This is a genomic window from Halomonas sp. PBN3 (assembly GCF_000475415.1).
Classification (GTDB): domain Bacteria; phylum Pseudomonadota; class Gammaproteobacteria; order Pseudomonadales; family Halomonadaceae; genus Halomonas; species Halomonas shengliensis.
In genome coordinates, this window is record NZ_AXCA01000166.1 from 1 (window position 1) to 51,098 (window position 51,098).

Below are 51,098 nucleotides of genomic sequence, written 5' to 3' on the forward strand. Positions count from 1 at the left end.
GGTGGCACAGCCGGCCAGCAGCACGGCGGCGGCCAGCGGAGCCATGAAGCGAAGGGGCTTGGTCATCGTGGCATTCTCCTTGGTTGGGTCGTTGGCCCGGTCGATCGTCCCTGGGGCCGTCAATGGCAGCGGTTGCGATGAGCGTAGCACAGGCGCCATCAGCTCTCGTCGATGGACGCCAGCAGTTCGTTCAAGAATAGTAGACCGCGGGGGGAGGCTTGAAGCCTGTCGGCATCTTCCACCAGAAGTCCTTTTTTGCGGGCACCGGCGAGCCGTGCCGTGAGCCTCTCCCGCGGCTGGCCGGTGGCGGCCTCCCACACCGCCATCGGCACCCCCTCGGGGAGGCGCAGGGCATTCATGGCGAACTCCAGCGCCAGCTCCTCGCGGTCGACGGGGTGGGCATCGGCGACGAAGCCGCGCGGGTCCTGGCGGCGGCGCAGGTAGGCCTCGGGCTGGCGGCTCTTCCAGCGGCGCTCGATGGCCAGGCCGCCGGCGCCATCGGCCCGGCTCAGCTTGCCGTGGGCCCCGGCGCCGATCCCCAGGTAGTCGCCGAAGCGCCAGTAGTTGAGGTTGTGGCGCGAACGCCTCCCCGGGCGGGCATAGGCCGAGATCTCGTAGCGCTGCAGGCCCGCCGCCTCCAGGCGCTCGTGGCCGCGATCCTGGATCTCCCACAACGCCTCCTCCTCGGGCAGCGCCGGCGGGTAGCGGTAGAACTCGGTATTGGGCTCCAGGGTGAGCTGGTACCAGGAGAGGTGCTCCGGCGCCAGCGCCAGGGCCCGCTCCAGGTCCGCCAGGGCCATCTCCGGCGTCTGCCCGGGCAGGCCATGCATCAGGTCGACGTTGAGGTTGTCGAAGCCCGCCGCGCGCGCCTCGGCGAAGGCCGCCTCGGCGTCGGCGCCGTCGTGGATGCGGCCCAGCGCCGCGAGCTGCTCGGCCTGGAAGCTCTGTACCCCCAGCGATAGGCGGTTGACCCCCGCCTCGCGGTACCCGGCGAAGCGGCCACGCTCTAGGGTGCCGGGGTTGGCCTCCAGGGTGATCTCGCTATCGGCCGCCAGCGGCAGGCGCGCGGCGACCCCTTCCAGCAGGCGACGGTAGAAACCGGCGGAGAGCAGGCTCGGGGTGCCGCCGCCGATGAAGACGCTGACCAGCTCGCGCCCGCCGGCGAGCGGCAGGTCGGCGTCGAGATCGGCCAGCAACGCCTCGAGGTATTCTGCCTCGGGCAGCGTCGCCGAACGGCCGATGCCGTGGGAGTTGAAGTCACAGTAAGGGCACTTGCGCACGCACCACGGCACGTGCACATAGAGCGCAAGCGGGGGCAGCGAGGTCATGGGGCCTCGTCGGCGCCGCGGAAGCGCTCGACCAGCGCCTGCAGTGCCCGTCCGCGATGGCTCAGGCGGTTCTTCTCCGCCGCCGGCAGCTCGGCGACGCTCAGCCCCTGGTCGGGGAGCCAGAACAGCGGGTCATAGCCGAAGCCGCCTTCGCCGCGGGGGTGCGCGAGGATCTCGCCCTCCCAGCTGCGCTGGACGATGACCGGCACGGGGTCCTCGGCATGGCGCAGGTAGACCAGCACGCACCAGTAGCGCGCGGCGCGCCGTCCCTCGGGCACCTCGGCCAGGGCCTCGAGCAGCCGCGCGTTGTTGCGTGCATCGCTCTTGGGCTCGCCGGCGAAGCGCGCCGAGTAGATGCCGGGCGCCCCGTCGAGGGCATCGACCTCCAGCCCCGAGTCGTCGGCCAGGGCCGGCAGGCCACTGACGCGGCTCGCCTCGCGGGCCTTGAGCAGGGCGTTCTCGACGAAGGTCAGGCCGCTCTCCTCCACCTCGGGCACGGCGAAGTCGGACTGGGGACGCACCTGCATGCCCAGCGGCGCCAGCAGCTGGGCGAACTCGCGCAGCTTGCCGGGGTTGCCGCTGGCCAGCACCAGGGTCGCGGATAGGGTCATCGGGCTCCTCTCGGTGACGGGGTGGGCCTTATCCAAGGGTGACATGCTCCTGGATCAGCCCCACCAGGGTTTCGGCGGCGTTGTCCGCGGTGGTGTCGAGATGCACCAGGTGCAGGCGCTCCTCATCGGCGAAGGGCTCGAAGCGTCGCTGCTGGCTGGCCAGCACCGCCAGGCTCTCCTCGACGGCGCCTCCCTGGCGGTGGGCACGCTTCTCGATGCGCCGGCGCAGGGTCGCGTCGTCGGCCTCGAAGCTGACCAGCAGGCAGGGCAGGCCACGCGCCTCGGCCTGCTGGCGCAGCAGGTCGCGCTGGGCCCGGGTCAGGCAGGTGGCATCCACGCAGGCGGGGATGCCGGCATCCAGCAGCAGGCCGGCGCAGCTCGCCAGGCGCCGGTAGGTGGCCGCCGTGGCCGCCTCGCCGAAGATATCCACAACCGAGGCGTCGGCGTCGCCCTGTGGATGGATCGAGGCGTCGTCGGCCTGGGCCAGGCGCTGGCGCTCCGCCTCGGAGCTGACGCGGATCGCCCCGAGGCCGGTGACCAGTCCGCGGGTGAAGCGGCTCTTGCCGCTGCCGGAGACCCCCACGGCGATGATCAACGGCGGGAAGCGGAACTCGGCGATGCGCTCGGCCAGCGCCAGGTAGCGACGGCACTCGGCCATGCTCTCGGCGAGCAGGGCGGGGTGCTCCGGATCCCGGCCGGCGGCGGGGCGACGGCGCAGGGCGCGGCGCGCGGCGCTTACCGCGTGGCAGGTACCGTAGAGCGACAGCAGGCGGGCCAGCTCGTAGTCACCGGCGTAACGCAGGTAGCGATCCAGCGCCAGCCGGGTCAACGCCGGGGCCTCGCGCCCCTCCAGACCGACCAGCAGCGCCGCCAGGTCGCTGGCGGGGTCGTCGGCGAGCTCGGCGCCGGGCACCTCGAGGTCGCGTCCGATGGCATTGACCAGCAGCGGCCGGCCCTCGTGGCACAGCCGGCTGCCGGGGTGGCGGTGCGCCCAGCTCGGCACCCGCCGTGCGGCCCTCGCCTCGAGCAGCGGGGTCAGGCGCACCCGGTCCTGCTCGAACCAGCGGCCGAGCTGGTCGAGCCGCTGGCGCTCCTCGTCATCGAGCAGGGCCTCGCGGATCGCCGCCAGCTCGGCCGTCATGGTGCGCGCGAGGGGCTCGCCGGCAGGCTGCTCTTCGGCGTCGTGGGAAGCCGCCCCGCGATGGTAGGCCACCAGGGCGTCGATCAGCGCCTCCAGCTCCAGGCTCTCGCCGCTGGCGGCCGGGTCGGCGATGGGGGGTGAGCGCATGGCGATTCTCCCGCTGGGGGTGGACAGGTCAGGCCTCGCGCTGCATCGCGTCGAAGGCCTTCTCGGCGGCATCCAGGGTGAACTGGATGTCCTCCGGGGTGTGGGCACTGGACATGAAGCCCGCCTCATAGGCCGAGGGTGCCAGGTAGACCCCCTCGTCGAGCATCGCCGAGAAGAAGCGGCGGAAGGCGTCGGCGTCGCAGGCGGTGGCCTGGGCGAAGTTGTCCACACGGCTCTGGCCGGTGAAGAAGAGCCCGAACATGCCCCCGGCACGCTGGGTGATCATCTCCACGCCGGCGGCGTCGGCACGCTCCTGGAGGCCGTGGCAGAGGGTCTCGACGCGCTGCGCCAGGGCATCGTGGAAGCCGGGCTCGCGCAGCTTGGTGAGCAGGGCGATGCCCGCGGCCATGGCCAGCGGGTTACCGGAGAGGGTACCCGCCTGGTAGATGGGCCCCAGCGGCGAGATGTTGGACATGATCGCCTCGCTGCCGCCGAAGGCCCCCACCGGCATGCCGCCGCCGACGATCTTGCCCAGGCAGGTGAGATCGGGGCACACCCCGTAGTGGGCCTGGGCGCCGCCCATGGCGACCCGGAAGCCGGTCATCACCTCGTCGAAGATCAGCACGCTGTCATGGGCGTCACAGACCCGGCGCAGGCTCTTCAGGAAGCCCGGCTGGGGCGGGATGCAGTTCATGTTGCCGGCCACCGGCTCGACGATGATGCAGGCCACCTGGTCGCCGATCTCCTCGAAGCACTGCTCCACGGCATCGATGTCGTTGTAGGCCAGGGTCACGGTGTGCTCGGCCAGCGACGCCGGCACCCCGGGGGAGCTGGGCTCGCCGTGGGTCAACGCCCCCGAGCCCGCCTTGACCAGCAGCGAGTCGGAATGGCCGTGGTAGTTGCCCTCGAACTTGATGATCTTGTCGCGTCCTGTGACGCCGCGCGCCAGGCGGATCGCCGACATGGTGGCCTCGGTGCCGGAGTTGACCATGCGCACCATCTCGATGGAGGGGATCATCTCGCAGATCAGGTCCGCCATGGTGGTCTCGATGGCGGTGGGGGTGCCGAAGGAGAGGCCGCCGTCGAGCCGGCTGCGCACCGCGCCGAGCACCTCGGGGTCGGCGTGACCGGTGATCATCGGTCCCCAGGAGCCCACGTAGTCCACGTAGCGCTTGCCCTCCACGTCGAACAGGTAGGCACCCTGGGCGCGCTCCATGAACACCGGCGGACGCTGCAGCCCCTTGAAGGCGCGTACCGGGGAGTTGACCCCGCCGGGGATGTGTCGGCAGGCCTGGGCGAAGAGCTCGGCGGAGGTGGTCATGTCGTGTCTCGTCCTCGAGGCTGTGGATAATTCTCTGGATAAACTATTCACAGGGGGTGAAGTGGCGGTGAACACCGCCCATCTGGGCGCATCCGCGGCCCCCCGTGTCTCTCCCCATTCTCGGTGCTCCGGCCCGCAAAGGCCATACCCCCTCAGCGAGAGGCCGGGGCCGCATGCGGCGAGAGGCCAGGCAGGCGCCACAGCCGCCGGGGCAGCCGCTGGGCCTGGCCCGGTCGCCAGCCGTGGGCCAGCGCCTCCCAGGTAAAGGCCTGGGCCTGCTCGCAGGCCGCTACCAGCGACTCGCCGGCGGCCAGCCGCGCCGCCAGGCAGGACGCCAGGGTGCAGCCGGAGCCGTGGAAGCGCCCGTCCAGCCGCGGCCAGCTCCACTGGCGACTCTGGTCCGGCGTGTGCAGGGTGTGCGCCACCCGCCCTTGCGGGGTGCCCGGTACCGGGTCGTCGGTGGCGGTCACCAGCACCCCCTGGCAGCCCAGCTGCATCAGCGCCACGGCCCGCTCGGTATCCTCCTCGAGACCCGGGGAGAGCCGCGCCAGCTCCCCCCGGTTGGGGGTGAGGATATCCACCCGCGGCAGCAGTCGCTCCCGGTAGGCGTCGACCAGCTCGATTGTGGATAACTCCCGGCCGCCGCCGGCACGCAGCACCGGGTCGGCCACCACCGGCACCCCTGGGAAGCGCCCGAGGATATCGGTGACGGCGTCCAGGGTCGCCAGGTCGGCCACCAGCCCGACTTTGATCGCCGCCACCGCGAACTCGTCGAGGGCGGCGACGCTCTGGCGCATCAAGGCGGGGTCGGCGGGCACCACGGCGGCGACGTCGCGACAGGACTGCACGGTCAGGGCGGTGGGCACGGTCAACGCCCAGCCGCCCGCTGCGGCCACCGCCTCGGCGTCGGCCACCAGGCCGGCGCCGCCGGTGGGGTCGTGGCCGGCCAACACCAACACCGTGGGCAGGTGGGGCTCGAGGGCCGCCTCGCCGGCCATCAGAAGGGCTTGAGCACGGCAAGGAAGATGATGATCAGCAGGGCGATCACCGGCAGCTCGTTGAACCAGCGGAAGAAGACGTGACCCCGCTTGCAGCGCGCCTCGGCGAACTGCTTCAGGTAGATCAGGCAGACATGGTGGTAGCCCACCAGCAGCGCCACCAGCAGCAGCTTGGCGTGGATCCAGCCCTGGGTCAGCCAGCCGGGGTTGAGCACCAGCAGCATGCCGCCGAACAGCAGCACGGCGATCATCGAGGGGGTCATGATGCCGCGGTAGAGCTTGCGCTCCATGACCAGGAAGTGGTCGATCGCCTGCTGCTCGCCACGGTCACGCGCCATGGCGTGGTAGACATAGAGCCGTGGCAGGTAGAAGAGGGCGGCGAACCAGGTGACCATGGCGATCAGGTGCAGGGCCTTGAACCACAGGGTCATGGGAGCTCCTTGCGGGAATGGGGAAGTGGGTGCGGCGTCAGTCCTCGACGCGGTAGAAGCGTTCGATGGCGCCGCGGGTGATGATACCGGAAATCCGCTTCTGCTTCGGCCGGTGGCCGTGCTCCACGTAGAGGGCATCGAGCATCGAGTCGTTGAGCTTGTTGAAGGCCTCGGAGAGGGTGGCCTGCAGCCCGATGGGGGCCAGCTCCAGGCGCACCCCGGGGATCTCGAGCAGGTCCACGGGGGGCGCCTCCTCCTTGTCGCGGCTCTTCTCCCGCGCCTTGTCCCTGACCTTCTCCTTGAGCTTGCGCTTCCTGGCCGGCTTCTCCTCGCCGTCGCCCTCCGTCGCCGCCTCCTCGGCGGGCACGTCGGTCTCCTCCTCCTCGGCGGCACGCTTCTCCTCCTCGGCCGCCTGCTCGGTGAGCCAGCGAGCCAGGTCGGCGGCCTTCAGCGCCAGCACCGGCTTGTCGTCGCTGGAGCGCTCGATCAACACCCACACCGGCTCCGACTCCAGCAGCGCGCGCGCCTTCTCCCGACTCACCATGCGCTGGGTGCGTACCAGCCGGCGCTCCATCACCGCCGGCACCGAGACCCGGGAGAGCGCCTGCATCAACGGCTGCTGCAGGGGGTGTAGCCCCTGGCGGGTCACGCTGATGAAGAAGCCACCGCAGCGGCACAGCTGGCGAGCGGTGAGGCAGGAGACCACCACCGCCAGCATGCCGGGGAGGATGATGTTGGGATTATGGGTCAGCTCGAGCAGCGCCATCAGCGCCGCCAGCGGGGCCTGCAGCACCGCGCCCATCATCGCCGCCATGCCCAGCATGGCGTAGAGCGCCGGGTCGGAGGCCTCGATGGGCAGCAGCCACTGGCCGGCCAGGCCGCACAGCGCCCCGGCGGCGCCGCCCACCACCAGCACCGGACCGATGATGCTCACCGGGATCCCGCAGGCCACGGTGCCGGCGGTGAGCAGCAGCTTGCCGACGGCCACGGCGAGCAGCACGTCCACCGCCACCGAGCCGGAGAGCGTCGCCTGCAGGGTGTCGTAGCCCATGCCCTGGACCTGGGGGTACCACCAGGCCACCGCGGCCACCACGCCACCCGCCAGCAGGAAACGCAGCGCCATGGGCAGGCCCTCGAGGCGCGGTCCCAGCCGCGAGACCCGCACGAAGAGCCCCGCCAGCAGGCCGATGGCCAGGGCGCTGACGATGATCCAGGGCAGATCGAGGAGGGAGTTGAGATGGAGGTCGGGCACGCCGATCGCCGGGTCGGGGCCGTAGACCAGCTGTGCCACCACCGCGCCCATGGTGGAGGCCAGGATCACCGGCATGAAGCCGATGATGGTGTACTCCATCATCACCACCTCCATGGCGAAGATGACCCCGGCGATGGGCGTGTTGAAGGAGGCGGCGATGCCCGCCGCGGTGCCGCAGGCGACCAGCACCCGCAGGCTGTTGTGGGGCAGGCGCAGGCGCTGCCCCAGGCCGCTGGAGGCGGCCGCCCCGAGATGGATCGCCGGACCCTCGCGGCCGGCGGAGAGGCCACCCACCACCGAGACCAGGCCCACCACCCACTGGGTGAGCCAGTTGCGCAGCGGGAAGCGCCCCTGGTGATAGGCCAGGCGGTCGATCACGTGGACCACCCCGATCTGGCGCCCGGCGCCGGGCGTCGCCCACATCCACAGGCCGATCAGCGCCACCGCCGCCAGCGGCATCAGGCTGCGCAGCGCCGGCGGCAGGGCCTCGAACGCCTCGGGGCTGCCGCCCGGCAGAAGCCACAGCCCGCCCAGCTCCAGCAGGCTGCGGAACCCCACCATCAGCGCCCCGGTCAACAGGCCCGAGACGACCCCCAGCACGCAGAGTTGCGGCAGGGCATCCACGTTGGCAAGCTGTTGACGAAAGCGCTCCAGTCCATGACCGGCATCGAGGCGAGGCAATCGCGGCACGTCGCGGTATCCTTTACGACGGAGGAACGACCCTGGCGGTCCTTCATCTGTGTATCATATTCCCGCGGGGCGATGACAGCCCGGCCCCCTCCCTTCCTGGCCGCCATCGCAGCTGACTCGATCTCGATAGCGAAAGGCGTCGGGTACAGGTCTAAAAGGAAACCGGCGAGCCATATCGGCTCTACCCGCACCACTTGCCCCTTCAACCCAAGGAGTCCCACGTGATCAAGGTCGGAATCGTCGGCGGCACCGGCTATACCGGCGTCGAGCTGCTCAGGCTGCTGGCCCAGCACCCCGAGGTGAAGGTCGAGGCCATCACCTCTCGCTCCGAGGCCGGCCTGGCCGTCGCCGAGCTCTACCCCAACCTGCGCGGCCACTACGACGGCCTGACCTTCAGCGAGCCCGACGCCGAGCGCCTGGGCGCCTGCGACGCCGTCTTCTTCGCCACCCCCCATGGCGTCGCACACGCCCTGGCCGGGGAGCTGCTCGAACGCGGCACCCGGGTCATCGACCTCTCGGCGGACTTCCGCCTGCGTGACGCCGCGGAGTGGGCGCAGTGGTATGGCCAGCCCCACGGCGCCCCCGAGCTGCTCGAGGAGGCCGTCTACGGCCTGCCGGAGGTCAACCGCGAACGCATCCGCCGCGCCCGCCTGATCGCCGTGCCGGGCTGCTACCCCACCGCGGTGCAGCTCGGCCTGCTGCCGCTGCTGGAGGCCGGCCTGATCGACGCGGACCATGTCATCGCCGACTGCAAGTCCGGGGTCACCGGCGCCGGCCGCGGCGCCAAGGTGCCGTCGCTGCTGGCCGAGGCCAGCGAGTCGATGAAGGCCTACGGGGCGAGCGGCCACCGCCACCTGCCGGAGATCCGCCAGGGCCTGGGCGATGCCGCCGGCCGGGCGGTGGGGCTGACCTTCGTGCCGCACCTCACGCCGATGATACGCGGCATCCACGCCACCCTCTACGGCCGCCTCACCGGCGAGCCCGGCGACCTCCAGGCGCTGTTCGAGACGCGCTTCGCGGGCGAGCCCTTCGTCGACGTCATGCCCGCGGGCAGCCATCCCGAGACCCGCAGCGTTAAGGGCGCCAACCTCTGCCGTCTCGCCGTGCATCGCCCCGGCGACGGCGACACCGTGGTGGTGCTCTCGGTGATCGACAACCTGGTCAAGGGCGCCTCCGGCCAGGCGATCCACAACCTCAACCTGATGTTCGGCTGCGACGAGAACGCCGGCCTGGCCGCCCCCGCGATGATGCCCTGATCTGACCCTCCCACCGAACATTGAGGGCGCCAAGGGGAGGTCGCAGAGGAGGTCCTACGCCAGGGATGGCGTCGGTAGCGTACAGGGAGGTATTCACAGCGCCTCCTCGTAGACCTCCCCTTGGGATAGCCCGAATAGCCTGTCGGAAAGTTGACCATTTTGCTGGGGTTTGCGGATAATGACCGGTCACACTTTCATGCCCTGGAGTCTTCCATGAGCGAAGCCGAATCCTTCGTCCCTACGCCGCTGATGCTCTCCGCCAGCGCCAGGGCCCGGCTGCGGGCGCTGATCGAGGAGGAGGGCAACCCCGGGCTCAAGCTGCGCGTCTACGTGACCGGCGGCGGCTGCTCCGGCTTCCAGTACGGCTTCGATTTCGCCGACGAGGTCGCCGAGGACGACACCCTGGTCGAATTCGGCGACGTCGCCCTGGTGGTCGACCCGCTCTCCTACCAGTACCTGGTCGGCTCCACGGTGGACTACGAGGAGGGCCTCGCCGGCGCCCGGTTCCTGGTCCAGAACCCCAACGCCACCACCACCTGCGGCTGCGGGGCCTCCTTCATGGTCTGAGCGCCAGCAGCGTGTAATTCCCCAACTTGACGCTTTCGGGGTTTCTCGCCATGGTTGAAATGGCGAGTCCCATCAGAAAAGTCCCAAGAACGGGGAATCCCATGAAACAATCGACCTTCCTGAAACCTAGCATCCTGGCCAGCGCCCTCGCGCTAGGTACCGGCCTGGCCGGCGCCGCCCTGGCCCAGACCCCCACCGTCAACGTGGTCACCGACCCCAGCTTCGTCCCCTTCGAGATGATGGATACCGAGACCGGCGAGATGGTCGGCTTCGACATGGACATCATCAACGAGCTGGCCGAGCGCGCCGGCTTCGAGGTCAACCTGACCACCATGGAGTTCAACGGCATCATCCCGGCCGTCCAGACCGGCAGCCAGGAGATCGCCATCGCCGGCGTGACCATCACCGAGGAACGCGCCGAGATCGTCGACTTCTCCGACCCCTACTACGACTCGGGCCTGCGCATCATGGTCCGCGCCGACAACGACGAGGTGGAGACCCTCGAGGACCTCGAGGGGCTGAGCGTGGCCACCAAGATCGGCTCCACCAGCTACGACTTCCTCCAGGAGAACCTCGGCGAGAACGCCGAGATCACTCCCTACCCGGGCACCTCCGACATGTACATGGCGCTGCTCGGCGGCAACGTCGATGCCGCCTTCTACGACGCGCCCAACGTCGGCTACTTCGCCCAGACCCGCGGCGAGGGCCGCACCAAGGTGGTAGGGCCGCTCTATGAGGGCCAGCAGTACGGCATCGTCTTCCACCAGGGCAGCGAGTGGGTCGAGCCGGTGAACGAGGCGCTGGCGGCCATGAAGGAGGATGGCACCTACGACGAGATCTACACGAAGTGGTTCGGCGAGGCGCCTAGCGACGACTGAGGCGACCTCCCGCGCCAGCGTCGCCATGCAGGCGACGAGAGTGTCCGCGGGGCCGGGCGGCATGACCACCCGGCCCCGTGTCGTTCAATGTTCCCGGAGACTCCCTCGTGGACGTGACCTTCCAATTCGACTGGTCGGCCGCCTTCGGCTCGATCCCCCACCTGTTGCCGGGGGTCCCCTGGACCCTGCTGATCTCCTTCGGGGGCCTGGCCATCGGCTTCGTGATCGGCATCATCTTCGGCCTGATGCGCATCAGCTCGCTGATCTGGCTGCGCCTGCCCGCCGTCTTCTACATCGAGGTGTTCCGCGGCACCCCCATCCTGGTGCAGGTGCTGTTCATCTTCTATGGCCTGCCGCAGATCCTCGGCGGCCCCATCAACGCCCTGACCGCGGGGATCGCCGCGATCGCCGTCAACTCCGGCGCCTACATCTCCGAGGTAGTGCGCGGTGGGGTGCAGTCCATCGAGCGCGGCCAGCGCGAGGCCTCGCTCTCCCTGGGCCTGTCGCGGACCCAGGCCTTCCGCTACGTGATCTGGCCCCAGGCCTTCCGGCGCATGATCCCGCCGCTGGGCAACCAGGCGATCATCAGCATCAAGGATACCTCGCTGTTCTCGGTGATCGGCGTCGGTGAGCTGGTGCGCCAGGGACAGATCTACATCGCCACCACCTTCACCGCCATGGAGGTCTACCTGATGGTGGCGGTGCTCTACCTCGCCATCACCTGGACCCTCTCGATCGTGCTGCGCCAGCTCGAGCGCCGCGGCCTGGTCGGACAATAAGGGGAGCCCACGCATGACACAGAACGACAACGCGACCGCTCCCATCGTGCGGATGGAGAAGGTCAACAAGCACTTCGGCAGCCTGCACGTGCTCAAGGAGATCGACCTCGAGGTGATGCCGGGGGAGGTGGTGGTGGTCATCGGTGCCAGCGGCTCGGGCAAGTCGACCCTGATCCGCTGCATCAACGGCCTGGAGGAGTTCCAGTCCGGACACATCGAGGTGGACGGCAACGAACTCACCCCCCACGGCAAGAGCGGCAAGGCCCTGCAGAAGATCCGCACCGAGGTGGGCATGGTGTTCCAGCAGTTCAACCTCTTCCCCCACCTGAGCGTGCGTGACAACGTCACCCTGGCGCCGATGAAGGTACGCGGCTGGAGCGACGAGGACGCGGTGGAGACCGCGGAACGCCTGCTGGAGCGGGTCGGCATCGCCGACCAGGCCGACAAGTATCCCACCCAGCTCTCCGGGGGCCAGCAGCAGCGCGTGGCTCTGGCCCGGGCCCTGGCCATGGAGCCGCGCCTGATGCTGTTCGACGAGCCCACCTCGGCGCTCGACCCGGAGATGATCGGCGAGGTGCTCGACGCCATGCGAGAGCTGGCACGGGAGGGCATGACCATGATCATCGTCACCCACGAGATGGGCTTCGCTCGCGAGGTGGCCGACCGGGTCATCTACGTCCACAAGGGCGAGATCGCCGAGGAGGCGCCCCCCGAGACGATCTTCGACAGCCCCGCCGACGAACGTACCCGCAGCTTCCTGTCGCGGGTGCTCAAGCACTGACAGCCTGCTCATCGGCGCCGAAAAGGGCCCTGTCGCGATGCGACAGGGCCCTTTTTTCGCCTGTGGAAAAGATTGGCGCCGAGACCGCCATGAAACGCCGGAGAGGCCGCCACCGCGGGCCTCGTGGATAACCCGGGCGGTTGTTCACAGCCGCGGGCACAAGCCCGGTAGCCGGCGGTGGACAAGCGGTGCAGCGACGGCGCTGTGGACAAGCGGGCACTCCATCCACAGGCTCTCGACCGGACGTTCGCAGGCAGTCAGCCGTTTTCCCCAAGAAGGGTTAACAACGCAACCCCTTGGTTAGCAATGAATAAGAGCGCTTATCCACGGTTTTTGTCCACACCAGTAGTCACAACCACAACAGAACTTCTCTCTTTATATATTGGATATTGATTGATAGGAGAACCGGGAATCGAACCCACGGATTCACGGTGTGGAAAACCCTGACGATTACCCACAGGGGGTTTATACTGGCGGGCTGATTCCATTCCCCTGACCGAAGAGAGGCGCCGCGGCGCCAACGAGGTGCACCTTGGATTACCCCGACCGCTTCGACGTCATCGTCATCGGCGGCGGCCATGCGGGAACCGAAGCCGCCCTGGCCGCCGCGCGCATGGGCTCCCGGACCCTGCTGCTGACCCACAACATCGAGACCCTGGGGCAGATGTCCTGCAACCCGGCCATCGGCGGCATCGGCAAGAGCCACCTGGTCAAGGAGATCGATGCCCTGGGCGGGGCCATGGGGCTGGCCACCGACCTCGGGGGGATCCAGTTCCGGGTGCTCAATGCCCGCAAGGGACCGGCCGTGCGCGCCACCCGCGCCCAGGCCGACCGGATCCGCTACAAGGCGGCCATCCGCGGCATGCTGGAGAACCAGCCCAACCTGACGCTCTTCCAGCAGGCGGCCGGCGACCTGATCGTGGAGCAGGACACCGTGCGTGGCGTGGTCACCGAGACCGGTATCCGCTTCCTCGGCGAGACGGTGGTGCTGTGCACCGGCACCTTCCTCGGCGGGGTGATCCATATCGGCCTGGACAGCAGCCGCGGCGGGCGCGCCGGCGACCCGCCCTCCAACCGCCTGGCCGAGCGCCTGCGCGCCCTGCCGTTCCGGGTCGACCGCCTCAAGACCGGCACCCCGCCGCGCCTGGATGCCAGGAGCCTGGACTTCTCGCGGCTCGAGGAGCAACCCGGCGACACCCCCACCCCGGTGATGTCGTTCATGGGACGCCGCGACCAGCACCCGCGCCAGGTCAGCTGCCATATCGCCCACACCAACGAGCGCACCCACGAGATCATCCACGCCAACCTCGACCGGTCGCCGATGTACTCGGGAACCATCGAGGGGGTCGGCCCGCGCTACTGCCCCTCCATCGAGGACAAGGTGCATCGCTTCGCCGACAAGACGAGCCACCAGGTCTTCATCGAGCCGGAGGGCCTCGACACCCACGAGCTCTATCCCAACGGCATCTCCACCTCGCTGCCCTTCGACGTGCAGCTGCAGGTGGTGCGCTCCATGCAGGGGCTCGAGAACGCCCATATCACTCGCCCGGGCTATGCCATCGAGTACGATTTCTTCGACCCCCGCGACCTGCGCCATTCGCTGGAGACGAAGTTCATCGGCAACCTCTACTTCGCCGGCCAGATCAACGGCACCACCGGCTACGAGGAGGCCGGTGCCCAGGGGCTGCTGGCCGGGCTCAACGCCGCCCGCCGTGCCCAGGGGCGGGAAGCCTGGTACCCCGGCCGCGACGAGGCCTACCTCGGCGTGCTGGTGGATGACCTGATCACCCTCGGCACCCGGGAGCCCTACCGCATGTTCACCTCGCGGGCCGAGTACCGCCTGCTGCTGCGCGAGGACAATGCCGACCTGCGCCTCACCGAGCGCGGCCGCGAGCTGGGCCTGGTGGACGACGCCCGCTGGGCCGCCTTCAGCGAGAAGCGCGAGGCGATCGAGCGCGAGAGCGCCCGCCTCAAGGCCTGCTGGGTGCAGCCCGGCAGCGCCGCGGCCGGGGTCATCGCCGAGAAGACCGGCAAGGCCCCGGCCCGCGAGTACAGCCTGATGGACCTGCTCAAGCGTCCGGAGCTCGGCTATGCCGACGTCGCGGGCCTGCCGGGTCTCGACGGGACGCCGGTCACCGACGTGGCGGTGGCCGAGCAGGTGCAGATCCAGGCCAAGTACCAGGGCTACATCGACCGCCAGCAGGAGGAGATCGCCAAGCTCAAGCGCCACGAGGCGACCCCGCTGCCGGCCGACCTGGACTATGCCCGGGTCGAGGGGCTCTCCCATGAGATCCGCCAGAAGCTCGCCGAGGCGCGTCCGGAGACCCTGGCCCAGGCCGCACGCATCTCCGGGGTCACCCCGGCGGCGGTCTCGATCCTGCTGATCCACCTCAAGAAGCGCCGCCTGCTCGACGAGCAGCGGGCGGCCAGCGCATGACGAGGGTCGCCGATGCCGTGGCAGAGCGCCTCGACGCGGGGCTGGCGGGACTGGGCATCGCCGTGGACGCCGAGCAGCGCGGGCGGCTGCTCGCCCTGGTCGGCCTGTTGCACAAGTGGAACCGCGCCTATAACCTCACCGCGATACGCTCCCCCGAGGAGATGGTGGCGCGCCACCTGCTCGACAGCGCCGCGGTGCTGCCCCACGTGAGGGGCCCCAGGCTGCTCGACGTGGGGGCCGGTCCGGGCTTCCCGGGGCTGGTGCTGGCGATCCTGGCTCCCGGGCTCGAGGTCACCCTGCTCGACAGCAACGGCAAGAAGGTGCGCTTCCAGCGCCAGGCGGTGATGGAGCTGGGACTGGCCAACGTCACCCCCGTGCAGGCGCGCATCGAGGCCTTCGAGGGGCGCTTCGACCAGGTGATCTCGCGGGCCTTCGCGAGCCTCGGCGACTTCGTCGGCCTGACCCGCGAGCGGGTGGCCGAAGGTGGCCAGTGGCTGGCCATGAAGGGTCCCGCGGTGGAGGAGGAGCTCGCCGGACTGCCCCCCGAGGTGGCCCCGGTGGCCCGCCACGCCCTCGAGGTGCCGTTCGAGGTGGGCACCCGCCTGCTGGTGGTGCTCGAGCGCCGGGCCCCGGAGCGGGCCCCCTGACAACCCGCGTTTCCCCGCAACGGAGTTGCCCGTGACCAAGATCATCGCCTTGACCAACCAGAAGGGTGGCGTCGGCAAGACCACCACCGCGGTCAACCTCGCCGCCAGCCTGGCGGCCCTCGACCGCCGCGTGCTGCTGGTCGACCTCGATCCCCAGGGCCATGCCACCATGGGCAGCGGGGTGGACAAGCACGAGCTCGACGGCAGCGTGCTGGAGGTCCTGCTGGGGGAGCGCGATGCCGCCGGGGTGATCCTCGACTGTCCCGAGGCCGGCTATGCGCTGCTGCCCGGCAACGGTGACCTGACCGCCGCCGAGGTGGCGCTGCTCGATCGCGAGGCGGGACGCGAGCGCTGCCTGGACGACGCCCTGGCGGTGGTCGCCGGCGAGTACGACGTGGTGCTGATCGACTGCCCGCCCTCGCTCAACATGCTCACGGTCAACGGCCTGACCGCCGCCCACGGGGTGCTGATCCCGCTGCAGTGCGAGTTCTATGCCCTGGAGGGGCTCTCGGCGCTGCTCGATACCGTGGAGCAGATCAAGGACAGCGTGAACCCGGAGCTCGAGATCTACGGCATCCTGCGCACCATGTTCGATGCCCGCAACAGCCTGACCCGGGACGTCACCAAGCAGCTGCGCGACTACTTCGGCGATACCCTGCTCAAGGCCACCATCCCGCGCAACGTGCGGGTGGCCGAGGCGCCCAGCCACGGCCTGCCGGTCACCAAGTACGCGCGCTTCTCGCGCGGCAGCCAGGCCCACCGGGTGCTGGCCAAGGAACTGATTCGGCGCCTGTCGCTGTAGTCGCCCGATACGACGCAACCGTGATGAGGGAATGTCGATGACGCGTAAACGCGCCCTGGGACGCGGCCTGGATGCCCTGATCGGCTCCGGCGCCCGCCGCCGCGAGAGCCTGGACCTGCCCGAGGTCCCCCTGGAGGAGACGGCGGACGACACGGCGCCTGTACCGGCCGCCGCACCCGCCGCCGGGGAGCGCCTGGAGCGTCTGCCCCTGGGCCAGCTCTCGCGTGGCAAGTACCAGCCGCGTCGCGACATCCAGCCCGAGGCCCTCGAGGAGCTGGCCGACTCCATCCGCGCCCAGGGCGTGATGCAGCCCATCGTGGTGCGTCCGGTGGGCGAGGAGCGCTACGAGATCATCGCCGGCGAACGCCGCTGGCGCGCCGCCCAGCTCGCCGAGCTGGACGTGATCCCGGCGGTGATCCGCGAGGTCAGCGACGAGGTGGCCCTGGCCCTGGCGCTGATCGAGAACATCCAGCGCGAGAACCTCAACCCCATGGAGGAGGCGCTGGCCCTCAAGCGGCTGCTGGAGGAGTTCGAGCTGACCCAGCAGCAGGTGGCCGACGCGGTGGGCAAGTCCCGGGCCCAGGTCGCCAACCTGCTGCGGCTGATGGCGCTGGACCCGGAGGTGCAGACCCTGCTGGAGCGCGGCGACCTCGACATGGGCCATGCCCGCGCCCTGCTGGCGCTCTCTGCGGTCAAGCAGCGCCAGGCCGCCCACGAGGTGGTCAACCGCGACCTCACCGTGCGGGCCACCGAGGCGCTGGTGAAGCGCCTCCAGGAGGGCGCTCCGGCGCCGGCGGCCAAGGCGGTCGCCGCGAGCCCCGACGTGGCCCGGCTGGAGACCCGGCTCGGCGAGCTGCTCGGCGCGCCGGTGAAGATCCAGCATGGCCGCGGCGGCAAGGGGCGGGTCACCATTCGCTATGCCAGCCTCGACGAGCTCGACGGCATCCTCGAGCACATCCGCTAGGCCATGTGCACCGCTGGCGCAAGTCTGTCGACAATTTCTGCACCTTTGGTCGAAACGTGACCGAAAATCGTACGCGAAGCGGCCCGCTTCAGTTGATGCCCCGGGGGGGGCTTCCCTATAATCCGCGGTGGTTTAGGCTGCGGGCCAGGGCTGGGCGCGTGGCGAGCCGGGAGGAAGACCGCATGATCACCCCTCCCGCCGCCCGCCGCCGCGCCCTGGGAAGACGGCAGCTGGGCCTCGCCGCCCTGGGCGTGCTGCTGGTGACGCTGGCGGCCACGCTCGCGGCGGGGCGCGAGGGCGGAGCTTCCGCCCTCAGCGGTGGCCTGGTCGGGCTGCTGCCGCTGGCCTTCTTCGTATGGCGCAGCGGCCAGGCGCGCGGCGGCCGGCAGGCACGCCGCTTCGTGATCAACCTGTATCGCGCGGAAGCGGGCAAGTTCGGTTTGACGGTGGCATTGCTGGCAGTGGTCTTCGTGGCCGTGCCCCCCTCAAACCCGATTTCATTCTTCAGCGCATACGTGGCGACCCTTCTCATGCCCTGGCTGGCACCCTGGCTACGGCGTGAGCGGTCGACCCCACAACCGAGGTGACCTTCGCATGGCAGCAGGCAGTGAAAACACGGCGGCTTACTACATACAGCACCACCTCCAGAACCTGACCTTCGGCAACCATCCCGAGAACGGCTGGTCGCTGGCCCATTCGGCCGAGGAGGCCCGCGAGATGGGCTTCTGGGCGATCCATCTGGATACCATGGGTTGGTCCATCGCCATGGGCCTGCTGTTCATCTGGCTGTTCCGCAAGGCCGGCCGCATGGCCACCACCGGGGTGCCCGGGCCGCTGCAGAACGTCGTCGAGATGGTCATCGAGTTCATCGAGCTCACCGTGCGCGGCGCCTTCCATGGCCGCAACCCGGTGATCGCGCCGCTGGCGCTGACGCTGTTCGTCTGGATCTTCCTGATGAACCTGCTCAAGCTGGTGCCGGTGGACTACGCGCCGCAGCTCTTCTCGCGCCTCGGCATCGAGTACATGAAGCTGGTGCCGACCACCGACCCCAACGCTACCCTGGGCATGGCCATCGGCGTCTTTGCCCTGATCATCTACTACAGTCTCAAGGTCAAGGGCGTGGGCGGCTTCGCCAAGGAGCTCTCGCTGACCCCCTTCAACCACTGGTCGCTGATCCCCTTCAACCTGGTGATGGAAATCATCGGCCTGCTGGTCAAGCCGCTGAGCCTCGGCCTGCGTCTGTTCGGCAACATGTTCGCCGGCGAGGTGATCTTCATCCTGATCGCCCTGCTGCCCTTCTGGGTGATGTGGACCCTGAACGTGCCCTGGGCCATCTTCCACATCCTGGTCATCACCCTGCAGGCCTTCATCTTCACGGTGCTGTCGGTGGTCTACCTGAGCCAGGCCCACGAGCATCACTGAAGTCGATTCCCTTGCAACACCCTTAACCCCAACCCTCAACCCTTAACCCTCACTACTCTCAATCAGGAGCACTACCATGGAACTCGTCTATATCGCTGCCTCCCTCATGATCGGCCTGGGCGCTCTGGGCACCGGCATCGGCTTCGCCATCCTGGGCGGCAAGCTGCTCGAGTCGACCGCTCGCCAGCCGGAGCTGGGCGACCAGCTGCAGACCAAGACCTTCCTGATGGCCGGCCTGCTGGACGCCGTGCCGATGATCGGCGTGGGTATCGCGATGTACCTGATCTTCGTTGTTGCCGGTTGATGATTGACAGCACCGAGCGCGCCGCGCTCGGTTTGCTTGTTTCCGGTTGCCACGAACCTGTCAGAGGTACCGCCCCGTGAATATCAACATGACGCTGATCGGGCAGACGATCGCCTTCGCGATCTTTGTCTGGTTCTGCATAAAGTACGTGTGGCCGCCGATCAGCAACGCGCTCCACGAGCGCCAGAAGAAGATTGCTGACGGCCTGGATGCGGCCAGCCGTGCCTCGCGTGATCTCGAGCTCGCCCAGGAGCGTGCCGAGCAGACACTGCGCGAGAGCAAGGAGCAGGCTTCACAGATCCTCGAGCAGGCCAACAAGCGCTCCTCCCAGATGATCGAGGAGGCCCGCGAGCAGGCCCGTGCCGAAGGCGAGCGCATCGTCGCCTCCGCCCGTGCCGAGGTCGAGCAGGAAGTCAATCGTGCCAAGGACGAGCTGCGCGCACAGGTGTCCCGCCTGGCGGTCACCGGCGCCGAGCGGGTCCTGGAAGCCTCCATCGACGAGAAGGCCCATCGCAAGCTGCTCGACGAGCTTGCCGCCGAACTGTGAGGAGGTGATCCATGGCGGAACTGTCTACCGTCGCTAGGCCCTATGCCAAGGCGGCGTTCGAGTACGCACGCGATCACCAGACGCTGGATTCCTGGTCCGACTGGCTGAGCAAGCTGGCCATGGTGGTGACCAGCCGCGAGGCGCTCAAGCTGCTCTCCAGCCCCAGGCTCGACAACGAGCGCAAGGTGGCCCTGGTGACCGAGCTGGCGGAGGTCGACCTCGACGAGGCAGCCTCCCGCTTCCTCGCCACCCTGGGCGAGAAGGGGCGCCTGGCGGCACTGGCCGCCATCCGCGAACAGTTCGAGACGCTGCGCGCCGACCACGAGAAGCGGGTCGACGTCACCGTGGTGTCGGCCTACAAGCTCACCAAGGCCCAGCAGGACAAGCTCGCCGGCGCGCTCAAGAAGCGCCTGAATCGCGAAATCTCCATTACCACTCAGGTGGATCCCGAGCTTCTCGGCGGTGTCATCCTGCGTGCCGGCGATACCGTCATCGACGGGTCGGTGCGTGGTCGACTCAACCGCCTCTCCGAAGCGCTAACCGCCTGAGTCTGAGGGACATGGCATGCAGCAACTGAATCCTTCCGAGATCAGCGACATCATCAAGCAGCGTATCGAGAAGCTTGACGTCGCATCCGAAGCCCGCAACCAGGGCACCATCGTCAGCGTCTCCGACGGCATCGTGAAGATTCACGGCCTGGAAGAGGCGATGTTCGGTGAGATGATCGAATTCCCCGGCGGCATCTACGGCATGGTGCTCAACCTCGAGCGCGACTCCGTGGGCGCCGTGGTGCTGGGCGACTACCTGCAGCTCGAAGAGGGCATGACCGCCCAGTGCACCGGCCGCATCCTCGAGGTGCCGGTGGGGCCCGAGCTCAAGGGTCGCGTGGTGGATGCCCTGGGCAACCCCATCGACGGCAAGGGCGACATCAACGCCAAGCTGACCGACGCGGTGGAGAAGGTCGCCCCGGGCGTCATCACCCGCCAGTCGGTGGACCAGCCGATTCAGACCGGCTTCAAGTCCATCGATGCCATGGTGCCGATCGGCCGCGGCCAGCGTGAGCTGATCATCGGCGACCGCCAGATCGGCAAGTCGGCCATCGCCGTCGACACCATCATCAACCAGAAGGGCAAGGGCGTCACCTGCATCTACGTCGCCATCGGCCAGAAGCAGTCGACCATCGCCAGCGTGGTGCGCAAGCTCGAGGAGCATGGCGCCATGGAGCACACCATCGTGGTCGCCGCCGGCGCCGCCGACCCGGCCCCGATGCAGTTCCTGGCTCCCTACGCCGGCTGCACCATGGGCGAGTACTTCCGCGACCGCGGCGAGGATGCCCTGATCGTCTACGACGACCTCACCAAGCAGGCCTGGGCCTACCGCCAGGTCTCCCTGCTGCTGCGTCGTCCGCCGGGCCGCGAAGCCTACCCGGGTGACGTCTTCTACCTGCACTCCCGCCTGCTGGAGCGTGCCGCCCGCGTCAACGCCGACTACGTCGAGAAGTTCACCGACGGCGAGGTCAAGGGCAAGACCGGCTCGCTCACCGCGCTGCCGATCATCGAGACCCAGGGCGGCGACGTCTCGGCGTTCGTGCCGACCAACGTGATCTCCATCACCGACGGCCAGATCTTCCTCGAGACCGACCTGTTCAACTCGGGCATCCGTCCGGCCATCAACGCCGGCCTCTCGGTCTCCCGTGTCGGCGGCTCGGCCCAGACCAAGGTGATCAAGAAGCTCGGCGGCGGCGTGCGCCTGGCCCTGGCCCAGTACCGCGAGCTGGCGGCCTTCTCGCAGTTTGCCTCCGACCTCGACGAGGCGACCCGCAAGCAGCTGGAGCACGGTCAGCGCGTCACCGAGCTGATGAAGCAGAAGCAGTACACGCCGCTCTCCGTGGCCGAGATGGCGCTCTCCCTGTACGCCGCCAACGAGGGCTTCCTCGATGACGTCGACGTCAGCAAGGTCCTGGACTTCGAGCGTGCCCTGCACGACTTCATGAAGGCCGAGTACGCCGAGCTGCTCGACAAGATCAACGAGTCCGGCGACTACAATGACGAGATCCAGGCTGGCCTCAAAGAGGGTCTCGAGAAGTTCAAGGCCACTCAGAGCTGGTAAGTCCCACGGCCCGCCCCGCCACGGGGCGGGCCCAGGAGCATTCTGAGGGGCCACGAACGGAGTAGATCGCTATGGCAGCTGCAAAAGAGATACGCACCCAGATCGGGAGCATCAAGAACACGCAGAAGATCACCAGCGCCATGGAAATGGTCGCGGCATCCAAGATGCGCAGGGCCCAGGACCTGATGAAGGCCAGCCAGCCCTACGCGCGTCAGATCCGCAACGTGGTCGCGCATGTCGCCGATGCCAACCCCGAGTATCGCCATCCGTGGATGGTCGAGCGCGACGTCCAGCGCGTCGGTTATATCGTGGTCTCCACCGACCGCGGCCTGTGCGGTGGCCTGAACGTTAACCTGTTCAAGGCCGCCACCCGCGACGCCAAGGGGTGGCACGAGCAGGGCGCCGAGCTGGATTTCTGCGCGCTGGGGTCCAAGGCCGGCGGGTTCTTCAAGAACTACGGAGGCAACCTGGTCGCCGCCAAGAGCGGCCTGGGCGAGTCCCCGGAGATGGAAGACCTGATCGGTAGCGTCAAGGTCATGCTGGATGCGTACGACGAGGGCAAGCTGGACCGCCTGTTCGTGGTGTACAACGAGTTCGTCAACACCATGACCCAGAAGCCGGTGGTCCGGCAGCTCCTGCCCATCTCACCCGACATGGGCAGCGATGCGCACCAGGAAGAAGAGAACACGCGTCCCGGTAGCTGGGACTACCTGTATGAGCCGGATGCCAAGGCGCTGCTGGACAGCCTGCTGGTTCGCTTCGTCGAATCCCAGGTGTACCAGGCGGTGGTCGAGAACGGGGCCTGCGAGCAGGCCGCGCGGATGCTGGCCATGAAGAACGCCACCGACAATGCCGGCGGCCTGATCGACGACCTGGAGATGGTCTACAACAAGGCCCGCCAGGCCGCCATCACCCAGGAGATCTCGGAGATCGTCGGGGGCGCCGCCGCCGTATAGCGCCCGGAGGGCAGGGGCCCTCCCGGCACACAGGCTTCATTTGCAGGTACTTTGAGAGGATCGCAAGATGAGCGGACGTATCGTACAAATCATCGGCGCGGTGATTGACGTAGAGTTTCCGCGGGACGACGTTCCCAAGGTCTACGACGCGCTGAACGTCTCGAACTCCGAGACGGTTCTGGAGGTCCAGCAGCAGCTGGGCGACGGCGTGGTGCGCACCATCGCCATGGGCTCCACCGAGGGCCTCAAGCGTGGCATGGAGGCGACCAACACCGGCGCCGCCATCTCCGTGCCGGTGGGCAAGGAGACCCTGGGCCGCATCATGAACGTGCTGGGCCAGCCCATCGACGAGGCCGGCGACATCGGCGAGCAGGAGCGCATGCCGATCCACCGCAAGGCGCCGAGCTACGCGGAGCAGGCGGCTTCCAACGAGCTGCTGGAGACCGGCATCAAGGTCATCGACCTGGTCTGCCCCTTCGCCAAGGGCGGCAAGGTCGGCCTGTTCGGCGGCGCCGGCGTGGGCAAGACCGTGAACATGATGGAGCTGATCCGCAACATCGCCACCGAGCACAGCGGCTACTCCGTGTTCGCGGGCGTGGGGGAGCGTACCCGTGAGGGTAACGACTTCTACCACGAGATGTCGGAGTCCAACGTTCTCGACAAGGTGTCGCTGGTCTACGGCCAGATGAACGAGCCGCCCGGCAACCGCCTGCGCGTGGCCCTGACCGGCCTGACCATCGCCGAGAAGTTCCGCGATGAAGGCCGCGACGTGCTGCTGTTCGTCGACAACATCTACCGCTACACCCTGGCCGGTACCGAGGTCTCCGCCCTGCTGGGCCGCATGCCCTCCGCGGTGGGTTACCAGCCGACCCTGGCCGAGGAGATGGGTGTGCTCCAGGAGCGCATCACCTCCACCAAGACTGGCTCCATCACCTCCGTGCAGGCGGTGTACGTGCCCGCGGACGACCTCACCGATCCGTCCCCGGCCACCACCTTCTCGCACCTGGACGCCACCGTGGTACTGGCACGCTCCATCGCGGAGCTGGGTATCTACCCCGCCATCGACCCGCTGGACTCCACCTCGCGCCAGCTCGACCCGCTGGTGGTCGGCGAGGAGCACTACAACACCGCCCGCGGTGTGCAGGGCGTGCTGCAGCGCTACAAGGAGCTCAAGGACATCATCGCCATCCTGGGCATGGACGAGCTCTCCGACGAGGACAAGCTCACCGTCTCCCGGGCGCGTAAGATCCAGCGCTTCCTGTCGCAGCCGTTCTTCGTCGCCGAGGTCTTCACCGGCGCACCCGGCAAGTACGTGTCCCTCAAGGACACCATCCGCGGCTTCCAGGGCATCCTCAACGGCGAGTATGACGAGCTGCCGGAGCAGGCCTTCTACATGGTGGGTACCATCGACGAAGCGGTCGAGAAAGCCAACCAGTCGAAGTAATCGGCGTCCCACCAGGAGGACTTCGCTATGGCGAACAGCTTCAAGTGCGAGATCGTCAGCGCCGAGGAGGGCATCTTCTCCGGCGAGATCGAGCGCGTGGTCGCCACCGGCCGCATGGGCGAGCTGGGCATCCTGCCCGGCCACGCCCCGCTGCTCACCGAGCTCAAGCCGGGCCCGGTGCGGGTGATCCACGATGGCGAGGAGGAGCACTACTACGTCTCCGGCGGCTTCCTCGAGGTCCAGCCCGACGTGGTGACCATCCTCGCCGACTCCGCCGTCCGCGCCCATGACCTGGACGAGGCGGCGGCCGAGGAGGCCCGCCAGCAGGCTCTCAGGCAGCTGAACGACAAGTCCGCGGAGCTGGACTACACCCGTGCCGCGGCGGAGCTCGCCGAGGCGGCGGCCCAGCTGCGCACCGTCCAGCAGCTGCGCAAGAAGCTCGGCAAGGGCTGAGCCCCGCGCCGGGATGCGCAACGCGCCCCCCTGCCTGGCGGAGACGTCGGGGCAGGGGGGCGTTCTCGTTCCTGCCGTGGCGTCCGCCCGGCCCGATGAGGCGCCCGCCGGCGCCCGGAGGCTGTCATGTCACTCAACGATGCCCTGCAGGCGCACAAGGCCATCCTGTGCGAGGCGTTGGCGGCGGACGATCGCGAGCGCCTCGCCGGGCTGCTGCCGGAGCTGCGCTCGGCGGATATCGCCGAGATCCTCGAGGCGATCCTCGAGGAGGACGGCGAGGCGCCGCTGGCCCTGGAGCTGCTCGGCCGGCTGCCCCTGGAGCGCCAGGCGAGCGTGCTGGGTCATCTGCCCGGGGATGCCCAGCGAGTGCTCGCCGAGGCGTTCAGCGACGAGCGGCTGCTGCCGATCCTCGAGGAGATGGGCTCGGACGAGCGCGCCGACCTCTTCAACCTGCTCGACGAGGATCGCCGCCAGGCGCTGCTGCGGCGCATGGCGCGGCGCGAGCGCGAGGAGCTGATCCGCCTGGCGAGCTATGCGGAGGGCACCGCCGGGGCGATCATGACCGCCGACTACGTGGCCATCCCCAGCGGCATGACGGTCTCCCAGGCGATGATGCGGGTGCGCCAGACGGCGCCCGACGCCGAGACGGTCTACCAGCTCTACATCGTCGACGGCCAGGGCCGCCTGGCCGGCACCCTGTCGCTGCGCCAGCTGATGGTGGCGCGCCCGGGAGCCCAGGTCGACGACATCATGATCAAGGACGTGATCAGCATTCCGGTGGACGCGGCCCAGGAGGAGGTCGCCCGGGTCGTGGCCCGCTACGACCTGCTGGCGCTGCCGGTGGTGGATGACGCCTCGCGCCTGGTGGGCATCGTCACCCACGACGACGCCCTGGACGTGGTGGAGTCCGAGGCCACCGAGGATATCCACAAGGGGATGTCCATCGGCACCCTGGAGGATGGCGTCAGCCGGGTGCCGCTGTGGAGCCTCTATCGCAAGCGGGTGACCTGGCTGGTGCTGCTGGTGTTCGCCAACCTCTTCTCCGGCGCCGGGATCGCCTACTTCGAGGAGACCATCGCCGCCCAGGTGGCGCTGGTGTTCTTCCTGCCGCTGCTGATCGGCAGCGGCGGCAACGCCGGGGCCCAGGCCGCCACCCTGATGGTGCGAGGCATGGCCACCGGCGACGTTGGGGTCAGGGACTGGGGCAAGCTGCTGGGGCGTGAGCTGCTGGTGGCGGGCTCCCTGGGGCTGACCATGGCGGTGGCGGTGGCGCCCATCGGGGTGATGCGCGGCGGCGAGGCGGTGGCCCTGGTGGTGGCCATGAGCATGGTCACCATCGTGCTGTTCGGCAGCCTGCTGGGGATGTGCCTGCCCTTCCTGCTCGACCGCCTGGGCTGGGACCCGGCCACCGCCTCGGCGCCGCTGGTGACCACCCTGATCGATGCCTCGGGGGTGTTGATCTACTTCGGCATCGCCTCGGCGCTGCTGGCCGGGGGGTAAGGCCCGACCCGAGGCGGGGCGGACAGCGAGGGCGCGGGCGTGTATCCTCTGCGCGTCGTGGCGACCGCGGGTCGCGGTTGCCCCCCTTTCATCGACGGAACCCACCATGGACTGGCTACAGGTCGTCATTCTCTCCATCGTCCAGGGCCTCACCGAGTTCCTACCCATCTCCAGCTCCGCCCACCTGATCCTGGTGCCGGTGCTGACCGACTGGCAGGACCAGGGGCTGGCCTTCGACGTGGCCCTGCATCTCGGCAGCCTCTCGGCGGTGGTGATCTACTTCCGCGGCGAGCTCGTACGCATGGCGCGAAGCTGGCTGGGCTCCCTGGCCGGTGGTGGCGTGGATGGCGACGCGCGCCTGGCCTGGTGGGTGATCCTGGCGACGCTCCCGGTCTGCGTGGTGGGCCTGGCCTTCCATGACGCCATCTCGGTGGGCATGCGCTCGCCGGTGATCATCGCCTTCGGCCTGATCGTCTTCGGCCTGGCGCTGGCCTGGGCCGACTGGGGCCATCGCGGCAGCCGCGACGAATACCAGCTCACCCTGCGCGATGCCCTGGTCATCGGGCTGGCCCAGGCGCTGGCGCTGATCCCCGGCACCTCGCGCTCCGGCATCACCATCACCGCGGCGCTGCTGGTGGGGATGAGCCGCGAGGGGGCGGCGCGCTTCTCCTTCCTGCTGTCGATCCCGGTGATCGTGCTGGCCGGGGGCATGGAGACCCTGGGACTGATCCGCGAGGCGGCCGAGGTGGAGTGGTTCACCCTGACGGTGGGAACCTTGCTCTCCGGCATCAGTGCCTATCTGTGCATTCACTTCTTCCTGGCCTTCATCAAGCGGGTCGGCATGCAGCCCTTCGTGCTCTACCGGCTGCTGCTCGGGGCCTGGCTGCTGTGGCTATTCTGGTAACCTGTGGGTCCCGCCCCCTACCCGTGAGGACAGGCGTCACCATGCGACGATTCCGGCTCCTACTGCCCCTCTTCCTGCTGCTGGCGCTTGCCGCCTGCTCCGAGCGTGACCGGCCGCTGGAGTCGCCGGTGCGCTTCGAGGGGGGCATCTTCGGCAGCTTCTACCAGGTCACCGTCGTCGATCCGCTGACCCAGGGCGAGGCGAACGCCCTGGAGGAGGGGATCCTTGCCGAGCTCGAGGCGGTGGATGCGCAGATGTCGCTCTACCGGGAGGACTCGGAGCTCGCCGACTTCAACCGTGCCCCCCTGGAGGCGTGGCAGCCGCTCTCCGACCCCCTGACCGAGGTGCTGGGCATCGCCCTGGGGGTGGCCGAGGCCAGCGGCGGCGCCTTCGATGTCACCGTGGGCGGGCTGGTCAACCTGTGGAGCTTCGGCGCCGAGGCGCGCCCCGAGCGGGTGCCCGCCGAGGAGGCGCTGGCCGCGCGGCTGGCCCATGTCGGCATGGACGCCCTGGAGCTGAGGCCCGAGGCCCGGGAGGCGCGTCGCCTGCGCGATGTCACCGTCGACCTGGGTGGGGTGGCCAAGGGCTACGCCACCGATCGCGTGGCCGCCTTCCTCGAGGCCCAGGGCATCGAGCACTTCCTGGTCAACCTGGGCGGCGACCTGCTGGCCCGGGGCTACCGGGATGGCGAGGCGGAGCCCTGGCGCATCGGCATCGAGGCGCCGCTGCAGGATCGGCGGGAGGCCCAGGTGGTGCTGCCGCTCCACGACATCTCGGTGGCCACCTCCGGGGACTACCGCAACTTCTTCATGGAGGAGGGGCGGCGCTACTCGCACACCCTCGACCCGCGCAGCGGCCAGCCGATCACCCATCGTCTGGCCTCGGTGAGCGTCTTCCACCCCGCCAACGCCTGGGCCGACGCCTGGGCCACGGCGCTGACGGTGCTGGGCGAGGAGGCCGGCATGGTGCTGGCCGAGGCGCAGGGGCTGGCGGTGCTGATGAGCGTGCGCGAGCGGGAGGGCTGGCGCACCCTGGCGAGCCCGGCCTTCGTCGAACGCTTCGGCGAGGCGTCCCTCGATGACCGGGACGCGAACAACGCAACTCAGGAGTGAAGGATGACGCTTGATGTGGTGATACTGGCGGCCGGGCAGGGCACCCGGATGCGCTCGACCCTGCCCAAGGTGCTGCACCGCCTGGCCGGCAAGCCGATGGTGCGCCATGTGCTGGATACCGCTGAGGGGCTCGAGGCCGAGCGCACCCATGTGGTGGTCGGGCACGGCGCCGATAAGGTTCGCGAGGCGCTGGCCGACAGCCGGGTGCACTTCGCGCTGCAGGCCGAGCAGAAGGGCACCGGCCATGCCGTGGCCCAGACCCTCGATGGCCTCGGCAACGGCCGCGTGCTGGTGCTCTACGGTGACGTGCCGCTGATCCGCCGGGAGACCCTGGCGCGCCTGCTGGACGGGGTCGATGACGACCACCTGGGTCTGCTCACCGTGACCCTCGACGATCCCGGCGGCTATGGGCGCATCCTGCGCGACGCCGAGGGCAAGGCGGTGGCCATCGTCGAGCACAAGGATGCCAGCGAGAGCGAGCGTGCGGTGCGCGAGTGCAACACCGGCATCATGGCGATGACCGCCGACCAGCTGCGCCGCTGGCTGCCGCGGCTCTCCGCCGACAATGCCCAGGGCGAGTACTACCTCACCGATATCATCGCCATGGCCGCCGCCGAGGGGGTCGAGATCGTCACCGCCCAGCCGCAGGACCCGCTGGAGGTGGAGGGGGTCAACAACCGGGCGCAGATGGCGCGCCTCGAGCGCGCCTACCAGCGCGCCATCGCCGAGACGCTGATGGCCGAGGGCGTGGCCCTGGCCGACCCGACCCGGCTCGACGTGCGCGGCACCCTGCGCTGCGGCCACGACGTGGAGATCGACGTGGGCTGCGTCTTCGAGGGCGAGGTGGCGCTGGGCGAGGGAGTGCGCATCGGCCCCCACTGCGTGATCCGCGACAGCCATATCGGCGCCGAGAGCGTGATCGAACCCCACAGCGTGATCGAGGGGGCGGTGATCGCCGGGCGCAGCACCATCGGCCCCTTCGCCCGCCTGCGCCCCGGCTCGCGCTTGGCGGTGGGCGCCAAGGTGGGCAACTTCGTCGAGACCAAGAACGTCGAGGTGGGCGAGGGCAGCAAGATCAACCACCTGAGCTATGTGGGCGATGCCCGCCTGGGGCGCGGGGTCAACGTCGGCGCCGGCACCATCACCTGCAACTACGACGGCGCCAACAAGCACCGCACCGAGATCGGCGACGACGCCTTCATCGGCTCCAACAGCGCCCTGGTGGCGCCGGTGAGCATCGGCCGCGGCGCCACCGTGGGGGCCGGCTCCACCATCGGCAAGGATGTCGCCGACAACGCCCTGGCGGTGACCCGCGCCCGCCAGGTGAGCAAGGCCGACTGGCCGCGGCCGCGCAAGCAGGACGACTGAGGCGCGCAGGCAGGACGACCGAAGCGCAAGCAGGACGACTTAGGAGAGCAGCACATGTGTGGAATCGTCGGAGCCGTTGCCGAGCGCAACGTGGAAGCCATCCTGCTGGAGGGACTCAAGCGCCTGGAGTACCGCGGCTATGACTCCGCCGGCATGGCGGTGCTGGCCGCGGACGGCACCCTGCAGCGCCGCCGCGCGGTGGGCAAGGTGGCGGCCCTGGCCGAGCGCCTGGTGGAGGCGCCGCTTTCCGGGCGCTGCGGCATCGCCCACACCCGCTGGGCGACCCACGGCCGGCCCAGCGAGGTCAACGCCCACCCCCACCAGTCCGGCGAGCGCCTGGCGGTGGTCCACAACGGCATCATCGAGAACCACGAGCCGCTGCGTCGTGACCTCGAGGCCGACGGCTACCGCTTCGACTCCGAGACCGACACCGAGGTGGTGGCCCACCTGGTGGCCCGGGAGAGCGAGGCGGCGGGCGACCTGCTCGACGCGGTACGGCGCACCCTGGCCCGCCTCGACGGCGCCTATGCGCTGGGCGTGGTGAGCGCCGACGCGCCCGACGTCATCGTCGGCGCCCGCAAGGGCAGCCCGCTGGTGGTGGGCGTGGGCATCGGCGAGGCCTTCCTGGGCTCCGATCCCCTGGCGCTGCTGCAGGTCACCGACCGCTTCATCTACCTGGAGGAGGGCGACGTGGTGCGCCTCTCCGCGGGCGGGCGCATCGAGGTGTTCGACGCCGCGGGGACACCGGTGGAGCGCGAGGTGCAGACCTTCGAGCATGGCGACGGCGCTGCCAGCCGCGGCGACTATCGCCACTTCATGCTCAAGGAGATCCATGAGCAGCCGGCGGTGATCGCCGCCTGCCTGGAGGGTCGCCTGGGCGAGCGCTCGGCGCTGGTGGAGAGCTTCGGTCCCGACGCCGAGGCGCTCTTCTCCCGGGTCCGCCAGGTGCACATCGTCGCCTGCGGCACCAGCTACCACGCCGGCATGGTGGCCCGCTACTGGCTGGAGCGCTTCGCCGGGGTGCCGGTGCAGGTGGAGGTGGCCTCGGAGTACCGCTACCGCCGGGTGGTGGTGCCCGAGGACACCCTCTTCGTCACCCTCTCCCAGTCCGGCGAGACCGCCGACACCCTGGCGGCGCTGCGCTTCGCCCGGGAGCGCGGCTACCTTGCCAGCCTGGCGATCTGCAACGTGCCGGGGAGCTCCCTGGTGCGCGAGTCGGACCTCTCGCTGATGACCCAGGCGGGACCGGAGATCGGCGTGGCCTCCACCAAGGCCTTCACCACCCAGCTCACCGCCCTGATGCTGTTCACCCTGGCCCTGGGCCGCCTCAAGGGGCTGGACGCGGGCGTGCAGGGCGAGCTGGTGGCGGCGCTGCGCGGTCTGCCGCGGCTGATGGAGGGGGTGCTGGCGCTCGACGGCGAGATCGAGGCGCTCTCCACCGCCTTCGCCGAGAAGCACCACGCCCTCTTCCTGGGCCGCGGGGCCCACTTCCCCATCGCCCTGGAGGGGGCGCTCAAGCTCAAGGAGATCTCCTACATCCACGCCGAGGCCTACCCGGCGGGAGAGCTGAAGCACGGCCCCCTGGCGCTGGTGGATGCCGAGATGCCGGTGATCTCGGTGGCCCCCAACGATGAGCTGCTCGACAAGCTCAAGTCCAACCTCCAGGAGGTGCGGGCCCGCGGCGGCGAGCTCTTCGTGTTCGCCGACGAGGAGGTGGGGATGAACGAGGAAGAGTATGTGCACGTGCTCCGTCTGCCCAGGGTGCACGAGGCCCTGGCGCCGATCCTCTACACCCTGCCGCTGCAGCTGCTCAGCTACCACGTGGCGGTGCTCAAGGGCACCGACGTGGACCAGCCGCGCAACCTGGCCAAGAGCGTGACGGTGGAGTGACGCCTCCCGCCGAGCCGCCGATCCATCTGGGGCTGCCGATGTGGGCCAACCCCGACTGGCGCGGCGGCCTCTATCCCCCGCACGGCGGCGGCCTCGAGGAGTACGCCCGGGTGTACTCCGCGGTGGAGGGCAACACCACCTTCTACAGCGGGGCACCCAAGGCCGAGACTGTGGCGGCCTGGTCCCGCCAGGCGCCGCCGGGCTTTCGCTTCTGCTTCAAGCTGCCCGCCGCCCTGACCCACGACAGGCGCCTGGTCGGGATCGAGGCCGAGCTCGACGCCTTCCTCGCGGCGCTGGCCCCACTGCACGATCGCCTGGGGCCGCTGATGGTGCAGCTGCCCCGCGACTTCGGTGCCGAGGAGCTCCCCCGGCTGGAAGCGCTGCTGAGTCGTTGGCCGACAGGCATTCCTTGCGCGGTGGAGGTACGCCACAGCGAATTTTTCCACAAGGGGAGGGCGGAGCGCGATCTCAACAGGTTGTTGATAACTCATGGCGTGGATCGCGTGATGCTCGACGTGCGGCCGCTCTTCGCCACCTCGGCGGGCGATCATCCCGGCCTGCGCCAGGCCCAGCGCGAGAAGCCGAGACGCCCATTACACGTGCTTTCCACGGCGGATCGGCCACTGGTGCGCTTCATCGGGCACCTGGACGGCGAGATCAACGCGCGCTGCTTCGCCCCCTGGATCGAGCGTCTCTCCCTGTGGATAAAACAGGGGAAAACCCCTTACCTGATGGTGCATACACCGGACAACCGGCGGGCCCCGGAGCTGGCGCGACGCCTGCATGGGCGGCTGGCGGAGCGGCTGGCGCTGCCTGCCTTGCCGCCCTTCCCCGGCGAGGCCCAGGCCAGCCTGTTCGGGGGCTGAGCGTGTTCGCCCCATCGCTGAGCCAGGTCAACCAGATCGGACTGGCCATCGAGCGTTTGATCGGATAGTTTTATGGGCCGGAGCGCCCTTACCCCTGGATTCTGACTGGATATGACGCCTAACCTGCGTCGATCTTGCGATAATCCTGCGTTCCCGCACCCTGCGCTCGACGGCTACCCGCCGGCGGTCGCGGGGTGCAGCGGCAGCGATCCTGCCCGGATCCTGTCATGCTCTGGATGGCGCCCTGCGACCCACGGCGCCCTGGACGTGGCAATGACAAGCACAAGCCGCCACCGTGCCGGACCGGCCGCTGGCGACACGACCAAAACAGGGTGATACATGTCGAAACTCTCCCACGCTCAGTGGTCATCGAAGATGGCCTTCATCCTGGCAGCCACCGGTTCGGCGGTGGGGCTGGGCAATATCTGGCGCTTCTCCTACATGGTGGGTGACAGCGGGGGCGCGGCCTTCGTGCTCGTCTACCTCGCCTGCGTGGCCCTGGTGGGCCTGCCGATCCTGGTCGCCGAGTGGCTGATCGGCCGCCGTGGCCAGGAGAACCCGATCAACTCCATGCTGGACCTGGCCCGCCAGAGCGGTCGCCTGCCGGCCTGGGCGCTGGTCGGCGCCAGTGGCGTGCTCGCCGCCTTCCTGATCCTCTCCTTCTACAGTGTCATCGGCGGCTGGTCGCTCTCCTATACCCTGGGCTCGGTGACCGGTCAGTTCACCGGCCAGGATGCCGACGGCATCGGCGCCCTGTTCAGTGGCCTGCTGGCCAACCCCACCGCCCTGACCCTGTGGCACACCGCCTTCATGGCGCTGGTGATCTTCATCGTCGCCCGCGGCGTCACCAAGGGCCTCGAGGGCGCCGTGCGCACCCTGATGCCGGCGCTGGTGATCCTGATGGTGATCCTGGTGATCTACGGCATGACCACCGGACACTTCGGCGAGGCCATGGCCTTCATGTTCAGCCCGGACTGGAGCGCCATCAACGGCGAGGTGGTGCTGGCCGCCATGGGCCAGGCGTTCTTCACGCTGTCGCTGGGCATGGGCATCATGATGGCCTACGGCTCCTACCTGGGCCAGGACGTCAGCCTGATCGGCACCGCCCGTACCGTGATCATCTTCGATACCGTCATCGCGCTGCTGGCCGGCATGGCAATCTTCCCCATTGTCTTCGCCAACGGCCTGAGCCCGGGCGAGGGGCCGGGGCTGATCTTCGTCACCCTGCCGCTGGCCTTCGGCAACATGACCGGCGGCACCATCCTCGGCCTGATGTTCTTCCTGCTGCTCACCTTCGCCGCCCTGACCTCGGCGATCTCGCTGCTGGAGCCGACGGTGGAGCTGCTCGAGGAGCGCACCCCGCTCTCCCGCGTGGCCGCCACCCTGGTGGCCGGCGTGGCGGTCTGGGTGCTGGGCATCGCCGCGCTGATGTCGTTCAACGTCTGGAGCGAGCTGTCCATCGCCGGACTGAACATCTTCGACTTCCTGGACACCCTGACCAGCAAGTTCATGCTGCCGCTCACCGGCCTGGGGGCGATCCTGTTCGTGGCCTGGCGCCTGGATCGTGACGGCGTGCTGGGCGAGCTTGGCCTCACCGGTGCCCAGGCCCAGCTGTGGCAGGTGGTCGCCCGGGTGGTGGCGCCGATCGGCGTGATCGCGGTCTTCGTCTACGGCCTCGTCTAGCCCGCCGCCGGAATACCCGGGCCAAGAAGCCCCCGACGAGCCCCGCAATCGCGGGGCTCGTCGCGTCTAGGGTCGGGGAAGGGGTCAGTGCATGGCGTCGTCCACCAGCTCCTCCTCGGGCAGCTCGGCGATGTCCCGAGACAGCCGCTGGAACTCCTGGTGGAGCTCGATGCCGCGGCGGGCGCGCAGGTGGCGCTGGGCGGCGGTACGAGTGCGCTGTTCGTGCTCCTGGACCTCCATGCTCATGAAGATGTCGAGGAGTTCGCTCTTGAGGGAGGTTAACCGTTCGCTCTTCTGCATGATCGACTCTCCTTGGACGCTACGCGACACTACCTTTCCTACTATACCGCACTTGACAGAATCATGACGGTGTGAGCGTTTTTCCACAACGCTACGCCAACGCTTGGGTGCCGACGCTGCCCACCGCGCCCCGCCTTCGGGCATACTGTAGGCGGATACCCAGATCGGCCGTCGCCGGCCAGCCAAGGAGGCCCACGTGAGTCGTGCCCTGTTCGATGAGATGAGACGCCGCATGGAGCACTTCCGCCGCTCCGAGCAGAAGGTGGCGCGTTTCGTGCTGCGCAACCCCGAGGAGGTTATCCACATGCGCATCGTCGACCTGGCCACCGAGGCCAAGGTCAGCGAGCCCACCGTGGTGCGCTTCTGTCGGGCGCTGGGCTGCAACGGCTTCCAGGACTTCAAGCTGCGCCTGGCCCAGATGCTGGCCTCCGGCAGCCAGTTTGCCCAGTTCTCCATGAACGACAGCGACTCGGTGGCGGAATTCTCCCACAGCATCTTCGACTCCACCGTGGGCACCCTGCTCTCGGTGCGCGATCGCCTCGACAACGAGGCGCTGAGCAAGGCGATCAACGCCCTGGCCATGGCCAACCGCGTGGAGTTCTATGGCTTCGGCGCCTCCGGGGCGGTGGCCTTCGACGCCCAGCACAAGTTCTTCCGCCTGCAGATCTCCACCGCCGCCTACGCCGACCCGCATATGCAGAACATGTCGGCGGTGACCCTCAAGGAGGGCGACGTGGTGGTGGCCATCTCCCAGACCGGTCGCACCCGGGCGCTGGTGGCCAGCGTGCGCCTGGCCCGGGAGGCCGGCGCCACGGTGATCGGGCTCTGCCCCAGCGGCTCGCCGCTGGCCGAGGAGGTGACCCTGCCGCTCTACATCGATGTCCACGAGGACACCGAGATCTACACCCCCATGAGCTCGCGCATCGCCCACCTGGTGCTGGTCGACGTGCTCGCCGTGGGCGTGGCCAAGACCCGCGGCCCCAAGCTCGCCGAGCAGCTCAAGGCGGTGAAGAAGAGCCTCAACCCGCTGCGCTTCCCGGAGCAGGAAGGGAAGCTCTAGAACAAGGGGCGCCGGGGACAAGCCGAAGAGGAGGTCCTACGCCAGGGGTGAGGAGCACCGCTCCGAACGGGCGGGCCATGGATGGCCCGCACCGGCCCTGCAAGCGGCGCAGGATGCGAGAGCGCCGCAGGGCGACGGTAGCGCCCAGGGAGGGGTTCACAGCGCCTCCTCGCAGGCTTGTCGACGGATCAGCCCCGGCTCTGAATGGGCCAGTATGCTAAGCTGTTCGCCCATTTTCCGAGCAGCGATGCCCTCCCCATGGACGACGTCACGGCGATCCTCGACCACCTGAATGCCGCCCAGCGCGAGGCGGTCAGCGCCCCCCAGGGCAACATGCTGGTGCTGGCCGGGGCCGGCTCCGGCAAGACCCGGGTGCTGGTCCACCGCATCGCCTGGCTGATGCAGGCCGAGGGGCTCTCGCCCTACGCCGTGCTCGCCGTCACCTTCACCAACAAGGCGGCCCGCGAGATGCGCACCCGCCTGGAGGCGCTGCTGGGCCTCTCGCTGCGCCACGTCTGGGTGGGCACCTTCCACTCCATCGCCCATCGCCTGCTGCGCACCCATTGGCAGGATGCCCGCCTGCCCCAGCACTTCCAGATCATCGACGCCGACGACCAGCTGCGCCTGGTCAAGCGCCTGATCAAGGAGAACGACGTCGACGACGAGCGCTTCCCGCCGCGCCAGGTGCAGTCGTTCATCTCCGGCTGCAAGGAGGAGGGGCTGCGGCCCCACCAGGTGGACGTCCACGGCGACGCCTACCTTGGCCAGATGGTCGAGCTCTACGAGCGTTACCAGCTCACCTGCGAGCGCGGCGGCCTGGTGGACTTCGGCGAGCTGCTGCTCAGGAGCCTCGAGCTGCTGCGCGACAACCCCGCCCTGCTGGCCCACTACCAGGAGCGCTTCGCCCATGTGCTGGTGGACGAGTTCCAGGACACCAACACCCTGCAGTACGCCTGGCTCAAGCTGCTCACCGGCATGACCACGCCGATGACCGTGGTGGGTGACGACGACCAGTCGATCTACGGCTGGCGCGGCGCCCGGGTCGAGAACATCCGCCGCTTCGAGCGCGAGTTCTCCGCCACCAGGACGGTGCGCCTGGAGCAGAACTACCGCTCCACCAGCGCCATCCTCGAGGCCGCCAACGCCCTGATCCGCCACAACGCCGAGCGCATGGGCAAGGAGCTGTGGACCGCCGGCGAGCGCGGCGAGCCGATCTCGGTATACTCGGGCTTCAACGACCTCGATGAGGCGCGCTTCATCGTCGACACCCTGCGCGAGCGGGTCGAGGATGGCGTCCGGCGCCGTGACATCGCCATCCTCTACCGCTCCAACGCCCAGTCCCGGGTGATCGAGGAGACCCTGATCCGTCAGGGGGTGCCCTACCGCATCTACGGCGGCCACCGCTTCTACGAGCGCCTGGAGATCAAGAACGCCCTGGCCTACCTGCGCCTGCTGCTCAACCGCGACGACGACGCCTCCCTGGAGCGGGTGATCAATGTTCCGGCCCGCGGCATCGGCACCCGCACCGTGGAGCAGCTGCGCGGCCGCGCCCGCGAGCAAGGCGTCTCGCTGTGGCAGGCGCTCCACGACGGCGTCCGGGAGGGCACCCTCAAGGGCCGCGCCGCCACCGCCCTGCAGGCCTTCGCCGACCTGATCGATGCCCTGGACAACGACACCGCCGGGCTCGCCCTGCACGAGATCATCGACCACGTCATCGAGCGCACCGGGCTGGTGGAGCACCATCGCAACGAGCGCGGCGAGAAGGGCCAGGCGCGGGTCGAGAACCTCGAGGAGCTGGTCACCGCGGCGAAGGCCTTCACCCAGGGCGAGTCCTTCGACCCGCCCGAGGCCGGCGAGGGCGCGGTGGCACTCGAGGCCTTCCTCTCCGAGGCGGCGCTCAACGCCGGCGAGCACGAGGCCTATGAGTTCGAGGACAGCGTGCAGTTGATGACCCTGCACTCCGCCAAGGGGCTGGAGTTCCCGGTGGTGTTCATCGCCGGGGTGGAGGAGGGGCTCTTCCCCCACCGCATGTCGGCGGAGGAGCCCGGACGCCTCGAGGAGGAGCGCCGGCTCTGCTATGTCGGCCTGACCCGGGCGATGCACAAGCTCTACCTGACCCATGCCGAGATCCGGCGCCTGCACGGCAAGGAGAGCTTCCAGCGCCCCTCGCGCTTCCTGCGCGAGATCCCCGAGGAGTTCCTGGAGGAGGTGCGCCTGCGTGGCCAGATCAGCCGGCCGGTCACCGCCTCGCGCCCCGCCGGGCTGCGCCAGCAGGCGGTCGAGGGCGGCGACGACCTGCCCTCGCTCTCCCTGGGGCAGCGGGTCAGCCATCCGGTGTTCGGCGAGGGGGTGATCCTCAACGCCGAGGGCGAGGGGGCCCGGGCGCGGGTGCAGGTCAGCTTCGAGGGCGAGGGCGACAAGTGGCTGGTGCTGGGCTTCGCCAAGCTGACCCCGCTGTGAGCGGCGCTGCCGTTGACCTTGACGTCAACGGCAGTCACTTGGCGCCTTGGGCGCCTTGACGCATACTGCCAGGCGGACACCGCCGTGCCTGGCGCGCGGCGCCCTCATAATAATCCGCACGGAGCCATGCCCGCATGCAACGCCGCAACTTCATCAAGACCCTGGGTGCCGGCGCCGCCGGCGTCGTCGCCGCCCCCTTCGTCTCCACCGCCAAGGCCCAGGAGACCATCACCTGGAACATGGTCACCTCCTGGCCCAAGAACTTCCCGGCGCTGGGCACCGGCGCCAACCACCTGGCCGAGCTGATCGAGACCCTCTCCGGCGGGCGCATGCGCGTGCGCGTGCACGGTGCCGGCGAGCTGGTGCCGCCGCTGGAGGTGTTCGACGCCGTGGGCGCCGGCACCGCCGAGATGGGCCACTCCGCCTCCTGGTATGGATTGACCCGTCAAGGGGTCGGTTGGCTTTACTACATGTGATTGTCCTCAATGCCTACGGCTCAGGAAGCGAGGGGCTATCAGCGACGGTGGATCTCTCTGGTATTCGTGGGTTGGGTACCGACCTGTCATCACTTCGTCGCGGAGCTACCCTGGTCTACAAGCGAGGGTCACCCCACCCCGGAGGGCGGAGGCCTCATAGGAGGGTCAGGGGTTCTCCCACCGGCCCGACGCTCCCTGAGCCGTAGGCACTGGGACGCCAAGATCATGCGGCGGCTCGGCTGCCATGCGGTTTGCCCATGGCCTCGCAGGCAATCGCCCACAGGAAGCCGGCCAATTCCCGTGCCACCGCGGTGGTGACCTGCTGCTTGACCTTGCCCGTGGCGGCGAGGCGCCGGTAACGTCCACACAGGCGCTTCTGCGCTTCCCAGGCGATCGCCTGCACCGTTGACGAGGTCTTCTCGGCTCGCTGCTCGATAATGCGTGTCTTGCGGGCCGGGAAGCGGTAGCTCCAGGCGGCTTCCACCAACACGCGTCGCACATGGCCATTGCCGGTCTTGGTGATACCGCCCTGCCGCCGGCTACCACCGCTCGAGTGCTCGCTGGGCACCAGACCCAGGTAAGCCATCAACTGGCGTGGTGAGTCAAAGCGCGTGATATCACCGAGCTCCGCCAGCACCGTCATCGCGGTGATCAGGCTGACGCCACGCATCGCCTGAACCGACTCGACCACTGGCGCCAGTGACCAGGCGGGCAAGGCGGCTTTCATCTGCTTCTCCAGACCGGCCACCCGACGCTGGGCCTCCTTCACATGATCCACATACTCTTGCAGCACGATCTGCTGAACCGGGGTGTCGAAGCGAACCGTTTCCTCCAGCCAGCGAAAGTATGCCGGCCCCCATTTGCTCTTGCCGGGATAGATCTTGCTGTGTCGTAACAGAAAGGCGTTGAGTCGCTGTCGAGCTCGGAGTTCGCCCGCCTTCATGTCCTCCCGAGCGCGGGTCAGGTCACGAATCGCCTCTTGTTCCGGCGTGGGCACCCACACCGGGGTCAGCTCACCGGAGCGCGATAGTCGGGCCAGCATCTGCGCATCTCGCCGATCGGTCTTGATGCGGTCCCCGGCACGCTGGGGAATCAGGGTCGGAGCGACAACCTCGCAGTCATGGCCGTTGGCCTGGACCTGGTGATAAATCCCATAACCACAGGGGCCGGCCTCGTAACTGAACAGCAGGGGCTGCCCAGCGAAGCGCTCGCTCAGCTGGCGAACCAGCTTGTCGATGGCCTTGGGTTCGTTGGGAATCTCACCGCGGAACTCGGGCGCCTGGCGCCCGGTCTCGGCGATGGCCACCGAGATGCTGACCTTGTGCACGTCCAGGCCAATATAAGCGGCATGGACGTAGCCGGCGGCGCTGACACGCTGGGCAACGGCCCGCTCGACAACAGCTTGCTGAGTTGCGTTAGACTGTTTCATGACCTGCCTCCCTCAATAGTGGCTCTGCATTTTGGTCCCTACCTCAACGTAACCCACGACGTTGAGGAGGGGCAGGTCAATCCATGATGTCTACTACTGGCGCGGCAAGGTGGCCGCGTCGCAGTTCTTCACCGCCGTGCCCTTCGGCATGAACACCCAGGAGACCAACGCCTGGCTCTACCATGGCGGCGGCCAGGAGCTGTGGGACGAGGTCTACGCCCCCCACAACCTCAAGCCCTTCCCGGTGGGCAATACCACCACCCAGCCCGGCGGCTGGTTCAAGAGGGAGATCAACTCCCTGGAGGACCTGCAGGGTCTCAAGCTGCGCCTGCCGGGCCTGGCCGGCGAGGCGATGAACCGCATCGGCGTCACCACCGTCAATATGCCGGGCTCGGAGATCTTCACCTCCATGCAGACCGGCGTGCTCGACGCCGCCGACTGGGTCAGCCCCTACAACGACCTGGCCTTCGGCCTGCATCAGGTGGCCGACTACTACTACACCTCGGCCTGGAACGAGCCCAGCGCCATCCTCGAGGGTACGGTCAACCTGGATGCCTGGAACGCCCTGCCGGACGACCTCAAGGCCGTGGTCACCCAGGCGGCGCGGGCGGCCAACCTGGCGATGATCAGCGAGTTCACCTACCGCAACGCCCAGGCCCTGGAGACCCTGGTCGAGGAGCATGGGGTCGAGCTGCGCACCTTCCCCGAGGACGTGATGAAGGCGCTCTACGAGGCCTCCCAGGAGGTCATCGCCGAGCAGGTGGAGCGCGACCCGGAGTCGAAGAAGGTCTACGACTCCTACGTCGCCTTCCAGAAGCTGGTGCGTCCCTCCAACGACGCCGGCGAGTTCGCCTACCTCAAGGCGCGCGAGGCCGTGGGGGCCTGATTCCCGCGCTCCCCGCCACGCAACGAGGGCGCCGCTTGGCGCCCTCGTTGCATCCGGGGGAACGCCTGGCCTACTCCGCGGGGTGAACGGCGCGGATGCGCCCCTTGTCGTCCATGGCCACCATCACGAAGCGCGCCTCGGTGACCTTGTGCAGCTCGCCCGGGTGGCGCTCCTGGGGCTGGCGGATCCACACCTCGACATCGATGCGCAGCGAGCTGTGGCCGACCTCCACCAGGCGGGTGAAGATGTTGACCATGGCGCCCACCCGCACCGGGCAGAGGAAGTCCATGGCCTCGATGGCCACGGTGGCGGTGCGTCCCCGGGCCTCGCGCCCGGCGGCCAGCTCGGCGGCCTGGTCCATATGGGCGACCAGCCAGCCGCCGGCGATGTCGCCGTGAAGGTTGGTGTCCTGGCGGCTGGCCAGCAGCTTGAGGGTCAGCTCGCCGCGCGGGCGGGGGCTGTCGTCGAGGTCTGTCATGAAGGTGTCATCATCCTGGCTTGTTATTGGGGGCGAGACCGCGGCCCATGGTAAACCCGGGAGGGGCCGCCCTCCAGCCCGAGGGTGGCGTATCATGGGCCTCGAACGGTACGGGATGGAGACGCAACGGTGAGGATCGGCAAGGGCGTGACCCGGCGTGGCCGGGTGCTGCTGCTGGGCATGATGCTGGCGCTGGCGGCGGCCCGGCTGCCGGCGGACGAGGTGGTGGGCACCCTGGACGCGGTAGGCTCCGACACCCTGGCGGGGCTGATGCTGCGCTGGGGGGAGCGGCTCGCCGAGCGTCATCCCGGGGTACGCCTGCAGCTCCAGGCCAGCGGGTCGGCCAGCGCCCCCGCGGCGCTCACCGCCGGCACCACGCTGCTGGGGCCGATGTCGCGGCCGATGAGCGCCGCCGAGCGCGAGGCCTTCGTCGCGCGACACGGCTACCCGCCGGTGGAGCTGGAGATCGCCCGGGATGCCCTGGCCGTGATCGTGCATCGCCACAACCCCCTGGCGACCCTCAGCCGCCGCGAGCTCGACGCCATCTTCTCCGAGTCGCGCCGCTGCGGTGCCGAGCGCCCCATCGAGCGCTGGAGCCAGCTCGGGGTGACGCTGCCCGGGGACCGCATCGTGCTGCACGGCCGCAACGTCGCCTCCGGCACCCATGACCTCTTCCGGCTGCGGGCGCTGTGCGGTGGCAGCTACCGGGTGCGCCTCAACGAGCACCCGGGCTCGGCAGCGGTGGTGGCCGCGGTCGCCGCGGAGCCCTCGGCCATCGGCTTCGCCGGGCTCAACCACCTGACCGCCGGGGTCAAGGCGCTGCGTCGCCGCGATGCCGGCGGCGAGGCGGCCGCGCCGACCCCCGCGGCGGTGCGTGACGGCAGCTACTCGCTGTCGCGCTCCCTCTATCTCTACGTGCACCTGCCCCCCGGCGGGACCCTGCCGGCCCCGGAGCGCGCCTTCCTCGAGCTGGTGTTCTCGCCGGCGGGCCAGGCGGTGGTCGAGGCACAGGGCTTCGTGACCCTCGCGCCGGCGCGCCTGGCCGAGCAGCGGGCCTGGCTGGCCGCGCTGCCGACGGCGGAGTGAGCTGTCACCTCATTGTCATGCCAGTGTCGTAATGTGATGGTCTACCCCTCTCCCTCCAGCCCGTGAGTGGCCATGACTGACCCACGCCAACTGCGACGCCGCCGTCTCCGCGACCGCCTGGCGACCCTGCTGATCACCGCAGGGGGCGTCGGCGTGGTGGTCTCGGTGCTGGCCATCGGCGTCTTCCTGGCCTGGGAGGTGGTGCCGCTGTTCCTGGGCGACGGTGCCCTGGCGCCCGCCGAGCTGTGGCAGCCCCAGCCGGTGGAGGGGTACGCCGAGCCCCAGCACCGCTGGCGCCCCGAACCCCTCGTCGCCGGGGATGCGGTGCACTACGGCATGGCGCCGCTGGCCTGGGGCACTCTCAAGGCGGCGCTCTGGGCGCTGCTCTTCGCGGTGCCCCTGGCGCTCGGCGCCGCCATCCACTCCGCGCTCTACATGCCGCGGCGGCTGCGTGCCCGCCTCAAGCCGACCCTCGAGCTGATGGAGGCCCTGCCGGGGGTGGTGATCGGCTTCGTCGCCGGCCTGGTGCTGGCGCCCTGGGTGGAGCGTCATCTCGCCGGCGCCCTGGCCTTGGTGGTGACCCTGCCGCTGGGCGCGGTGGCTGCCGGCGGGCTCCGGGCGCTGCTGCCCGCCTTCCTGCGCGCGCGGCTCTCCCCGGGCTGGGCGGGGCTGTGGCTCGCGCCCTGGCTGCTGCTGGTGGGGAGCCTGACCCTGTGGCTGGCCCCCGCCCTCGAGGCGGGCCTGCCGGGGGGCGACCTGCGCGGCTGGCTCGAGGCGACCTGGGGGCTGGATGTCGCCTCGCGCAACGCCCTGATCGTCGGCCTGGCCATGGGCTTCGCGGTGGTTCCGGGCATCTACGCCCTGGCCGAGGATGCGCTCTCCGGCGTGCCCGCGAGCCTCGGCGAGGGCGCCCTGGCGCTGGGTGCCACCCGCTGGCAGACGCTGTGGCGGGTGGTGCTGCCGGCGGCCGGGCCCGGGATCTTCAGCGCGGTGATGATCGGCGCCGGCCGGGCGGTGGGCGAGACCATGATCGTGCTGATGGCCAGCGGCAACACGGCGCTGATGAGCCTGAGCCCCCTGGAGGGGCTGCGCTCGCTGTCGGCCACCATCGCCATCGAGCTGCCCGAGGCCGCCGTCGGCGCGACCCATTACCGCCTGCTGTTCCTGGCGGCGCTGCTGCTGTTCGCCTTCACCTTCCTGGTCAACACGCTGGCGGAGGTGGTGCGTACCCGGCTGCGGCGCCGCTATCGCCGCCTGGAGGGCAGCGCATGAGGCCCTTCCTGACCCGCCGTCGCGGCGAGGGCCCCTGGCCCTGGCTCGCCGCCGGCAGCGTGGCGCTGTCGCTCTCGATGCTGGCGGGGCTGCTACTGCTGCTGGCGGTGGGCGGCCTGGGCCACTTCTGGCCCGCCGAGGTGAGCGAGGTCACCCCCCGGGAGGGGGCGCCCTTCGCCGGCATCCCGGTGCGCGAGGAGCGGGTGGTGGGCAGCGAGCGCCGGGAGCGACTCTACTTCACCGGCAACCTCGACCTCGATGGCGAGCGCTGGCGCTGGATACCCCTGGACGCCATCGCGGCGCTGGAGGCGCCCCCCGAGCTGGTGGTGCTGGAGCGCCGCCGCTGGGGGGACTTCCTGGGCCACCTGGTGGCGCTGGAGGATGGCGGACGGCGCCACGCCGGCGCCGCCGCCTGGCCGGCGCTCGAGGAGCGCCTGGCAACCCTCGAGACCCTGCGCGACGAGCGCGACCACCTGCGTGACGCCGTGGTGGCGCCCCTGGTGCGTCGCCTGGAGCAGGGGGGCGACCCCGCGGCTGCCGCCGAGCTGGCGCGGGCCAACGCGCGGATCCGCGAGCTCCAGACGGCCATGCAGGGCGCCACCCTGGTGCTCGAGAGCGTCGACGGCCGGCGCCTCGAGCAGCCGCTCGCCGAGGTGCTGCGCGCCTGGCGCCCCAACGCCATGTCGCCGCCGCAGAAGCTCGCCGCCTGGGGCCGGGGCGTGTGGCGCTTCCTCTCCGAGGGGCCGCGGGCCGCCAACAGCGCCGGCGGCGTGTGGCCGGCGATCTTCGGTACCGTGATGATGGTGCTGCTGATGTCGGTGGTGGTCACCCCCTTCGGGGTGCTGGCCGGCATCTACCTCAACGAGGTGGCGCGCCAGGGGCCCTTCACCCGCCTGGTGCGCATCGGGGTGCGCAACCTCGCCGGGGTGCCCTCCATCGTCTACGGGGTGTTCGGGCTGGGGGTCTTCGTGCATGGCATCGGTGGCTCGCTGGATGCCTGGTTCTTCGCCGATTCGCTGCCGTCGCCCACCTTCGGCACCGGCGGCCTGCTGTGGGCCTCGCTGACCCTGGCCCTGCTGACCCTGCCGGTGGTGATCGTGGCCACCGAGGAGGGGCTGGCCCGGGTGCCCGAGCACCAGCGCGAGGGGGCCCTGGCGCTGGGTGCCACGCGCATGGAGATGCTCACCCGGGTGGTGCTGCCGATGACCGTGCCGGCCATGCTCACCGGGCTGATCCTGGCCGTGGCGCGGGCCGCCGGCGAGGTGGCCCCGCTGATGCTGGTGGGGGTGGCCAAGCTGGCGCCCCAGGTGCCGGTGGACGGCGAATTCCCCTTCCTGCATCTTGAACGCAAGTTCATGCATCTGGGCTACCACATCTACGACACCGCCTTCCATGGCGATGACGTCCAGGCCGCGATGCCGTTGGTCTACGCCACGGCGCTGCTGCTGGTGCTGGTGATCCTGGTGCTTAACCTGACTGCAATATTCCTGCGCCATCATCTCAGGGCGCGTCATGGGGTGGCGTCGCGCGCCTAGCGCCGGCCACCGGGAGAGAGCCTTGGAGTCCGTCTTCACCTCGTCGCCCGCCACGGCGGGCGGCCCGATCATCGACTTCGCCGCCGACGAGAGCTGCCTGGCGATCGAGGGGCTGAGCCTCGCCTACGGTGAGACCCCGGCGCTGCGCGATCTCACCCTGCGGGTGCCCCGGCATCGGGTGACGGCCTTCATCGGTCCCTCGGGCTGCGGCAAGTCGACCCTGCTGCGCGCCCTCAACCGGCTCCACGACCTCAACGAGGAGGTGGTGCGCCGCGGCGAGATCCGCCTGGAGGGGCAGGATATCCATGCCCCCGAGGTGGACGTGGCCGAGCTGCGCCGGCGGGTGGGCATGGTGTTCCAGGCGCCCAACCCCTTCCCGATGTCGATCTACGACAACGTCGCCTTCGGGCTGCGCCTGCAGGGTGGCCTGCGCAAGCGCCGCATCGACGACACCGTGGAGTGGGCGCTGCAGTCGGCGGCGCTGTGGGAGGAGGTCAAGGATCGACTGAGGGCCTCGGCCTGGACCCTCTCCGGCGGCCAGCAGCAGCGCCTGGTGATCGCCCGCACCCTGGCGGTGGGGCCCGAGGTGCTGCTGCTCGACGAGCCGGCCTCGGCGCTGGACCCGATCTCGACGCTGAAGATCGAGGAGCTGATCCGCAACCTCAAGTCGCGGCTCAGCCTGGTGCTCGTCACCCACAACATGCAGCAGGCGGCGCGGGTCTCCGACTACACCGCCTTCCTGCAGCGGGGCGAACTGGTGGAGTACGGCCCCACCCAGACCCTGTTCACCAACCCGCGCCTCGCGCGTACCGAGAACTACATCACCGGGCGCATGACCTGAGCGGTCCGGCCCCAAGGAGAGTCCCATGGACATCAGCAGCGATATCCACAGCCAGCACATCTCGCGGCAGTTCAACCAGGAGCTCGAGGAGCTCAAGACCCACCTGATGGCGATGGGGGGCCTGGTGGAGAAGCAGGTCCAGGACGCCGTGGCCGCCCTGCTCGAGGGCGACTCGGCGCTGGGCCGCCAGGTGGTCGACAACGACCGCGCGGTCAACGACATGCAGATCAAGATCGACGAGGAGTGCACCCAGGTGCTGGCGCGTCGCCAGCCCACCGCCTCCGACCTGCGCCTTGTGCTGGCGGTGATCCGTGCCGCCTCTGACCTGGAGCGCATCGGCGACGAGGCGAGCAAGATCGCCCGCAACGCCTGCGAGCTGATCGATTGCGACAACGGCAGCCGCGGTTTCGTCGAGGTGCGCATGATCAGCGAGCACGTGCGCCGCATGGTGCGCGACGCCCTCACCTCCTTCGCCCGCTTCGATACCGAGCTGGCGCTTAAGCTGGTGCATGAGGACGAGGAGGTCGACAACGAGTACCAGAGCGCCATGCGCTCGCTGATGACCTTCATGATGGAGGACGCCCGCTCGATCTCGCCGGTGCTCAGCCTGATGTGGATCCTGCGTGCCCTGGAACGCATCGGCGACCACGCCAACAACCTGGCCGAGTACGTGGTCTACCTGGTCAAGGGCATGGACATCCGCCACACCGATCCGGACGACCTCGACGCCGAGGCGATCGCCCGCAAGGGTTGACCGCGGCGAGCGATTGATCGTCAATGTGGCCGGCCACCGCCTCCCGCGGTGGCCGGCCTGTTTCGTTTCCGCCTGTCGCAAGGACACACCATGCTCGATGCCTTCACGGCCCTGGCCCGGGGGACCCGCCTGGTCTACGGTGCCGGCCTGCGCCGCTATGTCTTCGTTCCCATCGCCATCAACCTGCTGGTCTATGCCGCCATGCTCGGCTATGTGCTGGCCAACTTCGGCGGCTGGCTGGACCACTGGATGGGCATGGTGCCCGGCTGGCTCGCCTGGCTGGAGTGGCTGATCTGGCCGCTGTTCGTGCTCAGCCTGGTGCTGGCGGTGTTCTTCACCTTCACCCTGGTGACCCACCTGATCGCTGCGCCCTTCTACGGCTTCCTGGCCGAGAAGGTGGAGATCGCCGCCACCGGCCGTCCCCCCCTGGACGACCGTGGCCTGGCGAAGACGGCGGTGGACGCCCTGGGGCGCGAGATGGTCAAGCTCGCCTACATCCTGCCGCGCATGGCGGCGCTGTTCGTGATCAGCTGGATCCCGGTGGTCAACCTGATCGCTCCGCTGCTGTGGGCGCTGTTCTCGGCGTGGATGATGGCGATCACCTACCTCGACTACCCCATGGACAACAACAGGGTGAGCTTCGCCGACATGCGCCGGCGGCTGAAGGCGCGCTGGTGGCCGACGCTCACCTACGGCGGCGGGGTGACCCTGATCACCTGGATCCCGCTGGCCAACCTCTTCCTGCTGCCCGGGGCGGTGGCCGCCGGGGTGCTGATGTGGGACGGCCACTACCGGAACCTGCCGGCAAGGCGCTGACTCGCCTCAGCCGGCCGTGGCCTCGGTGAGGCGCGCGGCCGGGAAGAGACCGCGGAAGGTGGCGCCCTGGCGGGGGCGGGAGTCGATCTCGAGCCTGGCGTCGTGGCGCAGCAGCACGTGCTTGACGATGGCCAGCCCCAGGCCGGTGCCGCCGGTGGCGGCGCTGCGCCCCTTGTCGACTCGGTAGAAGCGCTCGGTGAGGCGCGGGAGGTGCACCGGGTCGATGCCCTCGCCGTCGTCGATCACCTCCAGGCAGGCGCCGTGGTCCGCGGCGGGGCGCCAGCTCAGGGTGATATGGCTGCCCTCGGGGGTGTAGCGCACGGCGTTGAAGGCGAGGTTGGAGAGGGCGCTGCGGATCTCCTGCTCGCTGCCCACCAGCGCGCGGGGCTCCCTGAGCTCCACCGCGATGACATGGCGACCGCCGGAGAGGGCCTCGGCGTCGCGCCGCACCGCCTCCAGCAGCGCCGCCATGTCCAGGGCAGCATGGTCGGCGCCGCCGCGGTCGATCTCCAGCCGCGAGAGCAGCAGCAGGTCCGCCACCAGGTTCTGCATGCGGGTGGTCTGCTCCTGCATGCTGGCCAGGCCCCGGGCGAGGCGTGGCGGCATCAGCTCGGCCTGGTCGGCGTAGGTCTCCAGGTAGCCCGACAGCACGGTGAGCGGGGTGCGCAGCTCGTGGGAGACGTTGGCCACGAAGTCGCGGCGCATCTGCTCCAGGCGGTGCAGGCGGGTGATGTCGCGGGCCATCAGCAGCCGCTCGTCGTCGCCGTAGAGGGTGATCTGGAACTGCAGCACCCTGCGCTCGTCGATGGGCGAGGCCAGGGTGAGAGGCTCGCGGTAGTCGCGGCGATGGAAGTAGTCGACGAAGCGCGGGTCGCGCAGCAGGTTGGTGATGTGGTGGCCGCGGTCCAGCGCCGGCTTGAGGCCCAGCATCTGTTCCGCGGCGCTGTTCCACCACTCCAGGTCGCCGTGGCGGTCGAGCATCACCACGCTGTCGCGCATCGCCTCGGAGGACTCCTGGATGCGCCGCAGGGTGTCGAGCAGGCGCTTCTGGGTCAGGCGCTGCCCCTTCTGGTAGCGGTAGAGGCGATCCATCAGGTCGCCCCACAGCCCGGCGGCGGCCGGCGGCTCGGACTGGCTGTCGTGGGTGATCCAGCGGTGCAGGGCGCGCAGCTGGTAGAGGTGGTAGCCGAGGCAGAGCGCCAGCCCCAGGGCCAGGCCGGCGCCGGGGGCGCCCAGCGGCCAGCCGGTCAGCAGGCCCAGGCCGGCCAGCAGGACCAGGCGCCACAGCTCCCGTCGCCAGAGCCTCACGTCAGCCCTTGGCGGAGAACCGGTAGCCGGTGCCGCGCACCGTCTGGACCAGGTGCTGGTGGCGCTCGCCCAGCGCCTTGCGCAGGCGGCGGATATGCACGTCGACGGTGCGCTCCTCGACGTAGACGTTGCCGCCCCACACCTGGTCCAGCAGCTGGCTGCGGGTGTAGGCGCGCTCCTGGTGGGTCATGAAGAACTGCAGCAGGCGGTACTCGGTGGGCCCCATCTCCAGCCCCCGGCCGTCGGCGCTGACCCGATGGCTGACCGGGTCGAGCACCAGCCCCTCGACCTCCACCGGGTCCTCGACGCCGCGCGGGGTGGTCCGGCGCAGCACCGCCTTGAGCCGGGCCACCAGCTCGCGGGGGGAGAAGGGCTTGGTGATGTAGTCGTCGGCGCCGGCCTCGAGCCCCTGGATCTTGTTGTCCTCCTCGCCCTTGGCGGTGAGCAGGATGATCGGCAGCTCGGCGGTGGTCTCCTCGCGCTTGAGGCGGCGCGCCAGCTCGATGCCGCTGGTGCCGGGCATCATCCAGTCGAGCAGCAGCAGGTCGGGCTGGTGATCCACCACCATGGCGTGGGCGGTCTGGGCGTTGTCCGCCTCGAGCACGCGATAGTCGGCCATCTCCAGCGCCACCGCGATCATCTCGCGGATCGGCGCCTCATCATCGACGATCAGTACGGTCTTGGCGGTCATCCGGTAGCCTCGGGTCCAGGGCAATTCGATGACGATCTCACCACGCCATTATGACACTGGCGTGACAGGGGCGCTCGGCCACAGGCTCAGGGCGACGCCGGCGAACACCAGCAGGCCCGACCAGTAGTTATTGAGGAAGGCGCGGAAGCAGGGCTCGCGCTCGCGCTCGCGGATCAGGTGGTGCTGCCACACGAAGGTGGCGGCCATGCCGGCCAGACCCAGCCAGAAGAAGCCGCCCAGCGCCAGGCGGGTGCCGGCCCAGGCCAGCAGCGCCAGGGTGACCAGCTGCAGCAGGCCGATCATGAAACGGTCGGCACCGCCGAACAGCACCGCGGTGGACTTGATGCCGATCTTGAGGTCGTCGTCGCGGTCGACCATGGCGTACTCGGTGTCGTAGGCCACGGTCCAGGTGACGTTGGCGGCGAACAGCAGCCACGCCTCCAGGGGCACCCGGCCCAGCACGGCGCCGAAGGCCATGGGGATGGCCCAGGAGAAGGCGGCGCCGAGGAACAGCTGGGGCAGGTGGGTGTAGCGCTTCATGAAGGGGTAGATGAAGGCCAGGATCACCCCGCCGATGGAGAGCAGCACCGTGAACAGGTTGGTGAACAGCACCAGCACGAAGGCCGCCGCCACCAGCAGGGCGAACAGCACCTGGGCCTCGCCCTCGCTGATGCGCCCGGTGGCCAGCGGCCGGTCCCGGGTGCGCTTGACGTGGCCGTCGAGGTGGCGGTCGGCGTAGTCGTTGACCACGCAGCCGGCGGCCCGCATCAGGTAGACCCCGCCCAGGAAGATCAGCAGCAGGCGGCGTTCCGGCAGGCCCTGGGCGGCCACCCACAGCGCCCACAGGGTGGGCCACATCAGCAGCCAGGTGCCGATGGGGCGGTCGAGGCGCGTCAGGCGCAGGAAGTCGGGGAGCCGGGCCAGGCCCGTGGGGCGCATCAGGGTGCGGTCCATCTCTACCTCGCGGCGGGTGTGGGGTGGGGGATGCGCGGACGGGACGGTGCCGGCGCCCCTGGGCATCGGGAACCCCAGAGCCTAGCGCGAAGGCAGGCCGAGGTCATCCGTCATGGCGTCGAGGAACCACTCCTGCACCAGCACCCGGAAGCCGCCGTGGCGGAACACCGAGCGGCGCCCCCAGGGCCCGCGGGCGGGGTGGAAGCCGGCGGGGTCCTCGGTCGCCTCGATCGCGCCGCGCTCGAGGTCGGGCTGGCGGAACAGCCAGGCCCCCAGGGAGCGCTCGCCGAGGCGCTCGAGCTCGTGGTCGGGCAGCCCCTCCAGCGGCGCCACCGAGCGCGCCGCCACCCAGGGGGCCTCCCCCAGGCAGAGCGCCACCTCGCGCAGCCACGCCTGGCGCCCCGGCGGCAGCCCCAGCGCCTGGGCCTCGTCGCGGCGCGGGGTGGCGATGCGCTGGTCGAGCAGCTGCACCCGGAAGGGACGCGGCCGCCCCGCCTCGGTGAGGCGCAGGGTGAGGGAGTCCCGCGCGCCGACCCAGCGTCGCCAGGCGGGACTCATGGCGGGATAGGCGGCGGCAAGCGGCCGCCAGCGCGGCGGGGCGGAGGGGTGAGGGGCTGACACCGTGGACTCCCTGTCCATCCTGAGGGGCGCCTAGTGTACCATGCGCCCCATTCCCTTCCCGACGAGGAGTCCCATGAGCGCTGCGCCCCTGACCATCCTCGGCAGCGGCATGGCGGGCCTCGGCCTGCTGCGCCAGCTGCGCGCCCTCGACGCCGAGCGACCGGTGACCCTGATCACCGCGGACGGCGGCGACGACTACTCGAAGCCCCTGCTCTCCACCGGCTTCGCCAAGGGCCTGGCGCCCGAGCGGCTGGCGGCCCGCGACGCCCTGGCGGTGGCCGACTCCCTCGACGCCGTGGTGCGCACCCATACCCGAGTCGAGGCTATCGACCCCGAGCGCCGCACCCTGCGCATCGGCGAGGAGCGGCTGCCCTTCGGGGAGCTGGTGCTGGCCACCGGGGCGGCGCCGGTAGCGCCCTTCGCGGTGCCCGAGGCGCTGGCCGGCCGGGTGATGGCGGTCAACGACCTCGACGACTACCGCGCCTTCCACGCCGCCGTGGCGGCCCTGGGGCGGCCGGCGCGGGTGGCGATCATCGGCGCCGG

48 protein-coding genes and 2 pseudogenes are annotated in these 51,098 nt (G+C 69.5%); 36 read left to right on the forward strand and 14 right to left on the reverse strand.

The features are described from left to right. Window positions 1–158 precede the first annotated feature (158 nt). The 7 genes from hemW to Q673_RS29780 all read right to left on the reverse strand — a co-directional run bounded on the left by hemW (window position 159) and on the right by Q673_RS29780 (window position 7,919). Window positions 159–1,328: a radical SAM family heme chaperone HemW gene (gene hemW / locus Q673_RS29750; RefSeq protein WP_023006384.1), complete on the reverse strand. Its 1,170-nt coding sequence runs from the start codon at window positions 1,326–1,328 to the stop codon at window positions 159–161. Continuing rightward, complete coding sequence (gene rdgB / locus Q673_RS29755; protein ID WP_023006385.1) at window positions 1,325–1,939, reverse strand: RdgB/HAM1 family non-canonical purine NTP pyrophosphatase; 615 nt, start codon at window positions 1,937–1,939, stop codon at window positions 1,325–1,327. Before rdgB ends, hemW begins: the two co-directional genes overlap by 4 nt. Before the next feature lie 28 nt (window positions 1,940–1,967). After that, complete coding sequence (locus Q673_RS29760) at window positions 1,968–3,227, reverse strand: AAA family ATPase (RefSeq protein ID WP_023006386.1); 1,260 nt, start codon at window positions 3,225–3,227, stop codon at window positions 1,968–1,970. 28 nt (window positions 3,228–3,255) lie between these two features. Continuing rightward, entirely contained in the window at window positions 3,256–4,548 is a 1,293-nt protein-coding gene (gene hemL, locus Q673_RS29765) for a glutamate-1-semialdehyde 2,1-aminomutase (RefSeq protein ID WP_023006387.1), read from the reverse strand. Between the two features lie 152 nt (window positions 4,549–4,700). Next, on the reverse strand, window positions 4,701–5,546 hold the full coding sequence (gene thiD / locus Q673_RS29770) for a bifunctional hydroxymethylpyrimidine kinase/phosphomethylpyrimidine kinase (RefSeq protein ID WP_023006388.1): 846 nt from the start codon (window positions 5,544–5,546) through the stop codon (window positions 4,701–4,703). Further along, window positions 5,546–5,977 (reverse strand): protoporphyrinogen oxidase HemJ, encoded by a 432-nt coding sequence (hemJ, locus tag Q673_RS29775; protein WP_023006389.1) that lies wholly within the window; start codon window positions 5,975–5,977, stop codon window positions 5,546–5,548. The genes thiD and hemJ overlap by 1 nt, the downstream gene beginning before the upstream one ends. 37 nt (window positions 5,978–6,014) lie before the next feature. Further along, entirely contained in the window at window positions 6,015–7,919 is a 1,905-nt protein-coding gene (locus Q673_RS29780) for a chloride channel protein (RefSeq protein ID WP_031218323.1), read from the reverse strand. 221 nt (window positions 7,920–8,140) lie between these two features. Here Q673_RS29780 and argC point away from each other — a divergent pair, with 221 nt between their 5' ends. The 25 genes from argC to Q673_RS29905 all read left to right on the forward strand — a co-directional run bounded on the left by argC (window position 8,141) and on the right by Q673_RS29905 (window position 33,588). Beyond that, window positions 8,141–9,175 carry an N-acetyl-gamma-glutamyl-phosphate reductase gene (gene argC / locus Q673_RS29785; protein WP_023006391.1) on the forward strand — a complete coding sequence of 345 codons (1,035 nt, stop codon included), beginning with the start codon at window positions 8,141–8,143 and terminating at the stop codon, window positions 9,173–9,175. A gap of 213 nt (window positions 9,176–9,388) precedes the next feature. Next, on the forward strand, window positions 9,389–9,742 hold the full coding sequence (erpA, locus tag Q673_RS29790) for an iron-sulfur cluster insertion protein ErpA (protein WP_023006392.1): 354 nt from the start codon (window positions 9,389–9,391) through the stop codon (window positions 9,740–9,742). Between the two features lie 101 nt (window positions 9,743–9,843). Then, the gene (locus Q673_RS29795) at window positions 9,844–10,620 is read left to right on the forward strand and encodes a transporter substrate-binding domain-containing protein (RefSeq protein ID WP_023006393.1); all 777 of its coding nucleotides are present in this window, start codon (window positions 9,844–9,846) and stop codon (window positions 10,618–10,620) included. A gap of 107 nt (window positions 10,621–10,727) precedes the next feature. Continuing rightward, the gene (locus tag Q673_RS29800) at window positions 10,728–11,399 is read left to right on the forward strand and encodes an amino acid ABC transporter permease (protein WP_023006394.1); all 672 of its coding nucleotides are present in this window, start codon (window positions 10,728–10,730) and stop codon (window positions 11,397–11,399) included. 13 nt (window positions 11,400–11,412) lie between these two features. Further along, window positions 11,413–12,180 (forward strand): amino acid ABC transporter ATP-binding protein, encoded by a 768-nt coding sequence (locus Q673_RS29805; protein ID WP_023006395.1) that lies wholly within the window; start codon window positions 11,413–11,415, stop codon window positions 12,178–12,180. Window positions 12,181–12,712: 532 nt separating this feature from the next. Then, window positions 12,713–14,617: a tRNA uridine-5-carboxymethylaminomethyl(34) synthesis enzyme MnmG gene (mnmG, locus tag Q673_RS29810; RefSeq protein WP_023006396.1), complete on the forward strand. Its 1,905-nt coding sequence runs from the start codon at window positions 12,713–12,715 to the stop codon at window positions 14,615–14,617. Next, entirely contained in the window at window positions 14,614–15,264 is a 651-nt protein-coding gene (rsmG, locus tag Q673_RS29815; protein ID WP_023006397.1) for a 16S rRNA (guanine(527)-N(7))-methyltransferase RsmG, read from the forward strand. The genes mnmG and rsmG overlap by 4 nt, the downstream gene beginning before the upstream one ends. A 31-nt stretch (window positions 15,265–15,295) precedes the next feature. Further along, complete coding sequence (locus Q673_RS29820; protein WP_023006398.1) at window positions 15,296–16,066, forward strand: ParA family protein; 771 nt, start codon at window positions 15,296–15,298, stop codon at window positions 16,064–16,066. A 37-nt stretch (window positions 16,067–16,103) separates the two neighbouring features. Then, window positions 16,104–17,030: a ParB/RepB/Spo0J family partition protein gene (locus Q673_RS29825; protein ID WP_023006399.1), complete on the forward strand. Its 927-nt coding sequence runs from the start codon at window positions 16,104–16,106 to the stop codon at window positions 17,028–17,030. Between the two features lie 182 nt (window positions 17,031–17,212). Next, complete coding sequence (locus Q673_RS29830) at window positions 17,213–17,617, forward strand: ATP synthase subunit I (protein ID WP_023006400.1); 405 nt, start codon at window positions 17,213–17,215, stop codon at window positions 17,615–17,617. A 7-nt stretch (window positions 17,618–17,624) separates the two neighbouring features. Then, the gene (atpB, locus tag Q673_RS29835; RefSeq protein WP_023006401.1) at window positions 17,625–18,452 is read left to right on the forward strand and encodes a F0F1 ATP synthase subunit A; all 828 of its coding nucleotides are present in this window, start codon (window positions 17,625–17,627) and stop codon (window positions 18,450–18,452) included. Window positions 18,453–18,528: 76 nt separating this feature from the next. Continuing rightward, entirely contained in the window at window positions 18,529–18,756 is a 228-nt protein-coding gene (atpE, locus tag Q673_RS29840; RefSeq protein ID WP_023006402.1) for a F0F1 ATP synthase subunit C, read from the forward strand. 76 nt (window positions 18,757–18,832) lie between these two features. Next, entirely contained in the window at window positions 18,833–19,303 is a 471-nt protein-coding gene (locus tag Q673_RS29845) for a F0F1 ATP synthase subunit B (RefSeq protein ID WP_023006403.1), read from the forward strand. 11 nt (window positions 19,304–19,314) lie between these two features. After that, window positions 19,315–19,851 carry a F0F1 ATP synthase subunit delta gene (locus Q673_RS29850; protein ID WP_023006404.1) on the forward strand — a complete coding sequence of 179 codons (537 nt, stop codon included), beginning with the start codon at window positions 19,315–19,317 and terminating at the stop codon, window positions 19,849–19,851. 16 nt (window positions 19,852–19,867) lie between these two features. Next, the gene (atpA, locus tag Q673_RS29855) at window positions 19,868–21,412 is read left to right on the forward strand and encodes a F0F1 ATP synthase subunit alpha (protein WP_023006405.1); all 1,545 of its coding nucleotides are present in this window, start codon (window positions 19,868–19,870) and stop codon (window positions 21,410–21,412) included. Window positions 21,413–21,483: 71 nt separating this feature from the next. Then, window positions 21,484–22,368, forward strand: a complete 885-nt coding sequence (gene atpG / locus Q673_RS29860; protein ID WP_023006406.1) for a F0F1 ATP synthase subunit gamma — start codon at window positions 21,484–21,486, stop codon at window positions 22,366–22,368. 67 nt (window positions 22,369–22,435) lie between these two features. Next, window positions 22,436–23,812, forward strand: coding sequence for a F0F1 ATP synthase subunit beta (gene atpD / locus Q673_RS29865; RefSeq protein ID WP_023006407.1), 1,377 nt, complete (start codon window positions 22,436–22,438; stop codon window positions 23,810–23,812). Between the two features lie 27 nt (window positions 23,813–23,839). After that, window positions 23,840–24,265, forward strand: a complete 426-nt coding sequence (locus Q673_RS29870) for a F0F1 ATP synthase subunit epsilon (RefSeq protein ID WP_023006408.1) — start codon at window positions 23,840–23,842, stop codon at window positions 24,263–24,265. A 126-nt stretch (window positions 24,266–24,391) separates the two neighbouring features. Further along, complete coding sequence (gene mgtE / locus Q673_RS29875; protein ID WP_023006409.1) at window positions 24,392–25,765, forward strand: magnesium transporter; 1,374 nt, start codon at window positions 24,392–24,394, stop codon at window positions 25,763–25,765. 106 nt (window positions 25,766–25,871) lie between these two features. Next, complete coding sequence (locus tag Q673_RS29880; protein WP_023006410.1) at window positions 25,872–26,669, forward strand: undecaprenyl-diphosphate phosphatase; 798 nt, start codon at window positions 25,872–25,874, stop codon at window positions 26,667–26,669. A gap of 41 nt (window positions 26,670–26,710) precedes the next feature. After that, entirely contained in the window at window positions 26,711–27,781 is a 1,071-nt protein-coding gene (locus Q673_RS29885) for an FAD:protein FMN transferase (RefSeq protein WP_023006411.1), read from the forward strand. A gap of 3 nt (window positions 27,782–27,784) precedes the next feature. Then, a complete protein-coding gene (gene glmU, locus Q673_RS29890) occupies window positions 27,785–29,149 on the forward strand; it encodes a bifunctional UDP-N-acetylglucosamine diphosphorylase/glucosamine-1-phosphate N-acetyltransferase GlmU (RefSeq protein WP_023006412.1) in 1,365 nt (454 codons plus the stop codon). Between the two features lie 54 nt (window positions 29,150–29,203). Next, window positions 29,204–31,039 (forward strand): glutamine--fructose-6-phosphate transaminase (isomerizing), encoded by a 1,836-nt coding sequence (gene glmS / locus Q673_RS29895; RefSeq protein WP_023006413.1) that lies wholly within the window; start codon window positions 29,204–29,206, stop codon window positions 31,037–31,039. Between the two features lie 38 nt (window positions 31,040–31,077). Further along, on the forward strand, window positions 31,078–31,905 hold the full coding sequence (locus tag Q673_RS29900; RefSeq protein WP_031218324.1) for a DUF72 domain-containing protein: 828 nt from the start codon (window positions 31,078–31,080) through the stop codon (window positions 31,903–31,905). Between the two features lie 339 nt (window positions 31,906–32,244). Continuing rightward, window positions 32,245–33,588: a sodium-dependent transporter gene (locus Q673_RS29905; protein WP_031218325.1), complete on the forward strand. Its 1,344-nt coding sequence runs from the start codon at window positions 32,245–32,247 to the stop codon at window positions 33,586–33,588. 84 nt (window positions 33,589–33,672) lie between these two features. Here Q673_RS29905 and Q673_RS29910 read toward each other — a convergent pair whose 3' ends face one another. Then, on the reverse strand, window positions 33,673–33,888 hold the full coding sequence (locus Q673_RS29910; protein WP_023006416.1) for a PA3496 family putative envelope integrity protein: 216 nt from the start codon (window positions 33,886–33,888) through the stop codon (window positions 33,673–33,675). A gap of 196 nt (window positions 33,889–34,084) precedes the next feature. Here Q673_RS29910 and hexR point away from each other — a divergent pair, with 196 nt between their 5' ends. From hexR to Q673_RS29925, 3 genes and pseudogenes are all read left to right on the forward strand, one after another. Then, window positions 34,085–34,948, forward strand: a complete 864-nt coding sequence (gene hexR / locus Q673_RS29915; protein ID WP_023006417.1) for a transcriptional regulator HexR — start codon at window positions 34,085–34,087, stop codon at window positions 34,946–34,948. A gap of 258 nt (window positions 34,949–35,206) precedes the next feature. Then, window positions 35,207–37,408, forward strand: coding sequence for a DNA helicase II (gene uvrD, locus Q673_RS29920; protein ID WP_031218326.1), 2,202 nt, complete (start codon window positions 35,207–35,209; stop codon window positions 37,406–37,408). Between the two features lie 134 nt (window positions 37,409–37,542). Then, a pseudogene (locus tag Q673_RS29925) lies at window positions 37,543–37,842 on the forward strand (twin-arginine translocation signal domain-containing protein); the annotation flags it as partial. A gap of 265 nt (window positions 37,843–38,107) precedes the next feature. Here Q673_RS29925 and Q673_RS29930 read toward each other — a convergent pair. Then, window positions 38,108–39,313, reverse strand: a complete 1,206-nt coding sequence (locus tag Q673_RS29930; protein WP_031218327.1) for an IS110 family transposase — start codon at window positions 39,311–39,313, stop codon at window positions 38,108–38,110. Window positions 39,314–39,404: 91 nt separating this feature from the next. Between Q673_RS29930 and Q673_RS29935 the strand changes: the two are divergent. Then, window positions 39,405–40,199, forward strand: a pseudogene (locus tag Q673_RS29935) (TRAP transporter substrate-binding protein); the annotation flags it as partial. Between the two features lie 70 nt (window positions 40,200–40,269). Here Q673_RS29935 and Q673_RS29940 read toward each other — a convergent pair. Beyond that, complete coding sequence (locus Q673_RS29940; RefSeq protein WP_023006422.1) at window positions 40,270–40,677, reverse strand: acyl-CoA thioesterase; 408 nt, start codon at window positions 40,675–40,677, stop codon at window positions 40,270–40,272. Between the two features lie 129 nt (window positions 40,678–40,806). On the opposite strand from Q673_RS29940, the gene Q673_RS29945 reads away from it, so the two are divergent. The 6 genes from Q673_RS29945 to cysZ all read left to right on the forward strand — a co-directional run bounded on the left by Q673_RS29945 (window position 40,807) and on the right by cysZ (window position 46,981). Next, window positions 40,807–41,763 carry a PstS family phosphate ABC transporter substrate-binding protein gene (locus Q673_RS29945; protein WP_023006423.1) on the forward strand — a complete coding sequence of 319 codons (957 nt, stop codon included), beginning with the start codon at window positions 40,807–40,809 and terminating at the stop codon, window positions 41,761–41,763. 72 nt (window positions 41,764–41,835) lie between these two features. Continuing rightward, a complete protein-coding gene (locus Q673_RS29950) occupies window positions 41,836–43,035 on the forward strand; it encodes an ABC transporter permease subunit (protein ID WP_023006424.1) in 1,200 nt (399 codons plus the stop codon). After that, on the forward strand, window positions 43,032–44,570 hold the full coding sequence (pstA, locus tag Q673_RS29955; RefSeq protein WP_023006425.1) for a phosphate ABC transporter permease PstA: 1,539 nt from the start codon (window positions 43,032–43,034) through the stop codon (window positions 44,568–44,570). Before Q673_RS29950 ends, pstA begins: the two co-directional genes overlap by 4 nt. Window positions 44,571–44,637: 67 nt before the next feature. Next, complete coding sequence (gene pstB, locus Q673_RS29960; RefSeq protein WP_235048520.1) at window positions 44,638–45,411, forward strand: phosphate ABC transporter ATP-binding protein PstB; 774 nt, start codon at window positions 44,638–44,640, stop codon at window positions 45,409–45,411. Window positions 45,412–45,436: 25 nt separating this feature from the next. After that, window positions 45,437–46,165, forward strand: a complete 729-nt coding sequence (phoU, locus tag Q673_RS29965; protein ID WP_023006427.1) for a phosphate signaling complex protein PhoU — start codon at window positions 45,437–45,439, stop codon at window positions 46,163–46,165. A 90-nt stretch (window positions 46,166–46,255) separates the two neighbouring features. Next, entirely contained in the window at window positions 46,256–46,981 is a 726-nt protein-coding gene (cysZ, locus tag Q673_RS29970; RefSeq protein ID WP_023006428.1) for a sulfate transporter CysZ, read from the forward strand. Window positions 46,982–46,987: 6 nt separating this feature from the next. Here the strand turns inward: cysZ and phoR are convergent, their stop codons facing one another. From phoR to Q673_RS29990, 4 genes are all read right to left on the reverse strand, one after another. After that, window positions 46,988–48,289: a phosphate regulon sensor histidine kinase PhoR gene (gene phoR / locus Q673_RS29975; RefSeq protein WP_023006429.1), complete on the reverse strand. Its 1,302-nt coding sequence runs from the start codon at window positions 48,287–48,289 to the stop codon at window positions 46,988–46,990. Window position 48,290: 1 nt separating this feature from the next. Next, the gene (gene phoB / locus Q673_RS29980) at window positions 48,291–48,980 is read right to left on the reverse strand and encodes a phosphate regulon transcriptional regulator PhoB (protein WP_023006430.1); all 690 of its coding nucleotides are present in this window, start codon (window positions 48,978–48,980) and stop codon (window positions 48,291–48,293) included. A 48-nt stretch (window positions 48,981–49,028) separates the two neighbouring features. Further along, complete coding sequence (ubiA, locus tag Q673_RS29985) at window positions 49,029–49,934, reverse strand: 4-hydroxybenzoate octaprenyltransferase (RefSeq protein ID WP_023006431.1); 906 nt, start codon at window positions 49,932–49,934, stop codon at window positions 49,029–49,031. 81 nt (window positions 49,935–50,015) lie between these two features. Beyond that, window positions 50,016–50,573 carry a chorismate lyase gene (locus tag Q673_RS29990; protein ID WP_052004242.1) on the reverse strand — a complete coding sequence of 186 codons (558 nt, stop codon included), beginning with the start codon at window positions 50,571–50,573 and terminating at the stop codon, window positions 50,016–50,018. Between the two features lie 55 nt (window positions 50,574–50,628). On the opposite strand from Q673_RS29990, the gene Q673_RS29995 reads away from it, so the two are divergent. Next, window positions 50,629–51,098 (forward strand): FAD-dependent oxidoreductase (locus Q673_RS29995; RefSeq protein WP_023006433.1); only part of this gene is annotated, 470 nt, incomplete at its 3' end.

What these genes read in the sequence shown, in the direction of transcription:
- phoB (WP_023006430.1), bottom strand. Translation starts at nt 48,980, where the DNA reads ATGACCGCCAAGACCGTACTGATCGTCGATGATGAGGCGCCGATCCGC.
- mgtE (WP_023006409.1), top strand. Translation starts at nt 24,392, where the DNA reads ATGTCACTCAACGATGCCCTGCAGGCGCACAAGGCCATCCTGTGCGAG.
- Q673_RS29870 (WP_023006408.1), top strand. Translation starts at nt 23,840, where the DNA reads ATGGCGAACAGCTTCAAGTGCGAGATCGTCAGCGCCGAGGAGGGCATC.
- Q673_RS29930 (WP_031218327.1), bottom strand. Translation starts at nt 39,313, where the DNA reads ATGAAACAGTCTAACGCAACTCAGCAAGCTGTTGTCGAGCGGGCCGTT.
- glmS (WP_023006413.1), top strand. Translation starts at nt 29,204, where the DNA reads ATGTGTGGAATCGTCGGAGCCGTTGCCGAGCGCAACGTGGAAGCCATC.
- Q673_RS29795 (WP_023006393.1), top strand. Translation starts at nt 9,844, where the DNA reads ATGAAACAATCGACCTTCCTGAAACCTAGCATCCTGGCCAGCGCCCTC.
- rdgB (WP_023006385.1), bottom strand. Translation starts at nt 1,939, where the DNA reads ATGACCCTATCCGCGACCCTGGTGCTGGCCAGCGGCAACCCCGGCAAG.
- erpA (WP_023006392.1), top strand. Translation starts at nt 9,389, where the DNA reads ATGAGCGAAGCCGAATCCTTCGTCCCTACGCCGCTGATGCTCTCCGCC.
- Q673_RS29950 (WP_023006424.1), top strand. Translation starts at nt 41,836, where the DNA reads ATGACTGACCCACGCCAACTGCGACGCCGCCGTCTCCGCGACCGCCTG.
- atpD (WP_023006407.1), top strand. Translation starts at nt 22,436, where the DNA reads ATGAGCGGACGTATCGTACAAATCATCGGCGCGGTGATTGACGTAGAG.
- Q673_RS29900 (WP_031218324.1), top strand. Translation starts at nt 31,078, where the DNA reads ATGTGGGCCAACCCCGACTGGCGCGGCGGCCTCTATCCCCCGCACGGC.
- Q673_RS29760 (WP_023006386.1), bottom strand. Translation starts at nt 3,227, where the DNA reads ATGCGCTCACCCCCCATCGCCGACCCGGCCGCCAGCGGCGAGAGCCTG.
- cysZ (WP_023006428.1), top strand. Translation starts at nt 46,256, where the DNA reads ATGCTCGATGCCTTCACGGCCCTGGCCCGGGGGACCCGCCTGGTCTAC.
- Q673_RS29885 (WP_023006411.1), top strand. Translation starts at nt 26,711, where the DNA reads ATGCGACGATTCCGGCTCCTACTGCCCCTCTTCCTGCTGCTGGCGCTT.
- Q673_RS29805 (WP_023006395.1), top strand. Translation starts at nt 11,413, where the DNA reads ATGACACAGAACGACAACGCGACCGCTCCCATCGTGCGGATGGAGAAG.
- rsmG (WP_023006397.1), top strand. Translation starts at nt 14,614, where the DNA reads ATGACGAGGGTCGCCGATGCCGTGGCAGAGCGCCTCGACGCGGGGCTG.
- hemL (WP_023006387.1), bottom strand. Translation starts at nt 4,548, where the DNA reads ATGACCACCTCCGCCGAGCTCTTCGCCCAGGCCTGCCGACACATCCCC.
- Q673_RS29905 (WP_031218325.1), top strand. Translation starts at nt 32,245, where the DNA reads ATGTCGAAACTCTCCCACGCTCAGTGGTCATCGAAGATGGCCTTCATC.
- atpB (WP_023006401.1), top strand. Translation starts at nt 17,625, where the DNA reads ATGGCAGCAGGCAGTGAAAACACGGCGGCTTACTACATACAGCACCAC.
- Q673_RS29825 (WP_023006399.1), top strand. Translation starts at nt 16,104, where the DNA reads ATGACGCGTAAACGCGCCCTGGGACGCGGCCTGGATGCCCTGATCGGC.
- ubiA (WP_023006431.1), bottom strand. Translation starts at nt 49,934, where the DNA reads ATGGACCGCACCCTGATGCGCCCCACGGGCCTGGCCCGGCTCCCCGAC.
- Q673_RS29910 (WP_023006416.1), bottom strand. Translation starts at nt 33,888, where the DNA reads ATGCAGAAGAGCGAACGGTTAACCTCCCTCAAGAGCGAACTCCTCGAC.
- atpA (WP_023006405.1), top strand. Translation starts at nt 19,868, where the DNA reads ATGCAGCAACTGAATCCTTCCGAGATCAGCGACATCATCAAGCAGCGT.
- atpG (WP_023006406.1), top strand. Translation starts at nt 21,484, where the DNA reads ATGGCAGCTGCAAAAGAGATACGCACCCAGATCGGGAGCATCAAGAAC.
- atpE (WP_023006402.1), top strand. Translation starts at nt 18,529, where the DNA reads ATGGAACTCGTCTATATCGCTGCCTCCCTCATGATCGGCCTGGGCGCT.
- glmU (WP_023006412.1), top strand. Translation starts at nt 27,785, where the DNA reads ATGACGCTTGATGTGGTGATACTGGCGGCCGGGCAGGGCACCCGGATG.
- Q673_RS29990 (WP_052004242.1), bottom strand. Translation starts at nt 50,573, where the DNA reads ATGGACAGGGAGTCCACGGTGTCAGCCCCTCACCCCTCCGCCCCGCCG.
- hemW (WP_023006384.1), bottom strand. Translation starts at nt 1,328, where the DNA reads ATGACCTCGCTGCCCCCGCTTGCGCTCTATGTGCACGTGCCGTGGTGC.
- hemJ (WP_023006389.1), bottom strand. Translation starts at nt 5,977, where the DNA reads ATGACCCTGTGGTTCAAGGCCCTGCACCTGATCGCCATGGTCACCTGG.
- phoU (WP_023006427.1), top strand. Translation starts at nt 45,437, where the DNA reads ATGGACATCAGCAGCGATATCCACAGCCAGCACATCTCGCGGCAGTTC.
- Q673_RS29940 (WP_023006422.1), bottom strand. Translation starts at nt 40,677, where the DNA reads ATGACAGACCTCGACGACAGCCCCCGCCCGCGCGGCGAGCTGACCCTC.
- Q673_RS29850 (WP_023006404.1), top strand. Translation starts at nt 19,315, where the DNA reads ATGGCGGAACTGTCTACCGTCGCTAGGCCCTATGCCAAGGCGGCGTTC.
- Q673_RS29880 (WP_023006410.1), top strand. Translation starts at nt 25,872, where the DNA reads ATGGACTGGCTACAGGTCGTCATTCTCTCCATCGTCCAGGGCCTCACC.
- uvrD (WP_031218326.1), top strand. Translation starts at nt 35,207, where the DNA reads ATGGACGACGTCACGGCGATCCTCGACCACCTGAATGCCGCCCAGCGC.
- thiD (WP_023006388.1), bottom strand. Translation starts at nt 5,546, where the DNA reads ATGGCCGGCGAGGCGGCCCTCGAGCCCCACCTGCCCACGGTGTTGGTG.
- Q673_RS29830 (WP_023006400.1), top strand. Translation starts at nt 17,213, where the DNA reads ATGATCACCCCTCCCGCCGCCCGCCGCCGCGCCCTGGGAAGACGGCAG.
- pstA (WP_023006425.1), top strand. Translation starts at nt 43,032, where the DNA reads ATGAGGCCCTTCCTGACCCGCCGTCGCGGCGAGGGCCCCTGGCCCTGG.